Source organism: Chryseobacterium soli (genome assembly GCF_000737705.1).
Classification (GTDB): Bacteria; Bacteroidota; Bacteroidia; order Flavobacteriales; family Weeksellaceae; genus Chryseobacterium; species Chryseobacterium soli.
The window spans coordinates 1-53,251 of sequence record NZ_JPRH01000013.1 but is presented as its reverse complement, the minus strand read 5'-3'; the positions used below and the strand labels follow the sequence as shown (position 1 = coordinate 53,251).

Below are 53,251 nucleotides of genomic sequence, written 5' to 3'. Positions count from 1 at the left end.
TCATATTGTAATTTCAAACCAAAAGCATGAGTAATGGCCTTATCGATACTTACATAGGCAGAATATCCAAAAAGGTTTTTCCCATTACCATTCTTTATAGACGTTAAATCTGCTGACTGCATAAGTGGTACTCCAGCACCTGCTGAAATAGACCAGTCGTTGAATCTCTTTGATTGGTTCGTAAATGGGGAAACATTGGCAGAACCGGAGGAAAATGTGTTTGGATATTTTCCGTTTGAAACTGCTGTTGAGTCTTGTGCATAACTAGCTGTAGGTACAGCCAATGCTAATGCAACAATTGCTAAACTTAATTTCATAGTGTTATTTTCTTTTTAGTTAATTTAAATGATTTATCTACTTGAGAAAACAATTTTTACATCGTTAGTTCTCTAAATAGCTGTCAATAAAATTGATATATTTTATATCTATTATTCTGAAAATTATATAAAGGTAAATAAAATATTCCGTAATGAAAAATAAAATACATAAACCGAAAACTATGATTTTCGGTTTATACTGAGTATTAATAAATTACTTTTTCTTTTTTGCAGATACCTTTTTGATCGGTTTTTTTACAGGAGCTTCTTCATAATCTTTCTTCTGTATAGAATCCCAATCTGTATTTTCTATAAATCGTACCGTAACTTTTCTGTCAGCTAATCTCTCAGCATCAGAAGCAGAGGCAGGAACTCTCGCTTCTGCAGAACCAACTCCTTTTGACTTAAGCACGTTTTGATCAATTCCTCTGTTTTCTAAAGCAGCAACTACCGCTGCAGCTCTTTCCTGAGAAAGTCTTAAATTATAAGCAGCACTTCCTTTGATATCGGTATGGCCTGTCAATAAATACTTCCCTCCATTTTGCTTGATAATTTCAGCAGCCAAATCCAATTTATCGTTAGATTCAGGTCTGATCGTGGCTTTGTTGAAGTTAAAATAAATATCTTTCAACGTTTTCTCTACTTCAGTAGCGGTCTCACGATTATCTTTTTTCGGATATGGACAACCGTTATTTTCAACAGGTCCAGGAACGGTTACACACTTGTCGTAAAGGTCAATTACACCATCAAGATCCGTGTCAAGGGCAACACCTGCACCGTCAACTCTTGCGCCGGCAGGAGTATCAAGTTGTCTGTCCCAATCGTCGCATACTCCGTCGTTATCAGCATCACCTTTTTTACAAACTTCAATATCCTGATTTTTGTTAGCCAAAACATCCAGTTTGTAATAGATCTCCTGAAGCGGATCATGCCACATTAAGTTAGATTCGTGCTTTCCTAATTTTAAAGTAACCCCTAAAGTAGCGTTGAAGAAGTTATCAGATACCTGCTCTTCGCGTTGATTGATTGCACTGTAATTAGCACCTCCACCATCGAATTCATCATCACCGGTTACTACATACATTAATCTACCTTCGATATCGATTCTTCTGTTTACTTTAAATTTCAAACCAGCACCCGCCTGTGCGAACATAGAGCCTAATTGGAAAGGTTTGACTTCAGTAGCCAGTCTTTGACCGGTCGCATCTTTTTGGTAAGCTCTGTAAGCAATGGTACCAATACCTGCATATCCGTGCAGTGCCCATCTGAAAGGAGAGTGGTTATCAACTCTTCTCAAAAGATTGGAGAAGTTGATGTCTCCTAATAAAGAGAGTGCATCGTATTGAGTTCTTGCCCCTACTGCTGTTGCATCGGGAGCAGCATCTTTTGTATTAAACCAACCCTGTCTGGTTTCACCTCTGTCATATTGTAATTTCAAACCAAAAGCATGAGTAATGGCTTTATCGATACTTACATAGGCAGAATATCCAAAAAGGTTTTTCCCATTACCATTCTTTATAGACGTTAAATCTGCTGACTGCATAAGTGGTACTCCAGCACCTGCTGAAATAGACCAGTCGTTGAATCTCTTCGATTGGTTGGTAAATGGAGAAACGTTAGCAGATCCGGAAGAAAATGTATTTGGATATTTTCCGTTTGAAACTGCTGTTGAATCTTGTGCATAAGCGGCTGAAGGGAGAGCCATTGCCAACGCAACGATTGCTGAACTTAATTTCATCGTGTATTTATTATTTATGAATAAATGATTTGTGTTTTTTATTATTTTACAGGGCAGCCATTATTTTCTACCGGTCCGGGAACTGTTACACATTTGTCATATAGATCAATAACACCGTCAAGATCCATATCCAAAGCAACACCGGCTCCGTCTACTCTTGCACCGGCAGGAGTATCAAGCTGTCTGTCCCAGTCATCACATACGCCATCGTTATCAGCATCACCTTTTTCACACACTACAAAATCTGTACTGGCGTTTTCTAGAACGCTGGTTCTGTAGTAAGCTTCCTGAAGTGGATCATGCCAAGCTAAATGAGATAAATGTTTTCCTAATTTGAAAGAAACTCCTAAGCTCACTGTCCAAGCATTGTCTGATCTTGATTTTCTGATCATGTTATACTTTGAAACGGTTGATGCAGGATCGTAATCAGCTGGACCAGCCCATCCGCCACCATCAAATTCGTCGTCTCCACTTATAAGGTACATTGTTCTTGCCTCAACATCTATAAGTCTTGAAACATTATATTTCACCCCCATACCGAATTGGTAGAATAGAGAGTTGATATCAAGGTCCTGGTGGATAAATAAAGGAACTCTTTTTGGAGTTTCGCTCCATCTGAATTCATTATTGTCATGCAAAGAGGTATTGTACCCCTGGAAACCAATTCCTGCGTAACCATGGAAAGCCCATCTGAATGGAGAATGATTATCTACTCTTCTTAATAAATTAGAAAAGTTAACATCTCCCACTAATGATACCTGATTAAACTTTGTGGTTGCAGTCCCTACACCTGCTAGTTGGCCTGCAGCTCCTGGTAGTTGAGCTGTTTGCTTTGTTTCACCTCTCATATACATTACGCTTAATGCGAAAGTATGAGTGATCTGCTTATCAATACTTACATATGCGTTATATCCCCAATTGATCTTTTTTTCATGCAGAGATGTAAGATCAGAATGGACCATAAACGCCGTACCACCACCAACAGAAATAGACCAGTCGTTGAATCTTCTGGATTTATTGTCAAAAGGTTTTACATTGGCAGAGCCTGAGGAGAAAGTATTAGGGTACTCGTTTGAGGAACTTACTGCGATGCTATCCTGAGCATAAGATGCAATAGGAAGTACGGCTAATAATAATAAACCTAATTTCATACGATATGTTTTATGTTTTATTTAAATAAAATCTTTTAATAATACACTAGAAAACTCCCTTTCAAAAAGATGTTTATGATGAGGGATTTCTAACCTTTTTGATTTGAAATTCAATTCGTCATATTTGATGATATCTATATCTATTATTCTGTCAGCATAGCCTCCAGAGACTTTTGAATCATTGACTCTTCCCATCTCAATTTCAATACCTTTAACGAAATCAAGCAGTTGAATAGGTCTATAACGGGTGAATATTACTAGTGCAATATTACAAAAAATATTGGAACTAACAAATTCTACAGGTTCGGACATTAAAAATTCACTGATTTTTAACATTTCATTCTCGCCTTCACTAATCTTCTGTACAGCAAGTTCTATATTTTTTTTTTGATCTCCGAGGTTACTTCCCAGTAACAAAACTACCTTATGTTGCGACATATTGGAAAATTGATTGATTTTATGAAAAGCTTTTTAAAAAATGTCCTGGCAAATATAGTGGCTATTGTTCTACTTTTTGTCGTGTTTTTCTTCTTTTTCATTATGATGCTTGTGTTTAGTGCGATGGGGAATGATAAATCTGTGGTGATAAAGAAGAATTCTATTCTTACCATTAATTTAAAAACAAATATTATAGACAGCCCAACGGAAGAACAGGTAGGCTTATTTAATATTAATAACCAAAATAAAAACATTCTGCTTTATGATGCCTTGGAAGCTATCAATAAAGCCAAGACTGATGATAATATTAAAGGAATTAGTATTGAAACAGATAATTTGAATGCAGGTGTTACTCAAATTGATGATTTAAGAAACGCGATTGAAGATTTTAAGAAAAGCGGAAAATTTGTATACGCATATGGAAATGCAGTTTCACAGTCTGCCTATTATTTAGGATCTGTTGCAGATCAGTATTATCTTAATCCATCGGGGATGATCGAATTGAAGGGACTTGCAACTGAAGTTACTTTCTTTAAGGATTTTGCAGATAAATATGGGATTGGTATCGAAGTGATCCGTCATGGAAAATTCAAATCTGCGGTAGAACCTTTTTTAAGAAATGATATTTCACCGGAAAATAAAGAACAGCTGAGTACACTATTGAATGATCTTTGGAAGAATACCTCTGCTAAAATGGCTGGTTCAAGAAAGATTGATTCCACTCAGTTCAAAACGGTGGTAGATAGTTTATATGGTATGATTCCTGAATTAGGAATACAATATAAACTTGCTGACAAGCTGATTCAAAAGACACAATATGATGAGATCATCAAGGCTAAATTAAGTTTAAAAGAAAAAGAGAAGCTTAATAAGATTTCTCTGGCCAATTATATCAGTTCTTATTCCGATGATGATAAATCCGGTGAAAAAGTAGCGGTATTGTATGCTTCAGGATCAATTAATAACGGAGACGGATATAATGATATCAATTCTGAAAAGTATATTAAATACATTAAAGACCTTCAGGATGATGATAAAGTGAAAGCAGTTGTGTTCAGAATAAACTCTCCGGGAGGAAGTGCGAATGCTTCGGATGAAATTCTATTTGAACTTCAGCAGTTGAAAAAGAAAAAACCTTTAGTGGTTTCTTTCGGAGACTATGCGGCGTCAGGAGGATATTATATTGCTATGGCGGCAGATAAAATTTATTCAGAGCCTAATACACTTACCGGGTCAATCGGAGTTTTCGGAGTGATTCCTTATTATAAAGATATTGCCAACAAAAACGGAATTCGTTCAGACATTGTTGCTACGAATGCCAACTCTCAGTATTATTCTGCATTAAATGGGGTGAGTCCTTACGGGGTAAGTCTTATCACAAGAAGTGTGGAAGGTACTTACAAAAGATTTGTACATTTTGTTACTCAAAACAGAAAACAGACTTTTGAGCAGATTGACAGTGTAGGGGGCGGTAGAGTATGGAGCGGTACTCGTGCCAAGCAGATCGGTTTGGTTGATGAACTGGGAACATTGAATGATGCGGTGAAATTTGCAGCACAGAAAGCAGGATTGAAATCTTACAACGTAGCTTCTTATCCTAAAAAGATGTCTCCGTTTGAACAGATTTTCCAGGACCTTAATGAAGACGGGATTTCTGCAAGGATTATTAAAAATAAGATCGGAAAAGCCAACTATGAAATTTTACAACAGATTACCGACAAGAAGCTGAAGTCTGAAGTAAAAATGGAAATGCCTTACCAGATAAAGATCGAATAAACTAAATTATATTGTATACAAAAATCCCGGATCTGAATTTCAGATCCGGGATTTTATTTTGTATGTAATGCTACTAGCTCTTCTTTGTGGCCATTCCATATACCCAAAGAACAATCAGTGCTCCTCCTACTGCTAAAAGCATACTTCTGAAATCGAAACTGTCTGTAGTTCCCCATCCTAAAGTACTGCCTATAAATCCACCTACGAAAGCTCCAACAATTCCTAAGATAATCGTCATTAACCAGCCACCACCTTGAGTTCCCGGCATAATAAGTTTTGCAATTGCACCTGCGATAAGACCAAATATGATCCAAGTTAAAATTCCCATAGTTTCAAATTTTTTAAGTGTTAATATTGTGAATTTGTTGAGTTAACATAAGAAAAAACATGATAGAAATCATCTTTTCTTGAAGAATGAGTCTACAAATTCCGTACCATTAAACAATTGCAGATCCTGCATCTTTTCTCCTACACCAATATACTTAACCGGAATTTGGAACTGATCGGAGATACCGATAACAACACCACCTTTGGCAGTTCCGTCTAACTTTGTTACTGCCAGTGCATTTACTTCAGTGGCAGCGGTGAATTGTTTTGCCTGTTCAAAGGCATTTTGTCCTGTAGAACCGTCAAGGACAAGTAGAATTTCATGAGGTGCATCAGGAATAACTTTCTGCATTACTCTTTTTATTTTTGAAAGCTCGTTCATCAGGTTGACCTTGTTATGAAGTCTTCCCGCTGTATCGATGATCACAACATCCGCGTTTTGAGCAACAGCACTTTGTACCGTGTCAAAAGCCACAGAAGCTGGATCTGAGCCCATATCCTGCTTTACAATAGGAACACCAACTCTTTCGCTCCAGATCGTTAACTGATCGACTGCTGCTGCTCTGAAGGTGTCTGCAGCTCCAAGAACTACTTTTCTGCCTTCAGATTTAAACTGATGAGCTAATTTCCCGATAGTGGTAGTTTTTCCAACGCCGTTGACGCCGACTACCATGATCACATAAGGTTTTTTGGTCTCATCAATATTTCCTGATCCTGCATGAGGATTTTCCAGTAAAAGTCTTGATATTTCTTCGCGAAGGATAGAATCCAGTTCACTTACATTTATATATTTATCTCTGGCAACACGTTCTTCAATTCGTTCAATAATTTTGATGGTGGTTGATGCGCCAACGTCGGATGCGATAAGTATTTCTTCCAGTTCATCCAGTACTTCATCATCTACTTTGCTTTTGCCGACTACGGCTTTAGTCATTTTTTCGAAAAAACCCTGGCTGGATTTTTCCAACCCTTTATCTAAAGTTTCCTTTTCTTCTTTTTTGAAAATGTTTTTAAACCAACTCATACTAGAATTTTGAATATATATAAGATGTTGTGATAGATCTCTTTATCACAAAGATAACAAAAAAACTACCCAAAAGATGAGTAGTTTTTTATATTGTAAATAAAGCGCAGCTTATTTTTTCAAATAAGCATCCACTTCGTCTGCATTCATTACTTTTTCTTCGAAAACGTAAGCTTCTGATTTAGAAGACTTCACCATTTTCACAACTTTAGTCATTTTTTTTGACTGTCCGCTTTGTAGGGTTGCTACTACTTTCTTTGCCATGGTAAATTATATTTATAAATTACTTGATTTCTTTGTGAAGAGTGTACTTTTTAAGAACAGAGTTGAACTTCTTAAGCTCTAATCTCTCTGTAGTGTTCTTTTTATTTTTTGTAGAAATGTATCTAGACATTCCTGGCATACCGCTCTCTTTGTGCTCTGTGCATTCAAGGATCACTTGAACTCTATTTCCTTTTTTTGCCATGTTTTAATTCTTTTTAATCAATCCGTTTCTAGTTGCTCTTTCTATAGCCTCTTCGATTCCAATCTTGTTAATCACTCTCAATCCATGAGCTGATACTTTCAGTGTTACGTGCTTATCTTGCTCCGGAAGGTAAAACTTCTTCTCCAATAAGTTAATTTCAAAACGACGCTTCGTTTTGTTATTAGCGTGAGAAACGTTGTTACCAACCATTGCACGCTTTCCTGTTATTTGGCAAATTCTTGACATATCTCGATGTTCTTATTTGTATAATATTTGAGAGTGCAAAATAACGAAGAATTTTTTAGATAGACAAATATTTTGCAAAATATTTCGAAATAACTGCCTGATTAATACTTTAAAATTGAAAATAGAAAGAAACACCAGAAACAGGGCTTTTTCAGACTGATAAAATTCATATATCCTTTCTACAGAGCGGAGAACTTAATATTATACCTTTGTTTTTAATTAATCTAAATAAAAATAACATGAAGAGGATCTCTATTCTTTTATCGATGCTTCCGATAGGTCTGGCAGCACAGAATTTTACTGAAATTCAGACCGGTATGAAAAATTTTTACTATTCTGCCAGTGATATCGCTGATATTGATAATGACGGTTTTCAGGATATTGTAGTGAATGGGGCGATCGATTCTGACGGAGATGGAAATGTAGATACAAGTTTTAATGAAGTCTATAGGAATAATGGAACAACACTGGTTCCTTATGCAGATCTTGGCGCTGATGCAACGCACCTTGGAGATATAAAATTCATTGATTATAATAACGATGGACTGCCGGATATTATTTCTACCGGATTAAGCTATATGGATATTGTGAACTATAAGCATTATCGATTCCGGAATACAGGAAGTGGCTTTATAAAGGAGGCTGACCTTCCGGGAAAGATTTATGGTTCTATGGATGTTTTTGATTTTAACCATGACGGGAAACTCGATTATGCGCTTAACGGAACCCAATATGATGGGACCGGTTTTGTAAACAAGCTCGACTATTATCAGAATACAGGAAATGGTTTCCAGCAGTTTGCAGGCTGGATGGAAGGAACGCAGAACAGCAGCTTTAAAATGGTAGATCTTAACAATGATCATCTTCTTGATATGGTGATTCTGGGTTTTGATCAGAACAGTAACCCGATATGTAAGGTGTATTTGAATGAAGGAGGTAATTTAACGCTTTCTCAGACACTTACTCCGTTATCGAGCGGTACTATAGAGTTTGCTGATTTCAATGGTGACGGTTACCAGGATGTAGTTGTTTCCGCTCAGGATTCTAATTATGACGGATACCTTGCTGTTTTAATGAATAACGGAGCCGGACATCTTACGGCGCAACAGCTCAATATTCCTTCAATTTCAGATTCGTCTATAAGTGTAGGGGATCTGAACAGCGATGGATATTATGATTTTATGATTTCAGGGAATGATGAAAATAATGATGCGGTTGTGAAATCTTTTATTTATGATTCCACCAATCAAACATTTACTGAAAATATACCTACAGGTTTGTATACTTTAGGAGGTCCGGGTTTTGTACATTTACTTGACTCTGACAATGATCATCATCTTGATGTTCTGCTGTCTGGATTTGATTGGGCAGATCCGGATATGCCTTCACTTACTAAAATCTTCAAAAATGCTTCTGCCGAAGCCAATTTGAAGCCCGTACCTCCTTCAAACCTTAACCTTACAAAAAACGGAAACAGATTTAATTTCTCATGGACCGGAGCTTCAGATGACAAAACTCCTTTGAATGCACTTAGGTATGAGATTAAAGTAGGATCAACTCCGGGAGCTCATGATATTGCCAAATATATAGTGACAACCCCTTCATGGTTTTTAGAGTTGGATCCATCCATTCAAAATGTGTATTGGAATGTTCGCTCCATTGATGCTTCCAAAACATATTCTGATTCTTCCACGGAAGGTACGCTGGCAACACAACATGTTTCTCTTGAGGAACAGTTCAGTATCTATCCTAATCCGGCTTCTGAGAAAGTCTTTATTAAAGGAGGAAAGGTTTCGTCGGCTGAAATGTATTCTGTAGACGGCCGAAAAATGAATATTGTTTTGAATAATGATCAATCCATCAATATTTCCCATCTGACAAAAGGAACGTACATTTTACAATTAAAAATAAAAGAAAAAATAACCACTGAAAAACTTATCATTAAATAGTTGAATCATTTGTTTTATCCATTTTATCCATGTGAAAAGCCAGACGTCCAGCTGGCTTTTCTTTTGTATATCAGTCCCGTCTTTCTTTTATAGAAGGGAAATTATAGTATTTGTAGTATCAGGATTATTTCTTCTTTTGCAGTTTGTTCTGAACCTTTTTAATTAAAAAATAGAACAGTAAGAAACCTAAGGCAAATATTGAAATTCTGGTCAGAAAATCGCCTGTTCTTACATAGAAAGTCTGCTGGTCATAAAGATTTACTTTGGCATACAATGCTGTTGTATCCCCATAAAATGTATCTTCTGTAATTTCTCCTTTTGCATTGATGTGTGCAGAAATTCCACTGTTGGCAGCACGGGCAATTTCTCTTCGGGTTTCAATAGCTCTCAGTTTAGCATAGGAAAGAAGCTGTTTATGCCCTTCCGATACACCCCACCATGAATCATTGGTCATGATTGCCAGGAAATTAGCGCCTTTTTTCACATAATCCGTTACAAATTCTCCGTAGATACTTTCATAGCAGATAATCGGTGCAATTTTTCCTTTGTTGTAAGGATTTGAAAAAGCCACTCTTTCTTTATCGGTTCCTAGGGAAGCCACCGTTCCGCCGAGGTTAATCATAGCGTCGCCTAAAAGAGGTTTGAATACACTCATGTAAGGGAATATTTCAACGCCTGGAACCAGTTTTCCCTTATGATAAACCTCCACTTTCTGATTAGGAACAATCTGAACTGAAGAATTATATCTTTCTACCCAAAGTCCGGGATTAAGTTGATAAGCTTCTTTTGGAAGGTTGTTCTGGTTAAGATAAAACCGGTGCGAGGAAATTCCTGTTGCAAATACAGAACCGGGATGCTGAGTTAAAAATTCCTTGACATTATTTAAAAGAAGACTTTTTTCAAAAGCAGTTTCAGAGATAGAACCACTTCCCGGAAGAGCAGTTTCAGGGGCAATATAATAATCAATCTTTCCATTTGAATTTTTTCTGGCAAGATCAAGCAGGTCTTTTTCTATCGTAAGACTGTCTTTAGAATATTTTTCGTCATAAGGATCAAGATTCGGTTGAAGAAGTAATACGCTGACCTGTCCGATAGGTTTTTCATTGAAATTATTGTATTTAATCAATGAAATAATCATTGGAAGTATAATTAACAGTCCTGTAATGGAAGAGTTTAGGATAAGGTCTTTTCTTTTTCTTCCTGCTTCCCAGGTCCGTATTGTATAAAACACCAAAACATTGATCAGCAGGATCCAGAAACTGCCTCCTGTGGCACCTAATGTATCATACCATTGTATTAATTTTGGATAATCGGAAAATACATTTCCTAAATTCAGCCATGGCCACGTAAATTCCCAGTTCAGGTGGAATTTTTCAAAACTCATCCATATGGCAATTAAAAATCCCAGTCCCCAATACGTTCCCTGGGCATTTTTGTACCAGTGGTAGCATTGAAAAACCAGCGAATAGAGAAGGGAATTGACCAGCACTGGAAATACAACGGCCATCATAGAATGGCTTCCATCAGGATTTTTTGAGCCATACAGCCATCCGGTGGTTACAATATTCCAGATTACAAAACAAACATAGGAAAGTCCGAAAACAACCCAGCTTTTTCTTTTGTATGCTGAAAATTTAGAAACGCCGTGTTCCATCATCAAAAGTGGAACGAGGGCAAAAAAGATGAAGAACGGAACTCCATAAGTCGGCCATGAAATGGACAGTAGCATCGCTGAAATGAGCGTAAGTAAGACGTATTTCATTAAATTTATTTAACACACAAATTTAATGTTTTTGAAATGAATAAATTTGCAATTGATGTTAAAGAAATTTTATAAAATTATTATCATTCCTTATACTTTGTTTTTGCTGTATCTCATGTTTTTGGGAATGGGCAGAACGCAGTATGAGGATAACCTTTTAACGGTAGCGCCTGTTATCTCTACCATTAATTTTATTAAAGGATGTATTTCCTGGAAAGATATTATAATGATTGTTGCAGGAAATGTCGTGATGTTTATTCCTTTTGGGTTTCTGGGATGGATTTTTCCTCGGTGTAAAGAATTGAAATCACTGCTTTTTTCCTTTATTTCTGCAATCACTATCGTAGAAGCGCTCCAGTATTTTACCAGAATGGGAATTTTTGAAGTAGATGATATTATCCTGAATACTTTCGGTGTGTTTTTGGGGTGGATGATCTGTAGATTCCTTGAAAATAAATTTCCCCGTTTTGTCTTTTAATGTTGTAATCCCATGTCATTAATTCCCCAGTCCTGAATTGTATACAGTATGGGCATGAATGATTCTCCGTATTCTGTGAGGGTATATTCAACACGGGGCGGAATTTCAGCGTAAATTTTTCTTTCAATGATTCCATCTTCCTCCAGTTCTCTTAATTGATTCACCAGCATTTGCTTACTGATCATAGGGATTGCTTTTTGCAGGATTCCGAACCTGTTGACCTTTTTGCTGATTCCATATAAAATTACGGTTTTCCATTTTCCACCTACCTTATTGTAAAAATGAGTTACCGGACAATTATTGGGATTGAAATCTTTGTTTTTCCTTTTATTTTCCATTAGTCTAAAAAAATGTACTAGATGATAAAATAATAACTAATATGAGTTATGGGACAAATGTAATAATTTTGTTTCAACAAAAAACAATTAAAAATGAGTAATAAAGAAGTGGTTCTGAAAGCAATTACAGATGTATTTATTAAAAGGGATATTTCAGCTTTTGATACCTATTTTGTTGAAAATTATATTCAGCATAATCCGAGAATTCCGAACGGAACAGAAGTATTGAAACAATTTATACCTTCTTTACCTGTTGATTTTTCCTATGAACCGGGTATAATGACTGAAAATGATGATATTGTCATGATTCATGGATGTTATAAAAACTGGAACGGAAAAAATATGATAGCTGTGGATATTTTCAGAATAGAAAACGGAAAAATCGCAGAACATTGGGATGTGATGCAGGAAGAAGTGGCCTCCGATCAATCGGCAAATGGTAATGCAATGTTCCCGATAAAATAAAAAAATAGTAATATTATTTGTAAAAGGATTTGAAGGAATTTTTCACTAAATATTAAAACCAAAAGGAACTTACTTATCAATCATTCTAGCGTAGATTATAAGGCAAATACACTACTTTTGATATACTAAAAACAATTAAGGATGGATAAAAAAGGATTATTCTCAGAAGAAATTAAAAAAGAAGCATTAGGCGAATGGAAAAGTATTGCAGTTGAAGTTCGGCCCAGTGCGTTTAAAAACCCGGACGGCAGTTTAAAACCATTTTACCTGACAAGGGAATTCACTTTTTTGCAGGACGATGGGTTTCAATTGGAAATCATCAATTACGCTGATGCTTTGGGACAGATTCCGCTGGTGAAAATGCTGATCAAAGGCAGTACAGAGTGGGAGGGTGATCATCCTATTGCAGCAGGAGCTCAGAAGGTTAATTTTACAGCAGATAAAGCATATGAAGTAACTCCGCTTAATGAAGCTTTTACTGGAATTTTAAATACGTTAGCCAAAGAAAATTTTAAAACATGGGAAACTGGCCATGCCCAGGATTTTTTTAAGAAAACATTTGTCCCTTTTGGATTAAAAGAAGGGGATGTTTTTAAAGAATATGATCTCATTTACCTTTATAACGATATGATGTTTTGGGGTGCAAGGAATATAGATGGAAGAGGTTTTGATACTGAAGAAAACCGGCCTGTCAATTTGCAGATTCCGATGGTAAAAAAATAAAAAGCAGGAAATTTCCTGCTTTTTTTATGGTTATCCGTTCAGTTCTCTGGCGCGTTTTTCAGCGTTTAGAATTCCTTTTTTCAAGGTTTCTTTGAGGCTGTTTTCTTCAAATGTGCGTAAGGCGGCTTCAGTTGTTCCGCCTTTTGAAGCCACATCTTGTATAAGTTCTTCCAGATTTTTTTCGGAATTATTGATCAGGTGAAAAGCTCCCAGCATGGTCTGTTTAACAAAAAGCTTGGAAAGATTTTCATCAATTCCCATTTCTACACCGGCTTTTATCATGGCGTCTACAATATAATAAAAGTAAGCCGGACCACTTCCGGAAAGTGCTGTAACCCCATCCAGCAGATCCTCATTTTCTAAATATACCGATCTTCCGGTGCTGTTCAATAGTCTTTCGATATTGATGAGCTGGCTGAAAGATATGCCTTCGGCTGCGGTGTATCCTGTAATTCCCATTCCTAAAAGAGTAGGGGAATTCGGCATCGCCCTTACCACAAGCGGATGATTCAGCAACTTTTGAATTTTTGAAATTTTCATGCCTGCCATGATGGATAAAACCATTTGGTTTTCTTTCAGTGTAAAACGAAAGTTTTCGGCAACATTTTGAAAGTCCTGGGGTTTGACGGCAATGATAATCAGATCCGCATCCAATTCCTGTACCTCTTCAAAAGTGGAGATTTTTGACTTGGGAAATTCTTCAGATATTTTGGAGAGTTTAGACTGATTTCTTGTAATTAAATGAAGGTTTTCAGGCTTTATCAGTTCATATTTTAAAAAAGATTTTGAAAAGGATAAACCCATATTTCCTGCTCCGAGAATCGCTATTTTCATACTGTGTTCTTTTAATAGATAACTAAAATAGTGTTTTTTCTTTAAAACTGAGAACTGAATAAGGAGACAAAAAAAGACAGTTTGTAAAATAACTGCCTTTTTATATTATATGATATTCACTTCCCGTTCGAGTTCTATACCAAACTTGTTTTTGACGGAATTTATGATCTCCGTAGAAAAATCATAAATTTCTTTTCCGGTAGCATTTCCTGTGGCATTCACAATCACTAAGGATTGAAGCTTATGAGAGGCAGCATTTCCTATTTGCTTTCCCTTCCATCCGCATTGTTCAATCAGCCATCCTGCAGGGACTTTTACATTATTCCCATTAGGGTAGCCTTGGATGTTTTCAAATTTTTGCTGAAGGTCTTCAAACTGAGCCAGAGGAATGGTTGGGTTTTTGAAAAAACTTCCGGCATTTCCCATTTTTTTAGGATCCGGGAGCTTACTTTGTCTGATACTGATCACGGCCCGGGAAATATCCTGAATGGTAGGGTTTTCAATTCCTGCATTTTTTAATTCGGATTGGATGGCGCCGTATTCGGTTTTAATATGATGGTCTTTTTTAGTCAGCCTGAAGGTAACATCCAGAATGATATATTTTCCTTTGGCTTCCTGCTTGAAAATAGAATCCCTATATCCAAACCTGCATTTTTCAAGATCAAATTGCTCTGTTTCCAGTGTTTCTAAATTCAATACACTGCAATTAACGAAAATGTCTTTTATTTCTGTTCCGTAAGCCCCGATATTCTGCATCGGAGAGGTTCCTACATTTCCGGGAATTAATGACAGGTTTTCAAGCCCACCATAATTTTTTTTCAGACAATACATAACGAATTCATGCCAGTTTTCTCCCGCTTTTGCAGTAACTAAAACAGTGTTTTCATCTATATTTTCTTCGGAAATTCCTCTTAAACCAAGTTGTACCGCTAAGCCTTCAAAATTTTTGGTCAGCAGAATATTGCTTCCGCCTCCTAAAATCAAAAGGGGAAGAGACTGCGATCTCGAAAATTGAATAGCATCTTTTAATTCTTCAATGCTGCTGGCTTGGGTAAAGTATTGGGCACTCACATCAACGCCAAAAGTATTAAACGGCTTTAGAGAGAAATTTTCCTGCATGTTTATTGGTATTCTTGCGGTAGCAATTGGTTGATTTGATCTTTAAGGTGTTGAAACTGCGGGTAATGGATCGTATCTACATAAGAGTTGACGTAGAGATGAGACTTTTTCGGAGTTCTGATCTGAAAAGTCTCGTCGAGTCCATCGATAGACTGCATACTGGGAGAGCTTTTGATTTTGTCCAGATCTTTGACATGAACAGAAGAAATCAGCAGCTTCCAGGTTTGAGCAGATATTGCCGAATTCCATTTTTCGTGGGTTTTACGGGCTGTAATTCCTTTTTCTGCTGTAATAGAATCTCTTGTGACTTTTATAATTCTGTAATGGCCAAGTTTTCCGCCGATATTAGACACACTGATAAATGTGATTTCACTGGAATTTTTATCGGTGAGGCTTTGTTCAGGCTTTTTCTTATCACAGGAAAAAAACACCGGCAGTAAAAAAGCTGAAAATACGATTCTCAAACCAAAGTTTTTTATTGCCGGCATTGTATTATTTTTTATAGGTGAGATTCCAGTTTGTATTGTTTTAAAGCGCTTTCAAGGATTTGAACGCTTCTTCTCAAATCCTGCTCTTTTAAAACATAAGCAATTCTTACCTGCTTTTTACCCAATTCAGGGTTGCTGTAGAATCCTCCTGCCGGTGCTACCATAATGGTTTCGTTGTTGCTGGAATATTTTTCCAACAGCCACTGGGCAAATTTTTCAGTATCATCTACCGGAAGTTCAGCGACGCAGTAGAAAGCTCCTTTAGGCTTAGGACAGATTACTCCGGGAATAGCATTCAAAAGATCCACCAGGATATTTCTTCTGTGGGTATATTCTTCTCTTACCGCTCTGATGTAAGCGCCGTCATTCTGGTGTGCCGCTGTTGCTGCAATCTGACCCAAAAGAACCGGGCTTAGCCTTGCCTGTGCAAAAAGCATGGCTGCATCATGGATCTTTTTTGAACGCGTGATCATGCATCCGATTCTCACACCGCACATAGAGTAACGCTTGGATTCTGAATCAATGATGATACAGTTTTCGCTGAGTTCAGGAAATTCAAACATTGATATTTGCTGCTTCCCGTCATACACGTATTCTCTGTATACTTCATCAGAAATGATCACAATATCATATTTCAAAGCAAGTTCTGCAAGCTGTTTAAGCTCTTCACGCGTGTAAAGATATCCTGTTGGATTTCCCGGATTACAGATAACGATTGCTCTGGTTTTTTCTGTGATTTTTTTCTCGAATTCTTCAATGGGAGGCAGTGCAAAACCTGTATCAATAGTTGACGGAACAGCTACTATATTAACGTTGAAAGTACTTGTAAATCCATTGTAATTGGCATAATAAGGTTCCGGAATAATAATTTCGTCACCATCATCACATAAGGTAGAAATGGCAAAATTTAACGCTTCAGAACCTCCATTGGTAACGATAAAGTTATCAGGAGTTAAATCTGAAAATCCTAACGAATGATAATAGGTGGTAAGGGCATTTCTGTATTCGATATTTCCTTCTGAAAGTGCATATTCCAATACTTTTAAATCAATGTTTTTTAAAGCATTTAAAGCCGTTTCCGGAGTTTCAATATCAGGCTGTCCGATATTAAGATGATATACTTTTATTCCTTTCTGTTTTGCTTTAAGGGCATAAGGAACCAGTTTTCTTACCGGCGATGGTGGCATGTGCTGTGCTCTGTTTGAAATATTCGGCATTGTTCAAAAAATTTGTATGACAAAAATAAGATTTAATTTTCCAATATTAAAATATATAAAGAATACATCGTTACAAGGATATCTATTTATGGTTTTCAAATTTAATTTTACGTTTTCTACTAATGGCTTATATATCTGTTTTATTGGTTTTTCTTGTTGATTGTTTGTTTTTATTGTTTAATTTTTAATAAATAATACAATAAACTTTGTTTTTGTTGTTTTTTTTATAAATTTACAAAAATCTAATAGTTAATAACCATGAAAATAAATCGACTTTTTGGGGCCTTAAGCCTTTGTGCCCTATTTTCAGGATCAGATATCCTGGCGCAAAATTTTCAGACGATGCCTGTACAATCCGGATACACAGCCGATGTCATTGCAAACGGAATCGGTTCATCAATGACTTCAACAACCATGGATGTGGACGGAGTTTCTTTTGCTTTCGTGGCAAGAGATTTTCAGCTGACATCCTCCAGTACAGCACTTACTTATGGAATTCCGACCAATGGAATTATTAATTCAGTTGTTGCGAGTACTCCGGGACTGAGTTATCAATTGGGGAGTTTAAGTGCCAATAATTCTTTAAGACTTGCCAATACTGGAGATTCAGGAACCCTTACTTTCGGGACCCCAAAAGCTGCTTTTAAACTGTATATGCTTTCTACCAGCGGCAGTGGAGCTTCTGCTGTAAATGTTACTGTAAATTTTTCAGATAATACCACTCAGGTATTTTCAGGGATTAGTCTTTTAGATTGGTATAATGGAGCTAATTATGCCATTCAGGGAATTGGAAGAATTAACAGAACGAATGATGTTTTGGAGGCTAACTCAACAAATCCAAGACTCTATCAGTCTGTATTAAATATTGATGCTGCCAACCAGGCAAAGACTATACAGAGTATCACTGTATCGAAAAGTTCAGGAGTTGGAATTCCAAATATCTTTGCTTTTTCTGCGGAAGCTTTTACAGACTGCTCTGCTCCCACCTTGCAGCCTGTAGGGGCACTTTCATCAAATTCTGCTCAGGTTTCATGGACGGTTCCGGCCACCACACAAGCGGCGAGTTATGATATTTATTACAGTACCACCAATACGGCGCCAACCAGTACAACGACTCCAAATATTACTGGAATTACTGGAACTTCTACTACAATTGGCAGTTTGTCATCCATCACAACTTATTATTATTGGGTAAGAACAAACTGTAATACGGCAACCAGTCAGAGTGCCTGGTCGTTTTCTGGTACTTTTACAACTTTATGTGGTAATGTGGTTCCTCCTTATACCAATACTTTCAGTTCTGTTCCGGGAGGTTGCTGGAATGCATCTCTTTCAGGAGGAACTCCGGCATCAGGGCCAAATGGTACTATCGCATATTGGGTACAGGATGGGTTCTTAAATGCAGGTACAACTGGTGCGGTAAGAATGAATCTTTACAGTACAGGAAGAGCAGGATGGTTGAAAACAGTTCCATTTGATCTTTCTGCGGGAGGATACAGAGTGAAATTTGATTATGGAATAACAACGTATTCCGGCACAGTAGCTTCTCCGATGGGTTCTGATGATATTGTACAGTTTTTGGTTTCTAATGATGGTGGAGTTACATGGAATGTACTGAAAACATGGGGTGTTAATGATACTCCGTCCAATGTATTGGCTACCTATGTGTACAACTTAACCGCTAATACGGGTGCTAACACCGTATTTGCATTGTATGGAAATGATGGAGCGGTAGATGACTCTCAGGATTATAATTTTTATATTGATAATTTTACAGTGGAATCTGCACAGCTGGGTACTTCTGAAGTAAATGCCCAGAAGAAAACGGTGAACATTCACCCGAACCCTTTTAAAGAGACTGTAACAATCTCAGATACCAGAGACATGAAATCTGTAACTGTTACTGATGTTTCAGGAAGAGTTTTGAAAACGATTGAAAATCCAACTAAGGAAATTAATTTAAGCAGTCTGAATGCAGGATTGTATTTATTGACGATCCAGTTCAAAGATGGCTCTACTTCTACAGTGAAGGCTATTAAACAATAATTAACCCTAAAAATAAATAATAAAAAATGGCTGTACTTTGTGTATAGCCATTTTTTATTTTGAATAATTTTAGATGAAAGTTATTCGTAAATTTTGTTATTTTGGAAACTATAAAAAACAAAACTGAAATGCAGATCCCCGCTGATTCTATAGAAGACTATCTCTCCAAAATTCCTGAAGAAAGACACGAAGTTTTTAAAGGACTTTTTGATGCCATCCATGATAATTTACCGGACGGTTTTGAACAGGTGATGAACTACGGAATGATTGGATGGGCAGTTCCTTTGGAAACATATCCTGCCGGATATCATTGTGCTCTTGGCTCACCTTTACCTTTTATCAATCTTGCTTCCCAAAAAAACTTTATTGCATTATACCATATGGGAATCTATGCGAAACCGGACCTGCTGGAATGGTTTGTCTCTGAATTTCCTAAATACTCCAAAAGAAAATTAGATATGGGAAAATCTTGTGTAAGATTCAAAAAAATGGATGATATTCCTTTTAAACTCATTGCTGAACTGAGTAAAAAAATGACCGTGGAAGACTGGATCAGTATATATGAATCTAATTTTAAAAGATAAATGTATTCAAACAAAGCCCTGAAATGGTCTGTTATTTCAGGGCTTTGTTTATTATTTAGAAATCTATATCCCAGATACCGGCGCTGCGTTCCAGTTCGATAAGAGCGGCTGCATGATCTGCCTGTACCTGGAAATATTGTATCCTCACCTCATTATAGGTTCTTTGAGCGTTTAAAACCTCCAATATTGAGCTTTCTCCTCTCTGATAACTGTAGTGAATTCCTTCCAGAATGTTTTTGGCATCATCAAGCATTCCATAATTAAACTGTCTAAGTTGTTTCTGTAAAGCCTGATAGTGCTGGTATGCCTGCATTACCTCGGTCCGGATGGTATTTTCAATTTGCTTGTATTCAATTTCTGCCTGAGAACGGCTCATTTCCGCTATTTTTAAATCGGCATTTTTCCGGTTTGAAAATTTCAGGGGAATGCTTGCTCCCAATTTGATGGCATTTACAGCAGGAGAGGGGGCAATTTCATTGGTGGCAGTGGTGTTGTGCTCCATTCCTAAACTTAACCCCAGATCTATTTTTCGGTTGGCTTTTTCAAGCTGGATACGGCTGAGTGCAGCATTGATATTCTGCCGGGAAGCCAAAAGATCCGTTCTGCTGTTTACCGCCTGTAAGATAAGGTCTTCCATATTGAAGTTTCTATTGAATGCATTGAAGTCTCCCTGTACATTTTTTTCTTCCGCTGGATTTCCAAGAAAAACAGAAAGCGCTGTATGTGCTTTTTGCTGGCTGCTTTCTGCGGTATATACTTCGTTGAGTAAGGAAGAGGCTTCCAGCCTGCTTTGTTTTGACGTAACCAGAGAAATAACGCCCATCCTGTATCTTATGCTGTCGGATTTGGCCAGTGTGAGCATCTTTTGATAAGAGTCCTTCCGGATTTCAAGCAGTGCTTTTGACTGTAATGCTTCAATGTACCCGAGAGCGGCATCCGCAATCAGGTTCCTTACAAAATCCTGAAGCTGCAACCGGGTAAATTCAGCCTGGTTTTTGGCGAGTTCCACTCTGGCTTTTCTTTTCTTTCCGGTTTCCATCGTCCAGCTCAATCCCGTTTCCATAGTGTACCCCATATTTCGGGATACCCCATTATCTGAAGTTGCGATCTCAAGTTGTGGATCGGGGCGGATTCCTGCTGAAAGAACAGCAACTTCTGCCATGCTGATATTGTATTTTTGGGCAGCATAGCTGAGGTTTTTGTTTTTAACTTTATTCAGGTATTCTGCGAAGCTAAAACTTTCTTTTTCCTGTGCTTGTACAAAAAAATTAAATGTCACACAGAAAAACAGGATAAATATGATATTAGATTTCATCTGATGGTAAATTTTGTTTTTCGAATTGATTTTCCGCTAAATAATAGATTGCCGGTAATACGAATAAGGTGAGAATTGTTGAAAACATCAACCCATAAACGATGACGGTTGCTAAAGGCCGTTGTATGTCAGAACCGATTCCTGTGGCTAAAGAAGCCGGGAAAAGCCCTATTACAGCCACCGAAGCAGTCATTAATACAGGTCGGAAGCGGTCTTTTGCACCTTTTATAACCGATGTCTTCAGGTTGATTCCTTCTTTTCGAAGGGTGTTGATATGGGAAACCATAATAACCCCGTTTTGTACTGCCACCCCGAATAATGCAATAAATCCGACGGCTGAGGAAACATTCAGGGATATTCCTCTGATATTTAAAGCCAGCATTCCGCCAAACAAGGCCAGAGGAATGATACTCATCAATACCAAAGCCTGTCTGAAGCTGCCGAATGCACTGTACAGCAGAATAAACATGATCGCCAGTGCCAGCGGTACAATGAATGCCAGCCTCGCATAGGCCCTGTTTTTATTTTCAAACTGTCCGCCCCATTTGATCTGGTATTTTCCATGATCATACTGAATATTTTTCTCAATGGTATCCTGGGATTCTTTCAAAAATGAGGATAGATCCCGGTCTCTTATATTTAATTTTACTGTAAGATGTCTTTTGTTCATTTCCCGGGTAATAGTACTTTCTCCGGTGCTTAGTTGAATAGTCGCTACCTGGGAAAGGGGGATTGCTGCTCCAGAGGCTGAGGTTAGCATGAGATTTCCAATTTTATCCGGGGTATTTCGGCTGTCCTCAGTATAACGGCATGAAATGTCATAGACTTTATTGCCGATAAAAATCTGAGAAATTCCTTTTCCTCCCAGAGCAGTTTCTATAAGATCTGCTACATCAGAAACATTCAGTGCATATTGGGCTATTTTATCCCGGTCTGCGATAATTTGCAACTGGGGAAGTGGCGGTTCCTGATCTATTGCAAGATCTGCAGACCCCGGAATTTTTTGTAGGGTTGATAATACACTTTCAGCAATCTTCCGGGTTCCGGAGAAATCGTCTCCATATATTTTGACGACCAGTTCACTGTGAGCTCCTGAGATTTTATCCATTACTCCATCGATCATCGGCTGCGAAAACCCCACAGAAAATCCCGGCATTTTTTCATAATCTGCAGATAATTCTTTGATAAGATCTGCTTTGGTTTTTCCTGATGGCCATTCTTTATAGGGTTTTATGCCTACGGAAACTTCAAAATGAGAAGCGGTCCACGGATCTGTGCCATCATCATTCCTTCCGGCCTGCACCATGACGTATGTTACTTCCTGATGTTTCATGGTTTGATCTCGTAATGAATCACTCATTTCTTTGGCTTTATCCAGAGAAATTCCCGGGGGAAGCTGTACCTGTAGCCATATTGATCCTTCATCCAGCTCAGGAAGAAAATCTTTACCAATGATAAAAGAAAGGAATCCTGCAGACAATAATATGATTCCTGCCGGAACCAGTACTTTTTTCGGTGCAGCCATTATTTTTTCTATCCTTTTACCATAGGCTTCAATTGCTTTTTCAAGCCAACGGTTATGGTATATTTTTCTTGGTTTTTTATAGATGAAATAGGCTAATCCCGGAATGACCAGCAAAGCAACAGCCAGCGCTCCAAGTAGGGCATATCCTATCGTAAATGCCATTGGGGTAAACAGTTTTTTCTCTACTCTTTCAAAAGCAAAAAGCGGCAGATAAGCAGTGATAATAATGATCGTGGAAAAGAAAATGGGTTTGACAATATCAGCCGCTTTTTGGATAATGCTTTTTTCTTCCAGTATTTTTCCCGGGTGATCTTCTCTTTTCCTGAGAATGGCTTCAAGCATAACAATGGAGCCATCTACAATAATTCCGAAGTCGATTGCTCCCAAAGAAAGGAGATTGGCAGGAATATGAGTGAAATGCATCAGAATAAATGCAATAAGAAGAGAGAGGGGAATGGTAACCGCTACCAGTAAAGCACCTCTCCAGCTTCCAAGAAATACAATTAGTATGATAATCACTAAAACAATTCCCTCTGTAAGGGTGTGGGAAACCGTAGTCAGTGTGGTTTTCACCAGGTCGGTTCTGTCCAGATATGCATGGATCTTTACATCAGGAGGAAGAAGGGAAGTGTTAAGTTCCTCAACAGCCAGGTGAACCTGTTCCAGCACTTGTGAAGGATTTTCCCCTTTTAGCAATAATACAATTCCGCCAACACTTTCAGGATAATTCCTGTTTCTGTCCGTATATCCTAAAATTCCTTTTCTTTCGAGGTTTCCGTATGTAAGGGTACCCACATCATTCAGGAAAACAGGAACTCCTTTTTCCGTTTTGATTACAATTTTTCCAAGATCATCAAGATCTTTAACAAGTCCTATTCCCCGGATTACGTATGAAAGGTCTCCTCTGGAAAGCATGCTTCCTCCCGCATTGCTGTTATTTTTAGTAATAGTTTCCGTAATCTCGGATAGTGAAACTCCATAATGTTCCAGTCTGTTGGGATCTAATTCGATCTGAAACTGAGTGGTAATCCCGCCAAAATTAGTCACGTCCGCAATACCTGATACCTGCTTGATTTTAGGAATAATGACAAAGTTTTGGAGATCGGTAAGTTCCCTGAGGCTATGGTTGTTGCTTTCAATGATGTAGCGGTAGATTTCTCCCACTGGAGAGGTTAACGGATCCAGACCTGGCTGTGCCTGATACGGCAGGCTGACTTCCGATAGCCTTTCCTGAATGCGCTGTCTCGCCCAATAATCATCAATACCGTCATCAAAAACGATTGTAATAATAGAAAGTCCGAAAGTGCTTTTGCTGCGCATAACATGCATGCCCGGAAGGCCATTGAGAGACCTTTCCAAAGGAATAGTAATCTGCTGTTCAATTTCTTCGGCAGCTAATCCCGGAACCTGAGTAACCACCTGAGAGGTAGCATCAGCAATATCAGGATACGCTTCAACAGACAATTTCGTCCAGGAGTAGTATCCAAAAAATCCTAGTAATAAGAAAAGTACGGAGATAAGCCATCTTTTCTGTATAGAGAGTGTTAATAATTTTTTCATAGATGAGGTTGTATGATCAAAAGGGAATATTTCCTTTTGTATGGTAATGGTATACTGTAGTTCTATTATCTAACATCTGAAATCTGAAATCCAGCATCTGATGTCTACTATCATTTATTTCATATCCGGCATGTAAATTCCGCCCTGGCTCACGATCATGTCTCCTGGTTGGAGTCCTGAGGTAATTTTCACCGTGTTGTCAGTCGCTTTTCCAGTGGTCACAAAACGTTTTGAAAATTGATTTCCCCTGGTTTTTATCCATAGATACTGACGGCTGCCCTGTTGAAGTAGTGCTGAAGCAGGGATTATGATCGCTTTCCCGGAACCTGTTGAATAAATAACTGAAGCAAACATGCCCGGTTTTAATTTTTTATCAGGATTGTTACATTCTATAAGTACTTTAATACTTCGTGTAGCTTCATCCATTATACCACTGACATGATACACTTTACCGGTAATTTTTAAATCAGGATAGGGATTTACCTGTATTGAAACAGAATCTCCGGCATTGATAAAACGAATGTCTTTTTCTTTCACATCTCCGGTAATCCAGACTTTGGAAAGTTCTGCAATAATCACTACAGGAGAAGCATCATCTTTTAAATACTGTCCGTTCACCACAGTATTGGAAATAATTTCTCCACTGATTGGAGCTTTTATCAAGAGCCTGCCACCTGATCCTTTACTGTTATATACCTGTAAAGCTGATGAAATACTGGATAATGCATATTTTCTGTTTTTGTACTCTGTTTCTGCTTCTTCCAGTTCCTTTTGTATGCCTACACCATACTTTATCAGGTCTTTCTGGCGATGATAGTTTTTTTCAGCAAGTTGAAGATCATTGGATGCATCGGAATAGTCTTTCTTTATGGAAAAGTAATCTGGAGAAGCCATCTCAAATAGGGGGCTTCCTGCTTTGACAGGCTGCCCGATATAAACAAAAGAACGGATCACTCTTCCGGAAAAAGGACTGGCTATCTCCGCATAATGGGTTGGAATAGTTTCTACCGTTCCTACAGAAGTTATGCTGTTGGTATATTCTTTTTCCATCACGGTTTCTGTAGTTATTTTTTGTAAAACCGGATGGTTGGCGGGAATAATGACCTGGCCGTTCCGGATAGTCATATTGTTATTGTTGGAAATTTCTGCTTTTTTCTTCTGGCAGGAAATGATAAGAAACAAAAGAAGATATAGTGTTATTCTTTTCATAGAAGCTATATTTATTGGGATTGATTGGATTTTTTGATAGAGCATATTTTAATTATTTAACTAATGAAAATCAGTTAGCAGGATGATTATGGATAAGAAGAATTGATTGCCTTTTAATAAATAGTATGATTCGTGCTATTAAAAACAACTAAAAGAAACCATGATTCAGGTTGGGATAAAATGAATTTTCTTTATTCGTAATGAAAGGAGTCCTTCAACAGAATACATTTCAAAACTGACAATAAGGTTGTCTATGTTTATGGGATCATCACAGGTGAGAAATTTCGGAAGATCATCTTTAGTGGTTTTGTTGTCAGATAAGTAGATCAGGGCAGCAAAAATGAGGGCCGTCCATAAGTGGATAGCGAATTCTAATGTATTCATAACTTTTTGTTGTTTCAGCCTTTTTCAGGCATACGGAAAGTTATGCTTGAGAAAGTGTTAAGGTTTTTTGTAACTGTAAGGATCAGGATCCATAGGTTGTTTTTATTTTGATGCAAAAGTAAAAAGAGAATATCGTTGAAGCTCTTAGAGATGCTTTAGAATCCTATTAGAATCCCATTAGAGAAAATAAAAAAGGGATAAATAGAGAGTGAACTGATGCTTCTGGGCGTCAATTTTTATGCTTTATGAAAAAAAGGAATACTAAAATACTACAATCTATCAAATAGCAGTCAGTTTAGAATCTGGTATCCAGTATCCAGTATCTAACATCTACTTCCATACAAGTTGAAACGTCGTAGTGTTTTCTTCAGCCGACACTGCAATCAGAGCATGATGAAGTGTAATGATTTTGTCTGTAAGATGAAGACCTATCCCATATCCTTTCTGATTGAGAGAAGTTTCCGATCGGTAAAAAGGTTTAAAGATATGCTGGAGATCTTCCTGTGCAATAGGAATTCCCTTATTAGTAAATTCTATTGATACATGACCTGAAATTAAATACACACGGATGGTACAGGTCTGATCTGATGAATATTTACAGGCATTATCGATCAGATTATTGAAGGCCACCATCAACAGATACGAATTTCCGGTGCGGATGAGGTGCTGTTCTTCAATCTCATCATCAATCGTTAAAGATATTTTATAATGTAGGTTTTCTTTTCGCACTTTAGCGTAAGAATCCAACAGAACTTCATCAATCCTGATTTCGGAAAAACTGATTTCAGCAGGATCATAACTTGCTTTAGCCAGATCCATCAGGCTGGAAGATAATTTGCTCATGTTCTGGGCATCCTCTAATGTATGTTGAATAACTTTCTGATACTCTTCTGCCGTGTATTCTTTTTGAAGTGCTAGTTCCAATTCGGTGGTCATAGAAGCAAGCGGAGTATTAAGCTCATGGGAAATATTGGAAACAAAATGTTTTTGAGCATTAAAAGAATTGTCTAATCTTTCCAGCATCTGGTTGAAGCTTTCTTCGAGGGCATAAAATTCACCCTTTGTTTCTGAATAGTCTAAACGCAGCTGCAGTTTTCCGGCGGTAATTTTTTTAATCTGGTCAACCATTTCAACAGCGGGGTTCAGTGCTTTTTTCGAAAGAAAAAGTCCGGCACAATAAATGAGTACCAGGATGGTAATAAATGAAATAATACTGATCATTAATAAATGTTTGACGGAATTATATCCATATTGGTCATATGCAGCAGCAGTTATGGCATACTGTTTTCCATCATGGGAATATACCATGCCTATGACCTGCAGATCGTCCAGAAAAAAAGAAATCTGTTTATTTTTGAAAATTCTGGAAAGCATGTTTTTATCCTCCTTTACAAAATCTACCCTGGCATCATCGTGATAGATCAAATTGAATCCGGAATCATATACAGCCACCTGAACCTCATTTAAGGTTTGGGTGTTATTTTTATACAGCTTGTGCATTTCACTTTCAGTGAGTTCCCCCTGGAAAAATAGATTTGCTTTCGCTACAGCTTCACTTTTAAGTTCCGCATAAAACGACACTTCACGTGCTTCCTTTGAAGAATAATACACCACAATGCCGTAAAAAATCATCAGCATTGCAGTCACTAAAGTAAACAATAAGGTAAGTCGGGTTCTAACTTTCATGTGATCACGAGGTTTTTACTAAAAATGATCTTCGTATCCTTTTTTCAAGATAAACCCCATTCCTGCTTTCGTATGAATCAATTTGATATCAAAATCTTTGTCTATTTTTTTTCTGATGTAATTAATGTACACATCAATGAAATTCGTTCCCGTATCAAAATGGGTTTCCCATACTTTTTCTGCAATTTCAAATCGTGAAAGTACCCGTTCAGGATTTTCAAGCAGGAATTTCATCAGGTTGAATTCTTTTGGAGTCAATTTGATCGGGGTTCCGCTTCTGCGTACCGTTTTCAGCCTCAGGTCCATTTCAATGCCTTCATACTGTAACAGAGATGTGGTATTTTGGCTCTGTTGGGAAGATCTTTTTAATGCAACTTTAATTCTGGCAATAAGTTCACGCATTTCAAAAGGTTTGGTAAGATAATCATCAGCTCCGGAATCAAACCCTTCCAGTTTGTGGTCTGTTGTTCCCAATGCGGTCAGCATAATAATTGGGATATCAGGTTTTAATGCTTTAAGTTCACGGCAAAAATCAAGTCCGTTTTTAAAAGGAAGAATAATATCGGTGATGATAAGATCATAGTGTTGCAGCGCGGCCAGTTCTAAGGCTTTTTCCCCGTCGTAGGCAAAATTTACGTCAAGATCATGCTCCATCAGCCCTCTTGCAATAAGCTGTGAAAGTCTTTTGTCATCTTCAACTAATAATATACGAGGCATAGAAAATCATATTATATTGCGGTTGTATGCAAAGTTAGCTAAGTATTTTCATATACCCGTAATGAATTCTATTTTGTAAATTTGGCCACAAAGATCATTATGAATCCTATGATAAAGTTAAAAACAGTTGTTCCGGATTTCAAGACAGCAGTTATCCGTTCAGTTGTATTTGTTTTTCTTGCCATGCTTCAGTGCTGTGCTTCTTCAGCAGCTGAAGAATCAGTAGAAAACGGCGACCTTCTGTTTGTCACGGCAAAAGAAACCGGACTGTCGGGAGCCATCAATAATGTCACCCAAAAACAGAAAACAGCTTCTTTTGACCATATTGGAATCGTGGAAAAGGTGAAACATCAGTCTTTTGTACTTCATGCCGCTCCCAAAGGCGGTTCCCAGAAGCAGCCTTTAGCTGATTTTATGAAAGATCAGGCAGCAGATGGACAGAGAGTCGTAGTATATCGTTTAAAACCCCAATACCGGAATACGATTCCTTCTGCCATACAAAAGGCTGAATCTATGGTAGGGAAGCCCTATAATTTTAATTATATCCTGAATGAAAATTCCTATTATTGCTCAGATTTTATAGAAAGAGCTTTTAGAAAAGATCATATTTTTAAGCTGGAACCGATGTCCTTCAAAGATCCTAAAACCGGTACTACCAATGTATTTTGGGAAGAATTTTACAGAAAAAAGAATCTGAAAGTTCCTGAAGGAGAGCCAGGATGTAACCCCAATGGATTGGCGGGGTCGGATAAATTAGAAAGAATCAGAGAATTGTAAAATAATGAAGGAGTGAATAACTTCTCTTTTTTTATGTTAAAAGTAAAAAATAATAGTCCACTAATTTGGTAGACTAATATTTTTTTATACTTTTGTGAAAGATTTAAGGCCAATAGGTCTGAAGAATGTCTAACCAAAAAAAATGTTGAGTTATGATTACACCTAATACAAACCTGCAGATATTGCAAAGCAAAATACATCTGCCTAAAAAAGAATTAATAGTAGAAATTGAATTGAATGGCAAAATGAAATTTGAACATTTAATGAATACGATCTACAATCAGTTCGGGATTTGTCACAGGGTGTTATCTGCCAATGTAGAATACATGAACGGGAATAGTTTTGGTTCCGTCCAGTTATATATCAATGTCAGTTCAGAAGATTATCAGCAGCTTGAGATCTATCTGAATAAAAATAAACTTTTGAATACTTCTGTAGAGTATCTGTGCAGAAAATATTCTTAAGCCAGTCCATATAGTTTTAATTACGAAAGTGTCCATATATTGGGCACTTTTTTTATTTTACGAAAGAAGTAAAAAAAATACTATTTTTATAACATACATAAAACATATACTTATGATTGCGATTATTGTTGTAATAGCTTTAGTGATACTATTTCTTCTTTATGGAGTTTCCATTTATAACCGTTTGGTAAAACTGAGAAATCTGGTTCAGGAAGCCTGGAGCAGTATTGATGTGATGCTTAAGAAACGTCATGATCTGATTCCGAATCTGGTAGAAACCGTAAAAGGCTATGCCACTCATGAGCGTGAAACACTGGAAAGCGTTACCAGAGCAAGAACACAGGCAGTAGGTGCTGGTTCTGTTGAAGCTAAAGAAGCTGCAGAAAAGAATCTTAACCAAGCCATGATGAACTTATTTGCCGTAGCAGAACAGTATCCTGATCTGAAAGCGAATGCCAATTTCCAGCAGCTGCAGGCAGAACTGACTTCCATAGAAAATGATATCGAAAAATCAAGAAGATACTACAATGGAACGGTAAGAGAAAACAATACACTGGTAGAGTCTTTTCCAAGTAATATCATTGCCGGTATGTATAAATTTGAAAAATCTCCATTCTTTGAGCTTGATAATATTGCCGAAAGAGAAGTTCCATCTGTGAAATTTTAACCTATGAAAAAGGGAATACTGCTTTTTTATCTGCTGTTTTTTACAGTCGGCTTTGCGCAGAATGAACTTCAACGAATTGATCAGACAACGATCGTGGATGGTCCGGAAAAAATTCTCTCTTTCCATTCTAATATCGATGTTGACAAAAATTCAAGTCTTACCATTACTGAAAATATTAAAGTTCACAGCTTAGGAAATAATATTAAAAGGGGAATTTACCGGGCATTACCGCTGTCCAGAAACTTAAATAATAAGACTCAAAAAGTAAAATACGACATCATCTCCATTAAAAAAGATGGAGCGGAAGAAGATTATCATGAGGAAATAGAAGATGGTTTTCTGAAAATATATGTAGGAAATAAAGATGTGATTTTAAGTCCTGGCGATTATACCTATGAAATACAATATAAAACAAAAGATCAGATCGGTTTCTTTGATAAGTATGATGAATTATACTGGAACGTTAATGGAACTTATTGGGATTTTGATATTGATACCATTTCTGCAAAAATCAACCTTCCGGAAGGAGCGGGAATTATTCAGAATTCCTGTTATACGGGAGCGTATGGAAGCAACTCCCAAAATTGTACAGCAACTGTTCTGTCTGATCATTCCATTGAATGGAGTGCTTCCCATCTCAAGGCTAATGAAGGACTTACCATAGCTGTAGGCTTTAAAAAGGGAATTATGGTTCCCCCGCCGCCGCCAACCTTTATTGAGAAATACGGAATTTTAATAGGAGGGATTATATTATTCCTTGCCCTGATATCTTATTATTACAATACCTGGAGAAAATATGGTGTGGATCCCGAAGCTCCGGTTGTGTATCCGCAGTTCAATGTTCCGGAAAACCTTTCACCGGCTTCTTTAGGGTATCTGAAAACAGAAGATTTTAAAAATAAATACCTGACTGCAGCTTTAGTGAACCTTGCTGTAAAAGGCTATGTTAAAATCATTGAAGGGGAAGATTCCGGGATTTTAGGAATCTTTAAATCCAAAGTATTTACCATTCAAAAGCTAAAAGATCCGGATACCTTACTCGCAAAAGAAGAAATCAACCTGATGAATACACTTTTTGTGGGAAACAGCGATACTGTAGAATTTGATGGCAAATACGATCCGCAAATCGAAAGGGTAGTCACTAACTTTAAAGAGACTTTAAAATTCCAGCATGACGGATTGCTGAACGAAGGAAATAATACTAAAAAATTGTATCTGCCGGCATTTCTCATTACCATAGTATATGCGCTGGGATTATTCCTGAGTTATACCATGTTTCCTGAAGCGGAGAAAATCATTATAGGAGTTTTTCTGTATGGGTTTTTCTTCATTGTTTTCATTGTTGCGGCTTTCTTGTTTAAATCTTTTCCGGGATTGTTTAAGTTTTTCTTAGTCGTTCCTGCTATTATTTTCCTGTTCTTAGGCAAGCTTATTTTTAGCCATCATGAACTGACTATAGACAATAATTTTACGATCTGCTATATATTTATTATGCTGGGCTTTACCTCGCTTATTATTTATCAATACCTGATTAAAAGACCTTCCGAAGAAAAATTAAGAAAGCAGTCCCTGATTGACGGATTCAAAATGTACATGGGAGCCGCTGAAAACGAACAGCTTAAATTCCATAATCCTCCTCAAATGACTCCTCAGGTTTTTGAACAGTTACTGCCTTTCGCCATGGTGTTGGGAGTAGATGAGATCTGGGGGAAAAAGTTTGATGAAATGCTTAAAAAAATGGCCACCGGATACACCAATAACTGGTATGTGGGACAGAGTATGGGTTATTATGCCTTTGGCAATTCACTGAATTCAAGTCTTACCCAATCCATAAAATCTGCGGCTACACAGCCTTCAAGTTCCGGAAGCGGATCCGGCGGTGGCGGATTCTCCGGTGGCGGCGGTGGCGGTGGCGGTGGTGGCGGCTGGTAGCAGATTATCATTCGTTTTCAATTGTTTCTCCTAAATAACTAAATAGAAATCCCCGAAAAGTAAACCTTTCGGGGATTTTTATGTGATACTTCTCTCTTGGAGATTGTTTTCTTAAATTCTTTCGATATCAGCACCAATCGCTTTCAATCTTCCGTCGATATTTTCATATCCTCTGTCGATCTGTTCGATGTTGTGGATAATCGATTTTCCTTCAGCGGATAAAGCGGCGATCAGAAGGGCATTTCCAGCTCTGATATCCGGAGAAACCATTGTAGTTCCCCTTAGTGGGTTTTCCTGGTTTAATCCGATTACTGTAGCTCTGTGCGGATCACATAAAATGATCTGCGCTCCCATATCGATTAATTTATCTACAAAGAATAACCTGGATTCAAACATCTTCTGGTGTACCAAAAGACTTCCTTTAGCCTGAGTAGCCACTACCAGAATGATCGATAATAAATCCGGAGTGAATCCCGGCCATGGAGCATCCGAAATCGTAAGGATCGATCCGTCAATAAATTTTTGAATCGTATAATTTTCCTGAGCCGGAATAAAGATATCATCATTACTCTGCTCAAGTTCTATTCCTAATTTTCTGAAAGTGTTTGGAATCACACCAAGTTGGTTCCAGTTAACATTTTTTATAGTAAGTTCAGACTTTGTCATAGCAGCAAGACCGATCCAAGAACCAATTTCTACCATATCTGGAAGCATAGTGTGTTCTGTCCCGTGTAAATGAGCTACTCCCTCGATCGTTACTAAATTAGATCCGATTCCTGAAATATTAGCACCCATTCTGTTCAGCATTTTACAAAGCTGCTGCAGATAAGGTTCGCAGGCTGCGTTGTAAATTCTTGTTTTGCCTTTTGCTAAAGCGGCGGCCATTACAATATTAGCAGTACCTGTTACAGAAGCTTCTTCTAATAAAATGAATTTACCGTTAAGCTCCTTAGCTTTTAATGAATAGAAATATTCTTCCTCATCATAATGAAACTCAGCACCTAATTCTACAAGCCCTTGAAAGTGAGTGTCTAATCTTCTTCTTCCGATTTTGTCACCTCCGGGAGTCGGCATATACGCTTCACCATATCTTGCAAGCATAGGGCCCATAAGCATAATAGACCCGCGTAATCTGGCACCGTCTTTTTTGAACTCGTTGGATTTGATGTAATCAAAATTTACTTGATCTGCCTTGAAAGTATAATCTCCCTGGCCATTTTTTGTTACTTTTACTCCAAAGTCTCCGAGGATTTCAATCAGTCTGTTTACATCATGAATATCAGGAATATTTTTAATTCTAACCTCTTCATCTGTTAATAAAACTGCACATAAAATTTGTAAAGCTTCATTTTTTGCCCCTTGTGGAGTTATTTCGCCATGCAGCCTTTTCCCTCCTCGTATTTGAAATGTACCACTCATTTACTTTCTGTTTTTATGGTTGTTGTTGCTATTGTTATTGTTGTGCCTTCTTTTGTTAGGTTGATTTCTGTTATTGCCGAGGTTACCTGTGTTCCGGTTGTTGTTATTATTGCTGTTGCTTCGGTTGTTGGTCGTGTAATAAATCTTGCTCTTTTCCAGAGATTCTATTCCCGTCAGATCCAGTCTGTTTTCCGATAATTCTTTTAAATGACGGAAAATGACATCATCGGTAACATGTTCCTTATTATATACATTATAGGATTTCTTCATATTGTTGGCAATCACTTCGATTAAGGCTTCCTTTTCGTCGCCCGGTTCCAGTTCGATCGCTTTTTCTATTAATTGAAGAATACTTTTTCCGTAAAATTTAAATTCACCTTGAAGTTTAGGGTATTCCATTGTTTTAGGTTTCTCTGCCAGCTGTTCTCTGGTAGGGAAAGGATATGGAGAATCTACATCCAGATCATAACTCGCTAAAATAAATAGATGATCCCAAAGTTTATGTTTATAATTATCTTCGTCACGAAGTTGTGGGTTTCTTTGACCCATAAAATCGATGATTGCCATTGCCATTTCGCTTCTCTCATTCCTGTCAGAAAGCTCTTTGCAGCGCTCAACCAACTGTTGAATGATTCTGCCGTATTCCGGCATATGAAGCTGTGTTTTTTGGGTATTGTATTCCATAGTGTGCAAATATATGGAATATAAGAAAAATTGTTCAGAAAATATTAAAAGTTTATGATTTTTTAATGAAAGTTTATATTCCCGTTCTTAAATTATTATTGTTAAAAAATGAAATTATTTCACTTGATTTAGAATTCAATTCAATAAAATTGTATTTTAGTTAATAGATTAACAATTAAAACAATTGTATGAAAAAAACACATTTCTTTCTTTCAGTGCTGGCTTTGGGGCTTTTTAGCTCCTGTCAGAACAATGATGAAATCAGTAATGCCAATCCTAGTCAGGCAGAAGTGCACGACAAAACAGTACAGGTCACCAATCATGATGGCAGGCCTTTTAGTACAGGCAACGGTTCGGCCTACAGTAAATTTGTATCCGGACCGGGCGGTGGAGTATTAATGCAAGGCTTTTACTGGGATGTCCCCGATGGTGGAAACTGGTGGAATACCGTGACGGATAAATTATCAGCATGGTCAACTGCCGGAATCAGTGCAGTCTGGTTACCTCCTGCTTCCAAAGCTCAGAACGGCGCCTATTCAATGGGATATGATCCTACCGATTATTTCGATTTTGGAAATTTTAATCAGAATGGAAGCGTAGAAACCCGTTTCGGATCAAGAGCCGAACTGGAAGCTTTAATTACCAAAGCCCACACGGAAAACATGCAGGTGTACGCAGATATCGTTATTAATCATAACAGTGGCGGACAATCTGAAGCGAATCCTTATACGGGAACCAACACGTGGACCAATTTTTCGGGAGTTGCCTCAGGAAAGTTCCCAAGAAGCTACAATGACTTTTATAAAAATGCTTATGGAAATAATGATGAAGGAGCCTTCGGTGGTTTTCCCGATCTCTGTCATGCCAATCCTTACGTTCAGGACTGGTTGTGGGGAAGAGATGATTCCGTCGGAAAATATTATAAAAATGTGATGAAATTCGACGGCTGGAGATTTGATTACGTGAAAGGTTTCGGTCCCTGGGTCGTTAATACCTGGAATTTAAATGTTGGTGGTTTTTCTGTCGGTGAATTATGGGATTCTAATGTCAATACCCTGGAATCATGGGCTAATAATGCCAATAGTTCCGTATTTGATTTTGCCGCCTATTATAAAATGGACGAAGCTTTTGATAACGGAAATTTAAATGTATTAAATGACGATATGATGTGGAAAAGAAATCCATACAAAGCCGTTACTTTTGTGGCTAATCATGATACCGATATTATTTACAACAAAATGCCTGCCTATGCCTATATCTTAACACATGAAGGATATCCTACTATTTTTTACAGAGATTATGAAGAATGGCTGAATAAAGATAAACTGAATAATCTGATCTGGATCCATAACAATAAAGCTACAGGAACAACCGCTATTTTGTACACTGATAATGACGAATATGTGGCAAGACGTAACGGCTACAATGGAAATCCAGGTTTGGTTGTGTATATCAACAGCTCTTCAAGCTGGCAGGAAAGATGGGTTGAAACCAACTGGAGCAATCAGCAGATTAAAGATTTCACAGGCAATTCGACCTGGTATCCGACTACGCAAGGTGATAAATGGGTGAAAATCCAATGTCCGCCAAACTCGTATTCTGTCTGGTCTCTGAACCAATAATGATAATTCAACTGCTCCCTATTTGGAGCAGTTTTTTATTTTATTTAACAATGAGATTTGATACGTCTAAATTTTATAGAAGATAAAGTCTTTGTGCATTAGGGATTAACTAAAATTTAGACTTCAATAAATTTCTTTTTCTGATGCTGATCTGGCAGAAAACACTTTTGGTTAGCCAGTTTCATTCTGTTTCTTGAAACTACATCATAAGCTTTATCGCTTAGAAATACCGGCAGTAATTTTCCAATGCCCGAAAGTTTATAAATACCACCCAATAAACTCGCGATTTGTAAGATAGCCCTTGATTTTATCAGATAATATTCTTTTGGCTTCCAAAGATACATGGTATTAAATTCTTTCGTTTCAAGCCCTCTTTCTGATAGAAATTTTTGTCCGAAATCAGACTGCAGGGAAGCAAACATAAAATAGTCTTTTTTGTCTCGCTCCAAAATCCATTGTACCCAGAAATTGCATACGCCGCAATCTCCGTCAAAAAATACAATATATTTATCTTTCCAGTTTTCCTGCATACTATTGATTTTTTAAAAAACCATTTTTCGTTCCGTATCTTCTTTTACTTTTTTGAAATAGGCAACCAGTTCCAGCCGCTGCTGATCAGTTAACTTTGCATCCTGATGTCCTATATAATACGATTCCAGCGGCATTTCTTTTTTCTCAATCATTTCTATACATTCTTCCAGTTTATGTGCCTGCCTTTTGGGTTCATATACTGCAAAGGTAGAGAAATTGAGATGCTTTCTTCCTTCTACTACATGATTTTTAAGAAACCAGGAAGAAGGGGCGATACTCGAATACCATGGATATTTTGTTTCATTGGAATGGCAGTCATAACAGGATGTACTGATGATCTTGGCGATTTCAGGCGGAGTATCTTTAATCCTTAAAAAATCCATTCCCGGAGTTGCCGGTGGATTGGTTTTATCAATCGGGAAAAACTGGATCATAATGAAAGCGACCAAAACAATAACAATTATTTTTTTCATGGTAAAATCTACATTTGCTATCTATAAAAGTAATTAAATTTTATCAGAATACCCATCAGTTTATTATAAAAGTGTTTGCGTTTTCTTTGAATGATTCTAAATATAAACGTTTTTAAAGCCCTTTTATTCTGATTTACATAAAATAGTATTAACTTAATTGCACAGAAGCAACCATGGCGGAAGAGATATTTTTTAAGGATAAGGTATAGTTTTTAACTATCATAAAAATAAAATCAATAGATCGTATTTATTGATTAAGTGTTTGTAAGTTTGTCTTGTTCAAAAATTCAAACTATAATATTCAACATCAAAAATATAAACAATAATGGAAAATGACCCAAATGACATCAGTAAATGCCCTTTTCATAACGGAAGTATGAAGCAGCCTGTTGCAGGTGGCGGTACCCAAAATCAAGACTGGTGGCCGGAGCAGCTTAGAGTAGATATCCTTCGTCAGCATTCCGCGCTGTCGGATCCTATGGATAAAGATTTTGATTATGCTGAAGAATTCAAAAGCCTCGATCTTGAGGCGGTAAAAAGAGACCTTCATGCATTGATGACCGATTCTCAGGATTGGTGGCCGGCGGATTTTGGACATTATGGTCCTTTGTTTATCCGTATGGCCTGGCACAGTGCCGGTACTTATAGAGTAGGCGACGGAAGAGGAGGGGCCGGAGCCGGGCAGCAGCGTTTTGCCCCGTTGAACAGCTGGCCGGACAATGTAAGTCTTGATAAAGCCAGAAGATTATTGTGGCCGATCAAACAAAAATATGGAAGAAAAATTTCCTGGGCTGATCTTCTGATCCTGACCGGAAATATGGCATTAGAATCAATGGGCTTTAAAACATTCGGATATGCCGGAGGGCGTGAAGATGTTTGGGAGCCGGATATGGATGTATATTGGGGTTCCGAAAAAACATGGCTGGGAGGCGACCTTCGGTATGCACATGGTTCAGAAGGGGTGGATAAAAGTGGAGGAGTTCTTCCTACTGATGACAATGCAGATGGAGATATCCATTCCCGTAACCTTGAAAAACCTTTGGCTGCTGTACAAATGGGGCTTATCTATGTGAACCCGGAAGGACCGGACGGAAACCCGGATCCTATTGCAGCTGCTAAAGATATCAGAGATACTTTCGGACGTATGGCAATGAATGATGAAGAGACTGTAGCATTGATTGCAGGAGGACATACTTTCGGAAAAACCCATGGGGCAGGACCTGCTGATCATGTAGGTAAGGAGCCGGAAGCTGCAGGAATTGAGCAGCAAGGTTTGGGATGGAACAGTTCTTATAAATCCGGAAGAGGAACAGATGCGATCTCAAGCGGTTTAGAAGTAACCTGGACTGAAACGCCGACCCAATGGAGCAATTATTTCTTTAAAAATTTATTTGAAAATGATTGGGAACTGACGAAAAGTCCTGCCGGAGCTCATCAATGGGTTGCAATAAATGCTGAAGAAATTATACCTGATGCATTTGATCCATCAAAGAAACACAGACCGACGATGCTTACGACCGATCTTTCTTTAAAATTCGATCCGGAGTATGCTAAAATATCAAGACATTTTTATGAAAATCCGGAGGCTTTTGCCGATGCTTTTTCCCGTGCGTGGTTTAAACTTACCCACAGAGATATGGGACCGAAAGCAAGGTATCTGGGACCCGATGTACCACAGGAAGAACTGATCTGGCAGGATCCTATTCCTCATGTGGATCATGAACTGATCAACACAGCAGATATTGAAGCATTAAAAGCAAAAATACTGAATTCAGGGTTGAGTATTTCACAACTGGTTTCCACAGCCTGGGCCTCAGCTTCAACTTTTAGAGGAAGCGATAAAAGAGGGGGTGCCAATGGAGCGAGAATCCGACTGGCGCCTCAAAAAGATTGGGCAGTGAACAATGTTCCCCAATTACATCAGGTACTTACTATACTTGAAGATATTCAGAGAGAATTCAATGCTTCACAAGGAGGAAATAAAAAAGTATCATTAGCGGATCTGATTGTATTAGCAGGAACAGCAGCGGTGGAAAAAGCGGCGCATGATGCCGGACACCCTCTTTCTGTTTCTTTTGTACCGGGCCGTATGGATGCTTCTCAGGAGCAGACCGATGTAGAATCAATGGGGTACCTTGAACCGGCTGCCGATGGATTCCGTAATTATCTGAAAAGAAAATATACGGTATCTACTGAGTCTTTATTAATAGATAAAGCCCAGCTTCTTACCCTTTCCGCTCCGGAGCTAACAGTGCTAATCGGAGGAATGCGTGCATTGGATGCCAATTTTGACGGTTCAAAACATGGCGTATTTACCCAACGTCCGGGTGTTCTTACCAATGATTTCTTTGTTAATCTGTTAGATATGGGAATACAATGGAAGGGGATTTCTGAAGATAATGAACTGTATTTGGGAACGGATCGTGTAACAGGACAACCCAAATGGACGGCAACCCGTGCAGATTTGGTATTCGGATCCAATTCTGAATTAAGAGCAGTTGCAGAAGTCTATGGCAGTGCCGATGCACAAGGGAAATTTGTAAATGATTTTGGTGCAGCATGGACGAAGGTCATGAACCTGGATCGCTTTGATCTGAAATAAGTATTGATTTTTAATATATGAATAAGGGCAGCAATTGTATTGTTGCCCTTTTTCGTTCAGAGATCCTTGGCAAAGGCCATCTGATTGTTTTAAAAGACCATAAAGCATTCTAATTTCAGATAAATTATAATACGACATCTCCTGTCGCTTTTTAGTCTTTTCTTTACATTAATACTATACATAATAAGGCTTGATGTTAATTATTTTAACAAATTCTTAACAAATATGTGGAAAATCAGTATTTTTGCAGCGCTTAAAAATTAATAACTAACGAATTCAAATAACACGGGAATGAAAAAACTCTATATGAGTGCACTTTCAATGTGTACCGTTCTGGGAGTATCAGCCCAGGAAGTGCTGTGGCAGAAGGATATTAAATCCAATACACAGGATTTCTTAAGCCAGGTTACCACCACTATCGATCAGCAGTACATGATCACCGGAAGTTCCATTGAGGCAGGCAGGGGAAAACAGTCAGCCAACAACACTCAACCATCAACCCATCAAAACAACGGCTACGATTTTCATTTGATTAAACTGAACCAGCAGGGTGACCAGGTCTGGGAGAAATATTTCTCAGGAAATAACCACGATTTTCTATCCTCAACGGTTGCGACTCAGGAAGGAGGATTTCTTCTGGCCGGAACTTCTTATTCCGGAAAAGGTTTAGATAAAAAAGACGAATCCAAAGGAGGTTCTGATATGTGGCTGGTCCGGATCAATGAATTTGGAGATGAACTTTGGCAGAAAACATTGGGAAGTTCTTCCGATGAAGAAGCAAGATCTGTGATTCAAACCACGGATTTAGGATTTTTTGTGGCAGGAAATGTACAAAATTCAGCCAGAGGCTATGGTTCAAAGGATATTTTAATTATCAAACTTGATAAAAATGGAAAAGAACTCTCCCAATTGATTCTGGGAGGAAAAGGTCTTGATGAAGTAGAGAAAATGATTCCGACTAAAGACGGCGGAGCATTACTTGGAGTCTATTCAAGAAGTTCAGCGGTACCCAGTAAAACACCAAATGTACAAAGTACAGAAACTGAAAATACATCCGACACCCGACATTTTACTACTGTACAGAAAAATTCTGAAAACTTTGGCGAAGGAGATTACTGGATCATCAAACTTTCAAAAGATGGGAAGGTAGAATGGGAAAAGAACTACGGAGGCAAAGGAGATGATCATTTGAGAACACTGGCATTAACCTCAAACGGATACATTATCGGTGGAGAATCCAGATCCGAACGATCAGGAAATAAAACTGTGGGTATTGAAGAAGGCACTGATCTATGGCTGATTTCACTCAATGAAAGAGGCGAAGAGATCTGGCAGAAATCCTATAATTTCAAAAACAGAGATGTGCTGATGGGAATGAGTGTACTTCATTCAGCAGACAATACATCTTCAAAAGGAATTCTACTCGGTGGTTACACTCAGGCAGAAGGAAGAATGGAAGCGGATGATGAAAGGTTCTGGATGCTGTATGTGGATCAAAATGGAAATGAGCAGTGGAGAAAATACGTAAAGGGCGAGTCAAATAAACGTGAAGAAAGATTATCCGATCTCAAGCTTAACAGAGACGGTTCCATTGTCATGGCAGGAACCAGCGCCGAAGAACTCGGAAAAGAGAACTGGAAGATTGTAAAGCTTGGCGACAGTCAGATTGACAAGCTTATTGAAAAACAAGAGATCAAGATTTACCCGAATCCGGTAACTGATTATGCCTATGTAGAAACCGGCTTTGAATTTAAAAATGCTGAGATCACCTTGTATGATATGGGCGGAAGACAGCTCCAGACTCTACACACCAAAAACAAAATCACCAAAATCAATACCCAAAACCTGATTCAGGGAGCGTATTTGATGGTGGTGAAGACGGATACAAACAAAACAGCAAATGCGAAACTGATCAAAAAATAACACAAGATGATAAAAAAATTATGTACACTTTTATTGCTATCCATTGTTTCATTTGGATATTCTCAAGCCGGAATCGGTGCTAATCCCCAGCAGAGTAAGGAGTCTCTCTTTTTTCCTACTTCTTCAGAGGCTTATGCATTTGACAAAGTCGGAAAGCTTCCCATGGATCTGTTTAATGGAAAAGCTAATATTTCTATTCCTATTTATGAGGTTAAAATGGGTGAATTTACATTTCCGATTCAACTTTCTTACAATACAGGAGGAATTAAGCAAAATGAAGTTTCCAGCTCAGTAGGGCTGGGATGGGCTTTGTCTATTCCAAATACAGTGACCAAGAATGTTATGGGGAAAGATGATGAGTTTACACCGGTTTATTTTAAAGATTATAATCTTGCACTTCAACATTCCTCTGTGAGTCTTTCCGGAGACAATGATAAAAAAGAAGTGCTCCAATGGCTGTATGAAGGCGTGTATGATACAAAACCGGATTTGTTTATGTATAACCTTCCGACTACCGGAGGCAGTTTTATACTGAATAATAATATAGGGTATACCATTCCCCATGAAGAAACAAAAATAGAGAGGTCTAGCGGAAATTCAGTTTTCAAGATTACGGACACGAAAAATAATAGATTTTGGCTATCCGGCAAAAATTCAGTCACTACAAGAAGAGCACAGGTAACGCCCCAGATTTCTGTAAATTTATACGCATTAGACAGTTTAAGAACCAATACCAATGATTACATTAAAATAGAATATGGGAAGACTCTGAACTATACAGAGCAGGCGAAGTATGAAAGTAAAATTATTTTGTCTGACGGAATTCCTCCCGGTTATGAACCTTTCCCACCTGTCAATACAGATCCGCCTGTAAGAACAGATCAAAATACCAACAGGGAAAAACTGATTACCAAAATTATTTTTAAAGATGGTGAAGTTAATTTCAGATATTCGGATGATGACAACCTTAATACGATTGCCGGAGAGCAGTATCGTAAAGATATCAATTCATCTCAGGGAGTTGCCTTAAGAAGAATAATTGTAAAAAATAAAGCTGGTAGGATTATCAAAGACATTTCTTTAAATTATTCTTATTTCGAATCCAATAATGTCAATAAAACATATCCGGATTATAGGCTTAAACTAATGAATGTGGTTAATAATCTAGATAATACCAAGCATTCTTTCACCTATAATGAGGAATACCCTCTGCCGGCAAGAAATAGCAATGCAGACGATTACTGGGGATATTTTAACAACAATATCAGTGGTAACAGCGGGCTGCCTAATGCAGTTGTTGCCCCTCAACTTGGAGTTTATATTCCAACGGAAAAACTGCCTACAGGTAGAAATAAAAGTACCAATCCAGCCTATGCCCAATTAGGCGTTTTAACAAGTATACAATATCCTACAGGTGCTTCTAAAAATCTATATTACGAAAGCAATACCCTTGAAAGCAGTCACAGTTTTATGGAAGATGCATATGAATCTCTTGGAGGACTGGGAAATGACTATGATCCTGTTGCCGATATTCCCTTGAAAAATTCGGCGATTACAGTCCCTTTATCCGCCTATGCAGATAAACCAGGAGCTGTTTTTGAAGCCCATTTCGGAAATGGCTGTCTAAACAATGGAAATGGAACCGGCGGACCATCAGAAGTGACACCAACGTTTTGCAGGGGAACAGTTACCGTTGATAATACATCAAGAACTTCTACCGGGGCTCCCTTTACGTACACATTCCCGGTGAAACCATCACCAATACAATTGAAGCTTATAAGAAGTGGAGACTGCGGATGCCAGATTTCTTTAAAAGTAAAATATAAAAAAACGGTCACTTCAATTGATACCCAACATGTCGGAGGACTGAGAGTGAAAAAAGTAGAAGATGTAGATCAGAACAATATTTCAAATGTGTATAATTACAGTTATCTGAAGTTTAATGCCCAAACATCAAGTTATAGTTCCGGTAAGCTGAAACAGCCGTTCCAGTTTGTGAAATCCTTTTATAGAGTAACCCATCCGGAGCCAACGATGGGAATGGGTGCTGACTACATCGACAAAGGATATACTATAGAAAATAGCGGTAATGCCTATACTTCTTATAATTCATCCAATATTGTTACGTATTCTAAAGTGACAGAATTTAATGATTTAGGGGAAATAGTCTATGAATATAATGATGGAAGCGGAGCCGGTAATGTGTATACCAATACAAGTCAGCCTTATGACAGCTGGCGTTACGGAATGCCCCTTAAAATTACCTATAAAAAGAATGGAGATACGTTAAGAAAAGAAACATTTAAGTACGAGTTTAATCCTATAAAAAATAAATTATCAGGCTATAATAACGTCATTGATGACCAGATTGCATTTGGTTTAGACGTTGATATTGTCCCTTATACCGTGGGATATCAGTTTGGGAATTATTTGTCAACCTATCAGGTAGATATGAGGCCTATTGATATTTATGGTGCCAAAATAGAGAAAAAGCAATCTAAAACCACAGAATACTTCCAGAATAATAAGGTGATAGAATCGGTTACCGATTATAATTATTCAGACACGGACGTTAATAAACCGATTACCCTGAGGAGTACGGTCAATACACTTCCGTCGGGAGAAAGTATACTGACCACTTATCAATACGCTCATGACAAAGCAAACCAGCTGTTGATCGGAAAAAATATGATTGATACTCCACTGGAAACCCAGACGACGCAGACGATGGGCGGAGTGTCCAAAAATATATCAAAGACAGAAACCATTTATCCGGTATCATTACCCAATGCATCAGCAGGCAATCTGATCTTGCCGGTCGCAGCAAAATCTTATGATCTTAACAATAATACGACCGCATATACAGAAGTTACCTATGATCGTTATGATGATAAAGGCAATGTAACACAGTACACCACCAAAAACGGAATGCCGGTGAGTATTATTTGGGGCTATAATAAAACCCTGCCCATTATTAAAGTTGAAGGTGCACTTTATGATGACATTAAAGGCCTTCGCTATGTATTATCTGCCATTTCTGCATCTAACCAGGATTTCGCGGATTCTACCCAGGAGCCTGTATTACTGGGGACGTTGTATGATGTAAGGGTTGATGCAGCATTTCAAAACTATCAGGTCAGTACCTATACCTATGATTCTTTACTTGGGGTAACGAGCATCACTCCACCCTCAGGAATCAGAGAAGTTTACAAGTATGATAGCGCCAACCGACTTGAAAAAGTAGTAGATGCCAACGGAAAAGTACTGAAAGAATACCAATACCATTATAAAAACTAACACACGATGAAAAAGATAATAATTCCTATCGGTGCTTTACTTGTCACGAGTTTAGCCCACGCCCAATTAACAACTATAGAAAATTACGTCTATACAAAAACCTATTTGGAAGATCCCACGGCAGCAAACCCAAAAACCTCTGAAACCGTTCAGTATTTTGATGGATTGGGAAGACCCAAGCAGGTGGTGAATATTAAAGCTACCCCTTTAGGGAGAGATGTTGTATCCCGTATTGATTATGACCAGTTCGGAAGACAGACCAAAGATTACCTTCCCGTTCCTCAGGGCGGAACGCTGAACGGAGCTATTGTTCCCTCTTCATTATATGATACTGCTCAAACCAATATATATGGATCAGAAAAGATCTATGCCGAAAAGACCCTTGAAAACTCTCCACTGGACAGAATCCTGGAGCAGAGACAGGTAGGTAATGCCTGGAATGATAAACCCGTAAAATTTAATTACGATGCCAATGTTTCAGGAGAAGTGATCAAATATACGGCTCCTACCGTCTGGGAGAATGGTGCCACAAAATCCGGAATCAGCTATAACGGTACCTATGGAACAGGACAACTGTATAAAAACTCGGTGAAAGACGAAGACGGCAATGAAACCATAGAATTCAAAAACGGAAAAGGACAGACTTTGCTGGTAAGAAAAGTCTTAAATGCTACTGAAAATACTGACACCTATTATGTCTATAATGAATATGACCAACTGGCATGGGTTGTTCCGCCACTTCTTGCCAAGATGCAGACCTGGGGACTGGCAGAACAGAATGCCTTGGCCTATGAATACCGTTACGATGGCAGAGGAAGACTTGTAGAAAAGAAGCTTCCTGGCAAAGGCTGGGAATATATGGTGTATGATAGAGCAGACCGGCTTGTACTTTCGCAGGATGCTAATCTTAAAGCTCAGAGCAAATGGCTTATTACAAAATATGACCTTTTTGGAAGAGTGGCGTATACCGGATTTTTAACTACCGGTGGAGAAAGAGCGGCAAGACAAAATGAAATCAGTGATTTGGCCATTACTGAAAGCAGAAGTACGACAGGATTTACCAGAAACGGAATAACGGTTTATTATACAGACAATAATTTTGTGGGTGAAATTCCTACGATCCTCAGCGTCAATTATTATGATACCTATCCTTCCTACAGTTTTAATCCTGCTTTTCCTGCTGACATTCAGGGAGCAGCTCTGCTGACGCAGACGCCTTCTGCTGATGGGAGAAGCACCAAAGGACTTCCGGTGATGAGTCTGGTGAAAAACATTGAAGACGATAACTGGACTAAAAACTACACCTATTACGACACCAAAGGAAGAGCGGTGGGAGGATATTCCATCAATCATTTGGGTGGCTATACCAGAACTGAATCCCAACTGGATTTTGCGGGTGTACCATTAAAATCCATTACAAGGCACAAAAGACTTGATACCGATACAGAAAAGGTCATCACAGAAACCTTTGAATATGATCCTCAGAACCGACTGAAAAAACACTATCACCAGGTAGACAGTCAGCCTCAGGAACTTTTGGCAGAAAACAGCTATAACGAATTATCCCAGCTGAAAAATAAAAAGGTTGGAAACAATCTTCAGAGTATTGATTATGCTTACAATATCAGAGGCTGGATGACCAAAATCAATAATCCGGCTACTTTGAATGGAAAATTATTCGGATATGAGATCAAATACAATAATCCTGTTTATACCAATATTGCTTCGGGAAGATATAACGGAAATATTGCAGAGGTTGATTGGCAATCAGCTAAAGATCAGATTTTAAACAGATATACTTATCAATATGATGCTTTAGATAGGTTGAAAAGTGGGATTTATTCAGAACCTAATACATCTATTCCACAAAACAATTATTATAATGAAACGTTAAGTTATGATCTGAACGGGAACATCACTTCATTGCAAAGAAACAGAAATGCCTCCAATATTGGTGTTGAGCTCATTGATAATCTAAGCTATTCCTACTTAGGAAACAGGCTTAATTCTGTTACAGATTCTTCAGGAAATTATTTCGGGTATCCGGATGTTTCAGGAAATCCGATTGCCTATGATAATAATGGAAACATGATAGATCATGTAGATAAAAATATTTTACAAATAGATTATAATTATCTTAACATGCCTACCTACATCAAGTTTAGTAGATTTGTGACCAGCCGTTTCGGAGTCTCTTACGAAAACACGAATTACATTTATAGATCAGATGGAGTAAAGCTCAATAAACAGTACAATTATTTCTATGGAAAAAATAAAAATAGCACTTCAACTATTACAGATTATTTAGATGGGTTTCAGTATACATCTGAGGTAACAGGGATTATCTTGGGAGATATACCAATGATTTTACAGTTTGTTCCCACTGCAGAAGGATATTATGATTTTGTGAAAAATAAGTATATTTACCAGTATAAAGATCAGGTTGGAAATATAAGACTTGCTTTTTATAAAGACGTATTGGGAAATCCCGTTATAGACAGAGCCAATGATTTTTATCCTTTTGGATTAGAATTTGGAGGCGGAGGAATGGATATTTATAATTCTATATCACCGAATTATACGTATAATTTCCAGGGGCAGGAGAAACAGGCGGATTCAGGTTGGAACTCCTATAAATGGAGAAATTATGACCCTACAATGGGAAGGTTTTTTAATGTGGATCCTTTAAGCGAGAAATACGCTTATCAATCTCATTACAATTTCTCTGAAAATAGAGTGGTTGATGGTAGAGAGCTTGAAGGGTTAGAGGTTTTTTTACTTAAAGATAAACCGGCTAATCAACCTATACTTGAAGCAGCTGCTAGTGGTGACTATGCTGATAATCCAAATACAAAAACAGTACATGTTTTTGCTCATGGAAATCCAAAAGAATTTTATAACGAAACAATGAAAGGAGAAACAACAATTAATGACGGGGCAGATTTAAATAATGTATTAAATCAAGGAAGTGAGTTGTGGAAAAATTCTAAAAGTCATGAAGGATTTACAATTGTATTACATGCTTGTAGAACAGGAAGATGTACTATTGATAAACAAGGAAACGTTATAGACCCTGTTGCTTCTGAAATATCTAAATCTAATTTAATGAAAGGCGTTACAATAGTTGCTCCTGATGAAAGAGATGCTTTCACTGCGAATGGTAAGGAATTAGGGCCAAGAGAATCCACAAATGTTGACCACAATGGAAATCCTTTACCGGGAAAAACTCATAAAGATATAAAAAGTACACATAAACAAGGTTTTTGGAATTCATTTCAAAATGGACAAAGAACTAACCAACAATCTGGTAACACAAAACCAGAGGGAAAAGACCAAAGAAGTTTTTGGAACAAAATATTCAATTAAAAAAACTAATTATGAAATATATAACTATAACAGTTTTGTTTTTATTAACCTTATTTTCCTGTGAGAAAAGTAAAATACCTACTGAGCCTAAAAAGAATGAAAGAATTATTACTATGAATCAAATTACTACTAATTATGACACTCTTGTCAATAAGGTTAAGCTTAAAGGAAGTATTGATGCCTATGATGAACTGTTCTTTTCATTCATGGATTCTAATGAAGCTGAGAGAACAGACAGTATGATGGTTTATTCAAAAATAATGGCTGAAAAGTATAACTATCAAAAAGCTTACCTAGACTATTTTAAAGCTCTATGTGAAAAGTTTAATATTTACATCGATTATCCTCATTATGATAAGCTTGATATTTCAAAAATGCCAGAGGATTCAAAAAAACAAGCCAAGGGATGGCTAAATCAAATGCTGGAAAAGAAAATTATTACAAAAGAGCAATATGATGCAATAAAAAAATAATTCGTCCACTCTATGAAAGTATGTGACTTTTAACCATCAAAATAAACCACTGCATCTGATTTTATTTGCAGTGGTTTTGCTTAAAATATCTAATCTTTAACTTAGCAATGTAAATATTTAAAAGATAAATAACTACAATGATTTTTATCCTTTTGGATTAGAATTTGGAGGCGGAGGAATGGATATTTAATTCTATATCACCGAATTATACGTATAATTTCCAGGGGCAGGAGAAACAGGCGGATTCAGGTTGGAACTCTTATAAATGGAGAAATTATGACCCTACAATGGGAAGGTTTTTTAATGTGGATCCTTTAACAGAAAAGTATAATACTTGGTCGCCCTATGCATTCAGTGGTAATAGAGTTGTTGATGCCCGGGAATTAGAGGGATTGGAGCCATTGATAACAAACAATACTAATGATAAAATGACTGTAGATTTTCATGTGAATGTAATACCTAAAAATGGGATGACATTGCAGAGTGTTCAGGATCATTTAAGTTCAGTTTCTGCAATATTATCTCAGAATTCTGGATTACAAATTAATATGATCAATAATCCTAAAGCTACTTTTGGTATTGATATGACTAAGAAGTTTCAATCGATGCAGCTAATAACCGATGAAAAAGGAAATATAATTGGACAGAGATTTGTTTTAGGTGAGGCAAGACCGGGAAATCCTGTTAATGAAAAAATTACTTCCAATGGTGAAACAAAAGTAACAGCTCATGAAATAGCTCACAGCTTAGGTTTACAACACATATGGGAGGATACTAGCGTACCTAATACTCCTGAAAATAGAAATAATTTACTAAACTCAGATGATAATCTTGATAAATCGATGAAGAATAATTCAGGAACAGATATTTTACCACAACAGGTGAACCAAATGAAAAAAACTATAGAATTAGTACAACCAAAAATAAAAAAAGATGAAATTACTCAATAGAAAATTTTTTGAACTATTTTTCAGCTTCATAATAATATTATTTTTATATAATAGTTGTAAAAGCGCTGCCTCCGAATTTTATTATAATGACAGGGTGGAAAAGACGGAATATGAAAAAATGGCTGAAGAAAGTTATTTTACTAATATCCCTAAAGAGCAACAAAAAACGGACAAAGATGTTTTAGTTATATTTAGTGGCTCTGCTTTTAAAGGAAAGACAGTAATTATCAATAAAAAAGATTCATTGTCATTTAATCTACCTCCAGATCCAACAGGATGCTATGGGATTTTATTTAAAAAAATTCCAAAATCAACAAAAAAAATAAGAGTATCAGTCGAAGGCAAAAAAGATATTTTCATTCCTATTATTGATAAGTCTGATTATATAGATATTGGAGACGCAAAACAAAATAAATGGGGAGTTGGTTATAGTAAAAATTTCCCAAGTTATTTCTGTATGTAGATTTGTTATGAAATTACCCAATATGGGGGGGGGTTGCTTATGCAGAAGTTAATGTGAAAACTAAAAAAGTAATTAAATATACTCACGGAGAGTAATCTTTAAATACTATAATATGAAAAATTAGCGTATTAAGTAATGCGCTAATTTTTTTTAATTTAAACATGATGAAGTTCTTTTAAATGACGTAACAGCATTCCGGGACTGGGGAGGTTCTTTAATATCGATCCTTTAAGCGAGAAATATGCTTATCAATCTCATTACAATTTTTCTGAAAATAGGGTTGTTGATGCTGTAGAATTAGAAGGTTTGGAAGCGTATATATTATTTGGTTCTGAAAAAAGTGCTCTCATAAATTTTGGAAGTCAATATAATGGGAAATCAATTAAACAAGGTGTTGAATATGGAACAAATGTTTATAAGAAAACCGCCTCAGATGGAAAGGTGTACTACTATTATGAAGAACCAAATAAAGGAACTGCAGCGAGTGTAAAATTACCTTCTACTTTTTTAAATGAAGGCGATAGAGTTTCTAGTGTTCATACACATGGAGAATATTTGAAGCAATATGATAACGGTAATTTCTCCCCTCAAGATAAAGCAAATGCAGAGAAAAGAGGTGTAGAAAATAATGTTGTTACTCCTGATGGTTCTCTAAAAAATTATGATGTGAAAACTAATAAAGTAACTACTCTCAGTACAAGTATGCCAAATGACCCCAAAGACCCTGAAAGGAAAAATAATGTGTCACCAAACGAAAATCCGGCACCAGCAAAAACAAAACTAATAGAGTCTAAGAAAGTAGAAATTAAAACTGACGGAGAGATCGAGTATAATCACGTACGAATAATGTAAAAAATATTTATGAGAAAAATAGTTTTATTTATAATAATATGTATTATGTTTTCTTGTGTGGATAAACACAAAAAAATAATTTTAGAAAAATCATTATGCCTAAATAATGAAGATGACGCTATCAAACTTGCAGAAAAAGAATGGTTACAATTATATGGAGAAAGTGTTTATAAGAAAAAACCTTTTAAAGTACAAATAAAGAATGATAGTATTTGGATAATTAAAGGTACTTTACAAAATGATTATGATGGAGGTATACCCTATATTGAAATTAATGCTAAAAATTGTAAAGTACTGAATGTCTATCATGGGAAATAATATATTAGTAAAAAAATGCCAACTGTAGAAGATTTGTAATCCCTGACTGATAAGAACTACAAAAACTATCACTTTTGTGGTAGTTTTTGTAGTTTAAAGAGCAGTTAAATTTACTTTAAATTTTATATGTATAATTCGATATTAAGAAGTCGATAGGTAATTATTCAAAATAATGGTGAAGAAACAAAAATGGAATCATATTAAATATCTAGTATTTATAAATTTTGAATGCAGATTTCAAAATAATCAAATTTCCGTTTACGATATGGGAATTTGAGGTATTTTTTATTTAAAAGATCAAAAACGGAGGAATGAATGTTATAATTCTCTATCACCGAATTATACGTATAACTTCCAGGGGCAGGAGAAACAGGCGGACTCAGGTTGGAACTCTTATAAATGGAGAAATTATGACCCGACAATGGGAAGGTTTTTTAATGTGGATCCTTTAAGTGAGAAATATGCTTATCAATCTCATTACAATTTTTCTGAAAATAGAGTGGTTGATGGTAGGGAGTTGGAGGGATTGGAGTGGTCTAAATCTACAGATGGTAAAAGTATGCATATCCATGGAGTAATTAGAAATCAATCTTCATATAATGGAGACCTAAAACCAATAGCTGAAACTATAAAATCCGCTAATGAGAAAGCTTATTCTGTAGGTGGTGTAAAGACCACATTTTCTTATGAGTTTAACCAGGATGCAGACCCTTCTAAACAATACGTCTTTACATTATCAAATCCTCTAGAAACTAAAGTTACTTTAAAAACAGATGAAAAAGGGAATATTTTAGGGTATGAAAAAGTAACTAAGGCAGGAGAGGCATTTATGGATAGTCCAACAGTTAATGATGTGAGTGTTGTTGTAACAAAAGGAAAAAATAGTATGGAACTAGAAAATTTAGCTACAATTGGGCAAAGATCTGTACATGAAAATGGACACGGTGCAGGACTAGACCATTCTTGGGAAAAAAATTCGGGAGTTAATATGGATAAAGTATCACAAGAAGCTAATGCAATGAATTCTGGACAAAAAGAGTCTGCTTTTCCTGTTTCCGATGCCTCAAATAAAACAATAACTCCGAAGCAAATTCAAAATATTTTAAATAATCCTAAAATACCACAAAGATGAAAAAAATAACTTTTATCATGTTGCTATTCATGATTTTCAATAATGCACAGACACATTCAATTTTAAAAAAAGCAATCTTTTATCCAGTAAGAATTTCTTTTGAAGATACTATGTATATTAATAACCCATATAGACAATCTTTCAAAAATTATGTAGAAGAAACAAAATAGGATAGTATTAAATATCCAGTTCTTGTAAATTTTGAAGGAAAATTTAAAAATAATCAGATTTCCGTTTATGATATGGGAATTAGAGATATTTTTGATCTAAAAGAATTTGATTTAAAAAAAATTATAACTTTAAAAAATGTTACTACAGATGAAATGCTTGGTACAACTAATGTTGGTTTTGTAGTAAATAATAATATTAAAAGAAATTCTTTTTTAATTCAATTAAATGATGGAAAGAGTTTAATTGTTAATGTTAGTGATAATTATCATTTTATAAATGTATATTTTAATAGAGAAAAGAAATATTGGCATTTGGTTTATAGTAATTACATTTCGGTTCATGCCTAATAATAATTAAATATGAGGTATAGCTACAACAATACTGGCTTTGCTAATTCTTTTTTCTTGTCTAAAAAGAAAAACTTCTCCTAAACCTCAAATTAACCAAGATAAGGTCACTACTATGAGTTCTATCTCAAATTATGACACTATTTAATCTTGTAAAAGGTAAAGGAGATACAATAGCTTACAGCAAACTTTTTTATTTTTTAATGGATTCTAATAAAGAAGGTAGAACAGACACTCTTATTTACTACTCAAAAATAATGGCTGAGGATTTTAATAATGAAGGTGCATATTTAGATTATTTTAAAGCTATTTGTGAGAAATATGATATTAATGTTGATTTTGGCAACTATTCTTCAATTGATATATCACCAATGAATAAGTTTTCAAAGGAAAAAGCTGAAAATTGGTTAAAAAAAATGTTGGCTAAAAAGATCATCACAAAAGAGCAATATGATGCAATTAAAAAATAATTCGCTTACTCTATAAAGTCTGTGACTTTTAACCTACAAAACAAACCACTGCATCTGATTTTATTTGCAGTGGTTTTGCTTAAAATATCTTATTTTTAAATTAACAATGTAAATATGAACGCCAATGATTTTTATCCTTTTGGATTAGAATTTGGGGGAAGTGGAATGGATATTTTTAATTCTATATCACCGAGTTATACATATACCTTCCAGGGGCAGGAGAAACAGGCGGATTTAGGTTGGAACTCCTATAAATGGAGAAATTATGACCCGACAATGGACGGTTTTTTAATGTGGATCCTTTAACAGAAAAGTATAATACTTGGTCGCCCTATGCATTCAGTGGTAATAGAGTTGTTGATGCCCGGGAATTAGAGGGATTGGAGCCATTGATAACAAACAATACTAATGATAAAATGACTGTAGATTTTCATGT

Annotated in this window: 49 protein-coding genes and 1 pseudogene; 25 read left to right on the top strand and 25 right to left on the bottom strand. The window is 37.0% G+C overall.

All coding sequences use genetic code 11. From position 1 onward, the window contains the following. The 4 genes and pseudogenes from IW15_RS20820 to folK form a co-directional block, all read right to left on the bottom strand. A pseudogene (locus tag IW15_RS20820) lies at window positions 1–317 on the bottom strand (OmpA family protein); the annotation flags it as partial. A gap of 214 nt (window positions 318–531) precedes the next feature. Beyond that, complete coding sequence (locus IW15_RS20815; protein WP_034715312.1) at window positions 532–2,055, bottom strand: OmpA family protein; 1,524 nt, start codon at window positions 2,053–2,055, stop codon at window positions 532–534. A gap of 41 nt (window positions 2,056–2,096) precedes the next feature. Next, the gene (locus IW15_RS20810; RefSeq protein WP_034715310.1) at window positions 2,097–3,206 is read right to left on the bottom strand and encodes a hypothetical protein; all 1,110 of its coding nucleotides are present in this window, start codon (window positions 3,204–3,206) and stop codon (window positions 2,097–2,099) included. 21 nt (window positions 3,207–3,227) lie between these two features. Next, entirely contained in the window at window positions 3,228–3,644 is a 417-nt protein-coding gene (gene folK / locus IW15_RS20805; RefSeq protein WP_034715309.1) for a 2-amino-4-hydroxy-6-hydroxymethyldihydropteridine diphosphokinase, read from the bottom strand. 21 nt (window positions 3,645–3,665) lie between these two features. Here folK and sppA point away from each other — a divergent pair, with 21 nt between their 5' ends. Further along, complete coding sequence (gene sppA / locus IW15_RS20800; RefSeq protein ID WP_034715307.1) at window positions 3,666–5,420, top strand: signal peptide peptidase SppA; 1,755 nt, start codon at window positions 3,666–3,668, stop codon at window positions 5,418–5,420. A 73-nt stretch (window positions 5,421–5,493) separates the two neighbouring features. Here the strand turns inward: sppA and IW15_RS20795 are convergent, their stop codons facing one another. The 5 genes from IW15_RS20795 to rpmB all read right to left on the bottom strand — a co-directional run bounded on the left by IW15_RS20795 (window position 5,494) and on the right by rpmB (window position 7,483). Next, window positions 5,494–5,748 carry a GlsB/YeaQ/YmgE family stress response membrane protein gene (locus IW15_RS20795; RefSeq protein WP_034715304.1) on the bottom strand — a complete coding sequence of 85 codons (255 nt, stop codon included), beginning with the start codon at window positions 5,746–5,748 and terminating at the stop codon, window positions 5,494–5,496. Window positions 5,749–5,817: 69 nt separating this feature from the next. Next, window positions 5,818–6,771 (bottom strand): signal recognition particle-docking protein FtsY, encoded by a 954-nt coding sequence (gene ftsY, locus IW15_RS20790; RefSeq protein WP_034715302.1) that lies wholly within the window; start codon window positions 6,769–6,771, stop codon window positions 5,818–5,820. Window positions 6,772–6,882: 111 nt separating this feature from the next. Next, on the bottom strand, window positions 6,883–7,035 hold the full coding sequence (locus IW15_RS22400) for a DUF4295 family protein (protein ID WP_082002123.1): 153 nt from the start codon (window positions 7,033–7,035) through the stop codon (window positions 6,883–6,885). 19 nt (window positions 7,036–7,054) lie between these two features. After that, complete coding sequence (gene rpmG / locus IW15_RS20785) at window positions 7,055–7,237, bottom strand: 50S ribosomal protein L33 (protein WP_034715299.1); 183 nt, start codon at window positions 7,235–7,237, stop codon at window positions 7,055–7,057. A 3-nt stretch (window positions 7,238–7,240) separates the two neighbouring features. Further along, window positions 7,241–7,483: a 50S ribosomal protein L28 gene (rpmB, locus tag IW15_RS20780; RefSeq protein ID WP_002976757.1), complete on the bottom strand. Its 243-nt coding sequence runs from the start codon at window positions 7,481–7,483 to the stop codon at window positions 7,241–7,243. A 239-nt stretch (window positions 7,484–7,722) separates the two neighbouring features. Here rpmB and IW15_RS20775 point away from each other — a divergent pair, with 239 nt between their 5' ends. Further along, a complete protein-coding gene (locus IW15_RS20775; RefSeq protein ID WP_034715298.1) occupies window positions 7,723–9,432 on the top strand; it encodes a T9SS type A sorting domain-containing protein in 1,710 nt (569 codons plus the stop codon). A 124-nt stretch (window positions 9,433–9,556) separates the two neighbouring features. On the opposite strand, the gene lnt is transcribed toward IW15_RS20775, so the two are convergent. Then, complete coding sequence (gene lnt / locus IW15_RS20770; protein WP_034715296.1) at window positions 9,557–11,194, bottom strand: apolipoprotein N-acyltransferase; 1,638 nt, start codon at window positions 11,192–11,194, stop codon at window positions 9,557–9,559. Window positions 11,195–11,249: 55 nt separating this feature from the next. On the opposite strand from lnt, the gene IW15_RS20765 reads away from it, so the two are divergent. Next, window positions 11,250–11,672, top strand: coding sequence for a VanZ family protein (locus IW15_RS20765; RefSeq protein ID WP_034715295.1), 423 nt, complete (start codon window positions 11,250–11,252; stop codon window positions 11,670–11,672). Here the strand turns inward: IW15_RS20765 and IW15_RS20760 are convergent. Beyond that, window positions 11,669–12,010, bottom strand: coding sequence for a winged helix-turn-helix transcriptional regulator (locus IW15_RS20760; RefSeq protein WP_034715292.1), 342 nt, complete (start codon window positions 12,008–12,010; stop codon window positions 11,669–11,671). The genes IW15_RS20765 and IW15_RS20760 overlap by 4 nt on opposite strands. A gap of 93 nt (window positions 12,011–12,103) precedes the next feature. Here IW15_RS20760 and IW15_RS20755 point away from each other — a divergent pair, with 93 nt between their 5' ends. Both IW15_RS20755 and IW15_RS20750 read left to right on the top strand, forming a co-directional pair. Further along, a complete protein-coding gene (locus IW15_RS20755; protein WP_034715290.1) occupies window positions 12,104–12,475 on the top strand; it encodes a nuclear transport factor 2 family protein in 372 nt (123 codons plus the stop codon). Window positions 12,476–12,616: 141 nt separating this feature from the next. Next, window positions 12,617–13,198, top strand: a complete 582-nt coding sequence (locus IW15_RS20750) for a hypothetical protein (RefSeq protein ID WP_034715288.1) — start codon at window positions 12,617–12,619, stop codon at window positions 13,196–13,198. Window positions 13,199–13,228: 30 nt separating this feature from the next. Here the strand turns inward: IW15_RS20750 and proC are convergent, their stop codons facing one another. The 4 genes from proC to IW15_RS20730 all read right to left on the bottom strand — a co-directional run bounded on the left by proC (window position 13,229) and on the right by IW15_RS20730 (window position 16,856). Continuing rightward, window positions 13,229–14,032 (bottom strand): pyrroline-5-carboxylate reductase, encoded by an 804-nt coding sequence (proC, locus tag IW15_RS20745; RefSeq protein ID WP_034715286.1) that lies wholly within the window; start codon window positions 14,030–14,032, stop codon window positions 13,229–13,231. A 105-nt stretch (window positions 14,033–14,137) separates the two neighbouring features. Further along, window positions 14,138–15,157 (bottom strand): UDP-N-acetylmuramate dehydrogenase, encoded by a 1,020-nt coding sequence (murB, locus tag IW15_RS20740; protein WP_034715285.1) that lies wholly within the window; start codon window positions 15,155–15,157, stop codon window positions 14,138–14,140. Then, window positions 15,154–15,639: a hypothetical protein gene (locus IW15_RS20735; protein ID WP_034715283.1), complete on the bottom strand. Its 486-nt coding sequence runs from the start codon at window positions 15,637–15,639 to the stop codon at window positions 15,154–15,156. The genes murB and IW15_RS20735 overlap by 4 nt, the downstream gene beginning before the upstream one ends. Window positions 15,640–15,650: 11 nt before the next feature. After that, window positions 15,651–16,856 (bottom strand): pyridoxal phosphate-dependent aminotransferase, encoded by a 1,206-nt coding sequence (locus IW15_RS20730; protein ID WP_034715282.1) that lies wholly within the window; start codon window positions 16,854–16,856, stop codon window positions 15,651–15,653. A gap of 258 nt (window positions 16,857–17,114) precedes the next feature. Here IW15_RS20730 and IW15_RS20725 point away from each other — a divergent pair, with 258 nt between their 5' ends. Together IW15_RS20725 and IW15_RS20720 are read left to right on the top strand one after the other, a co-directional pair. Beyond that, window positions 17,115–18,902, top strand: coding sequence for a T9SS type A sorting domain-containing protein (locus tag IW15_RS20725; protein ID WP_034715281.1), 1,788 nt, complete (start codon window positions 17,115–17,117; stop codon window positions 18,900–18,902). Between the two features lie 128 nt (window positions 18,903–19,030). Then, window positions 19,031–19,486, top strand: coding sequence for a DUF1801 domain-containing protein (locus tag IW15_RS20720; RefSeq protein ID WP_034715329.1), 456 nt, complete (start codon window positions 19,031–19,033; stop codon window positions 19,484–19,486). Between the two features lie 55 nt (window positions 19,487–19,541). Here IW15_RS20720 and IW15_RS20715 read toward each other — a convergent pair whose 3' ends face one another. The 6 genes from IW15_RS20715 to IW15_RS20690 form a co-directional block, all read right to left on the bottom strand. Next, window positions 19,542–20,801 carry a TolC family protein gene (locus IW15_RS20715; RefSeq protein ID WP_051882256.1) on the bottom strand — a complete coding sequence of 420 codons (1,260 nt, stop codon included), beginning with the start codon at window positions 20,799–20,801 and terminating at the stop codon, window positions 19,542–19,544. Further along, complete coding sequence (locus IW15_RS20710; RefSeq protein WP_034715280.1) at window positions 20,791–23,886, bottom strand: efflux RND transporter permease subunit; 3,096 nt, start codon at window positions 23,884–23,886, stop codon at window positions 20,791–20,793. The genes IW15_RS20715 and IW15_RS20710 overlap by 11 nt, the downstream gene beginning before the upstream one ends. Before the next feature lie 114 nt (window positions 23,887–24,000). Then, window positions 24,001–25,095: an efflux RND transporter periplasmic adaptor subunit gene (locus tag IW15_RS20705; RefSeq protein WP_034715326.1), complete on the bottom strand. Its 1,095-nt coding sequence runs from the start codon at window positions 25,093–25,095 to the stop codon at window positions 24,001–24,003. 165 nt (window positions 25,096–25,260) lie between these two features. Beyond that, entirely contained in the window at window positions 25,261–25,479 is a 219-nt protein-coding gene (locus IW15_RS20700; RefSeq protein WP_034715279.1) for a hypothetical protein, read from the bottom strand. A gap of 330 nt (window positions 25,480–25,809) precedes the next feature. Continuing rightward, window positions 25,810–27,165 carry an ATP-binding protein gene (locus tag IW15_RS20695; protein ID WP_034715277.1) on the bottom strand — a complete coding sequence of 452 codons (1,356 nt, stop codon included), beginning with the start codon at window positions 27,163–27,165 and terminating at the stop codon, window positions 25,810–25,812. Between the two features lie 18 nt (window positions 27,166–27,183). After that, window positions 27,184–27,882, bottom strand: coding sequence for a response regulator transcription factor (locus IW15_RS20690; RefSeq protein ID WP_034715275.1), 699 nt, complete (start codon window positions 27,880–27,882; stop codon window positions 27,184–27,186). Between the two features lie 108 nt (window positions 27,883–27,990). Here IW15_RS20690 and IW15_RS20685 point away from each other — a divergent pair, with 108 nt between their 5' ends. The 4 genes from IW15_RS20685 to IW15_RS20670 all read left to right on the top strand — a co-directional run bounded on the left by IW15_RS20685 (window position 27,991) and on the right by IW15_RS20670 (window position 31,722). Next, the gene (locus IW15_RS20685) at window positions 27,991–28,659 is read left to right on the top strand and encodes a YiiX/YebB-like N1pC/P60 family cysteine hydrolase (RefSeq protein WP_084681519.1); all 669 of its coding nucleotides are present in this window, start codon (window positions 27,991–27,993) and stop codon (window positions 28,657–28,659) included. Window positions 28,660–28,811: 152 nt separating this feature from the next. Further along, a complete protein-coding gene (locus tag IW15_RS20680) occupies window positions 28,812–29,123 on the top strand; it encodes an NIL domain-containing protein (RefSeq protein ID WP_034715273.1) in 312 nt (103 codons plus the stop codon). A 112-nt stretch (window positions 29,124–29,235) separates the two neighbouring features. Continuing rightward, complete coding sequence (locus tag IW15_RS20675; RefSeq protein WP_034715271.1) at window positions 29,236–29,790, top strand: LemA family protein; 555 nt, start codon at window positions 29,236–29,238, stop codon at window positions 29,788–29,790. A gap of 3 nt (window positions 29,791–29,793) precedes the next feature. Next, window positions 29,794–31,722: a DUF2207 domain-containing protein gene (locus tag IW15_RS20670; protein WP_051882254.1), complete on the top strand. Its 1,929-nt coding sequence runs from the start codon at window positions 29,794–29,796 to the stop codon at window positions 31,720–31,722. 111 nt (window positions 31,723–31,833) lie between these two features. On the opposite strand, the gene murA is transcribed toward IW15_RS20670, so the two are convergent. Continuing rightward, window positions 31,834–33,141, bottom strand: coding sequence for a UDP-N-acetylglucosamine 1-carboxyvinyltransferase (gene murA / locus IW15_RS20665; protein WP_034715270.1), 1,308 nt, complete (start codon window positions 33,139–33,141; stop codon window positions 31,834–31,836). Continuing rightward, window positions 33,142–33,825 (bottom strand): DUF4290 domain-containing protein, encoded by a 684-nt coding sequence (locus tag IW15_RS20660; protein WP_034715269.1) that lies wholly within the window; start codon window positions 33,823–33,825, stop codon window positions 33,142–33,144. A gap of 188 nt (window positions 33,826–34,013) precedes the next feature. Here IW15_RS20660 and IW15_RS20655 point away from each other — a divergent pair, with 188 nt between their 5' ends. Continuing rightward, on the top strand, window positions 34,014–35,447 hold the full coding sequence (locus tag IW15_RS20655) for an alpha-amylase (RefSeq protein WP_034715267.1): 1,434 nt from the start codon (window positions 34,014–34,016) through the stop codon (window positions 35,445–35,447). Between the two features lie 116 nt (window positions 35,448–35,563). Here the strand turns inward: IW15_RS20655 and IW15_RS20650 are convergent, their stop codons facing one another. Together IW15_RS20650 and IW15_RS20645 are read right to left on the bottom strand one after the other, a co-directional pair. Then, the gene (locus IW15_RS20650) at window positions 35,564–35,977 is read right to left on the bottom strand and encodes a thiol-disulfide oxidoreductase DCC family protein (RefSeq protein ID WP_034715265.1); all 414 of its coding nucleotides are present in this window, start codon (window positions 35,975–35,977) and stop codon (window positions 35,564–35,566) included. A gap of 12 nt (window positions 35,978–35,989) precedes the next feature. After that, complete coding sequence (locus IW15_RS20645) at window positions 35,990–36,451, bottom strand: heme-binding domain-containing protein (protein WP_034715264.1); 462 nt, start codon at window positions 36,449–36,451, stop codon at window positions 35,990–35,992. 325 nt (window positions 36,452–36,776) lie between these two features. On the opposite strand from IW15_RS20645, the gene katG reads away from it, so the two are divergent. The 13 genes from katG (at window position 36,777) to IW15_RS20580 (ending at window position 53,121) form a co-directional block, all read left to right on the top strand. Further along, window positions 36,777–39,053 (top strand): catalase/peroxidase HPI, encoded by a 2,277-nt coding sequence (katG, locus tag IW15_RS20640; protein ID WP_034715263.1) that lies wholly within the window; start codon window positions 36,777–36,779, stop codon window positions 39,051–39,053. Between the two features lie 291 nt (window positions 39,054–39,344). Then, window positions 39,345–40,976 (top strand): T9SS type A sorting domain-containing protein, encoded by a 1,632-nt coding sequence (locus tag IW15_RS20635; RefSeq protein WP_034715262.1) that lies wholly within the window; start codon window positions 39,345–39,347, stop codon window positions 40,974–40,976. Window positions 40,977–40,982: 6 nt separating this feature from the next. Beyond that, window positions 40,983–44,273 carry an RHS repeat domain-containing protein gene (locus IW15_RS20630; protein WP_034715261.1) on the top strand — a complete coding sequence of 1,097 codons (3,291 nt, stop codon included), beginning with the start codon at window positions 40,983–40,985 and terminating at the stop codon, window positions 44,271–44,273. 6 nt (window positions 44,274–44,279) lie between these two features. Next, the gene (locus tag IW15_RS22955) at window positions 44,280–47,639 is read left to right on the top strand and encodes a DUF6443 domain-containing protein (protein ID WP_051882252.1); all 3,360 of its coding nucleotides are present in this window, start codon (window positions 44,280–44,282) and stop codon (window positions 47,637–47,639) included. 11 nt (window positions 47,640–47,650) lie between these two features. Next, window positions 47,651–48,112 carry a hypothetical protein gene (locus tag IW15_RS20620; RefSeq protein ID WP_034715260.1) on the top strand — a complete coding sequence of 154 codons (462 nt, stop codon included), beginning with the start codon at window positions 47,651–47,653 and terminating at the stop codon, window positions 48,110–48,112. Window positions 48,113–48,276: 164 nt separating this feature from the next. Continuing rightward, the gene (locus IW15_RS22230) at window positions 48,277–49,062 is read left to right on the top strand and encodes an RHS repeat-associated core domain-containing protein (protein WP_051882251.1); all 786 of its coding nucleotides are present in this window, start codon (window positions 48,277–48,279) and stop codon (window positions 49,060–49,062) included. Further along, a complete protein-coding gene (locus IW15_RS20610) occupies window positions 49,046–49,525 on the top strand; it encodes a hypothetical protein (protein WP_034715259.1) in 480 nt (159 codons plus the stop codon). Before IW15_RS22230 ends, IW15_RS20610 begins: the two co-directional genes overlap by 17 nt. A 306-nt stretch (window positions 49,526–49,831) precedes the next feature. Continuing rightward, on the top strand, window positions 49,832–50,377 hold the full coding sequence (locus IW15_RS20605; RefSeq protein WP_034715258.1) for a DUF4329 domain-containing protein: 546 nt from the start codon (window positions 49,832–49,834) through the stop codon (window positions 50,375–50,377). A 9-nt stretch (window positions 50,378–50,386) separates the two neighbouring features. Then, window positions 50,387–50,695, top strand: a complete 309-nt coding sequence (locus IW15_RS20600; protein ID WP_084681515.1) for an NTF2 fold immunity protein — start codon at window positions 50,387–50,389, stop codon at window positions 50,693–50,695. Between the two features lie 280 nt (window positions 50,696–50,975). Beyond that, window positions 50,976–51,827: an RHS repeat-associated core domain-containing protein gene (locus tag IW15_RS23070; RefSeq protein ID WP_084681513.1), complete on the top strand. Its 852-nt coding sequence runs from the start codon at window positions 50,976–50,978 to the stop codon at window positions 51,825–51,827. Between the two features lie 242 nt (window positions 51,828–52,069). After that, on the top strand, window positions 52,070–52,345 hold the full coding sequence (locus tag IW15_RS20590; protein WP_034715254.1) for a hypothetical protein: 276 nt from the start codon (window positions 52,070–52,072) through the stop codon (window positions 52,343–52,345). A gap of 134 nt (window positions 52,346–52,479) precedes the next feature. Next, window positions 52,480–52,815, top strand: coding sequence for a hypothetical protein (locus IW15_RS20585; protein WP_034715253.1), 336 nt, complete (start codon window positions 52,480–52,482; stop codon window positions 52,813–52,815). Between the two features lie 114 nt (window positions 52,816–52,929). Further along, the gene (locus tag IW15_RS20580; RefSeq protein WP_034715252.1) at window positions 52,930–53,121 is read left to right on the top strand and encodes a hypothetical protein; all 192 of its coding nucleotides are present in this window, start codon (window positions 52,930–52,932) and stop codon (window positions 53,119–53,121) included. Window positions 53,122–53,251: the final 130 nt, after the last annotated feature.

Excerpts from the sequence above, each read along its gene's own strand:
- IW15_RS20815 (WP_034715312.1), bottom strand. The coding sequence starts at position 2,055 with ATGAAATTAAGTTCAGCAATCGTTGCGTTGGCAATGGCTCTCCCTTCA.
- IW15_RS20810 (WP_034715310.1), bottom strand. The coding sequence starts at position 3,206 with ATGAAATTAGGTTTATTATTATTAGCCGTACTTCCTATTGCATCTTAT.
- folK (WP_034715309.1), bottom strand. The coding sequence starts at position 3,644 with ATGTCGCAACATAAGGTAGTTTTGTTACTGGGAAGTAACCTCGGAGAT.
- sppA (WP_034715307.1), top strand. The coding sequence starts at position 3,666 with ATGAAAAGCTTTTTAAAAAATGTCCTGGCAAATATAGTGGCTATTGTT.
- IW15_RS20795 (WP_034715304.1), bottom strand. The coding sequence starts at position 5,748 with ATGGGAATTTTAACTTGGATCATATTTGGTCTTATCGCAGGTGCAATT.
- ftsY (WP_034715302.1), bottom strand. The coding sequence starts at position 6,771 with ATGAGTTGGTTTAAAAACATTTTCAAAAAAGAAGAAAAGGAAACTTTA.
- IW15_RS22400 (WP_082002123.1), bottom strand. The coding sequence starts at position 7,035 with ATGGCAAAGAAAGTAGTAGCAACCCTACAAAGCGGACAGTCAAAAAAA.
- rpmG (WP_034715299.1), bottom strand. The coding sequence starts at position 7,237 with ATGGCAAAAAAAGGAAATAGAGTTCAAGTGATCCTTGAATGCACAGAG.
- rpmB (WP_002976757.1), bottom strand. The coding sequence starts at position 7,483 with ATGTCAAGAATTTGCCAAATAACAGGAAAGCGTGCAATGGTTGGTAAC.
- IW15_RS20775 (WP_034715298.1), top strand. The coding sequence starts at position 7,723 with ATGAAGAGGATCTCTATTCTTTTATCGATGCTTCCGATAGGTCTGGCA.
- lnt (WP_034715296.1), bottom strand. The coding sequence starts at position 11,194 with ATGAAATACGTCTTACTTACGCTCATTTCAGCGATGCTACTGTCCATT.
- IW15_RS20765 (WP_034715295.1), top strand. The coding sequence starts at position 11,250 with ATGTTAAAGAAATTTTATAAAATTATTATCATTCCTTATACTTTGTTT.
- IW15_RS20760 (WP_034715292.1), bottom strand. The coding sequence starts at position 12,010 with ATGGAAAATAAAAGGAAAAACAAAGATTTCAATCCCAATAATTGTCCG.
- IW15_RS20755 (WP_034715290.1), top strand. The coding sequence starts at position 12,104 with ATGAGTAATAAAGAAGTGGTTCTGAAAGCAATTACAGATGTATTTATT.
- IW15_RS20750 (WP_034715288.1), top strand. The coding sequence starts at position 12,617 with ATGGATAAAAAAGGATTATTCTCAGAAGAAATTAAAAAAGAAGCATTA.
- proC (WP_034715286.1), bottom strand. The coding sequence starts at position 14,032 with ATGAAAATAGCGATTCTCGGAGCAGGAAATATGGGTTTATCCTTTTCA.
- IW15_RS20735 (WP_034715283.1), bottom strand. The coding sequence starts at position 15,639 with ATGCCGGCAATAAAAAACTTTGGTTTGAGAATCGTATTTTCAGCTTTT.
- IW15_RS20730 (WP_034715282.1), bottom strand. The coding sequence starts at position 16,856 with ATGCCGAATATTTCAAACAGAGCACAGCACATGCCACCATCGCCGGTA.
- IW15_RS20725 (WP_034715281.1), top strand. The coding sequence starts at position 17,115 with ATGAAAATAAATCGACTTTTTGGGGCCTTAAGCCTTTGTGCCCTATTT.
- IW15_RS20720 (WP_034715329.1), top strand. The coding sequence starts at position 19,031 with ATGCAGATCCCCGCTGATTCTATAGAAGACTATCTCTCCAAAATTCCT.
- IW15_RS20715 (WP_051882256.1), bottom strand. The coding sequence starts at position 20,801 with ATGAAATCTAATATCATATTTATCCTGTTTTTCTGTGTGACATTTAAT.
- IW15_RS20710 (WP_034715280.1), bottom strand. The coding sequence starts at position 23,886 with ATGAAAAAATTATTAACACTCTCTATACAGAAAAGATGGCTTATCTCC.
- IW15_RS20705 (WP_034715326.1), bottom strand. The coding sequence starts at position 25,095 with ATGAAAAGAATAACACTATATCTTCTTTTGTTTCTTATCATTTCCTGC.
- IW15_RS20700 (WP_034715279.1), bottom strand. The coding sequence starts at position 25,479 with ATGAATACATTAGAATTCGCTATCCACTTATGGACGGCCCTCATTTTT.
- IW15_RS20695 (WP_034715277.1), bottom strand. The coding sequence starts at position 27,165 with ATGAAAGTTAGAACCCGACTTACCTTATTGTTTACTTTAGTGACTGCA.
- IW15_RS20690 (WP_034715275.1), bottom strand. The coding sequence starts at position 27,882 with ATGCCTCGTATATTATTAGTTGAAGATGACAAAAGACTTTCACAGCTT.
- IW15_RS20685 (WP_084681519.1), top strand. The coding sequence starts at position 27,991 with ATGATAAAGTTAAAAACAGTTGTTCCGGATTTCAAGACAGCAGTTATC.
- IW15_RS20680 (WP_034715273.1), top strand. The coding sequence starts at position 28,812 with ATGATTACACCTAATACAAACCTGCAGATATTGCAAAGCAAAATACAT.
- IW15_RS20675 (WP_034715271.1), top strand. The coding sequence starts at position 29,236 with ATGATTGCGATTATTGTTGTAATAGCTTTAGTGATACTATTTCTTCTT.
- IW15_RS20670 (WP_051882254.1), top strand. The coding sequence starts at position 29,794 with ATGAAAAAGGGAATACTGCTTTTTTATCTGCTGTTTTTTACAGTCGGC.
- murA (WP_034715270.1), bottom strand. The coding sequence starts at position 33,141 with ATGAGTGGTACATTTCAAATACGAGGAGGGAAAAGGCTGCATGGCGAA.
- IW15_RS20660 (WP_034715269.1), bottom strand. The coding sequence starts at position 33,825 with ATGGAATACAATACCCAAAAAACACAGCTTCATATGCCGGAATACGGC.
- IW15_RS20655 (WP_034715267.1), top strand. The coding sequence starts at position 34,014 with ATGAAAAAAACACATTTCTTTCTTTCAGTGCTGGCTTTGGGGCTTTTT.
- IW15_RS20650 (WP_034715265.1), bottom strand. The coding sequence starts at position 35,977 with ATGCAGGAAAACTGGAAAGATAAATATATTGTATTTTTTGACGGAGAT.
- IW15_RS20645 (WP_034715264.1), bottom strand. The coding sequence starts at position 36,451 with ATGAAAAAAATAATTGTTATTGTTTTGGTCGCTTTCATTATGATCCAG.
- katG (WP_034715263.1), top strand. The coding sequence starts at position 36,777 with ATGGAAAATGACCCAAATGACATCAGTAAATGCCCTTTTCATAACGGA.
- IW15_RS20635 (WP_034715262.1), top strand. The coding sequence starts at position 39,345 with ATGAAAAAACTCTATATGAGTGCACTTTCAATGTGTACCGTTCTGGGA.
- IW15_RS20630 (WP_034715261.1), top strand. The coding sequence starts at position 40,983 with ATGATAAAAAAATTATGTACACTTTTATTGCTATCCATTGTTTCATTT.
- IW15_RS22955 (WP_051882252.1), top strand. The coding sequence starts at position 44,280 with ATGAAAAAGATAATAATTCCTATCGGTGCTTTACTTGTCACGAGTTTA.
- IW15_RS20620 (WP_034715260.1), top strand. The coding sequence starts at position 47,651 with ATGAAATATATAACTATAACAGTTTTGTTTTTATTAACCTTATTTTCC.
- IW15_RS20610 (WP_034715259.1), top strand. The coding sequence starts at position 49,046 with ATGAAATTACTCAATAGAAAATTTTTTGAACTATTTTTCAGCTTCATA.
- IW15_RS20600 (WP_084681515.1), top strand. The coding sequence starts at position 50,387 with ATGAGAAAAATAGTTTTATTTATAATAATATGTATTATGTTTTCTTGT.
- IW15_RS20590 (WP_034715254.1), top strand. The coding sequence starts at position 52,070 with ATGGGAATTAGAGATATTTTTGATCTAAAAGAATTTGATTTAAAAAAA.
- IW15_RS20585 (WP_034715253.1), top strand. The coding sequence starts at position 52,480 with ATGACACTATTTAATCTTGTAAAAGGTAAAGGAGATACAATAGCTTAC.
- IW15_RS20580 (WP_034715252.1), top strand. The coding sequence starts at position 52,930 with ATGAACGCCAATGATTTTTATCCTTTTGGATTAGAATTTGGGGGAAGT.